A 56033-nucleotide genomic window follows, 5' to 3' on the forward strand; every position below is an offset into this window, starting at 1 on the left:
TACTTCTGCATTCTGGGCCACTACTACAGCGGCGCCACGCTGGACGCCCGCTCGCTGCTGACCTCCGGATTCATCGCGTTGACGCGGGAGCTCGACCTCAGCGGGCGTGACGTCCCCGACGCGACCATGCCGGCGCTGACCGGCGACCGGAAAGCCGACTGGGCCGCTTTCGAGGCCGTCTACCGGAAGGTCACCGCTCAGGTCCCCGACCTGAGCGGCAAGCTGGCCGTCACCACCCTCCAGGCCATCGTGGCCGCCCTCGGCGACAATCACGCCACGTGGGTGCACGACCTCGGAGGGGCACCCCCCGGCTACCATGACGGTGACGGTTACGGCCTGGGTCTTCAGGCGAGCGTCAACGGAGCCCAGGTCAACGGCAACCCCGGCGCCGCGCTTCCCCCGCTGTTCGTCACCGTCGTGGAGGGCGGCGCGGCGCGGGCCGCCGGAGTGCGTCCGGGCGACATCGTCGAATCGATCGACGGCTCGGCGCCCTTCATCGACGGGCAACCCACCCCCGCGATCGCCGCGCTCTACCCGCGGTACCCGCAGGCCGGCCCGGTCGAGCTGCGGCTCCTGCGGCAGAGCACCGGCCGCCGCTGGAGGGTGACCCTCAAGCCCGGCGTCTACGAGCGGGACCTGGCCGCCCTGCAAGGGGTGACGTCGAAGCCGCTGGGGAACGGCATCGCCTACGTGCGGGTACGCGCGTTCGCTCCCGACGCCGCGGACCGGGTCCTCAAGGGGATCTCCCGGCTGCGTACCGGCCGGACGCTCACCGGTGTCGTGCTGGACCTGCGGGGCAACGGCGGCGGCAGCGCCCCCGAGGCGATCCGGCTGCTGAGCGCCTTCGTCCACGGCAGGGTCACCGCCTACCTGTGCACCGCGGACGCCAGGTGCGAGGCCCTGCGGACCGATGACACGGTCGAGCTGCTCGGCCTGCCGCTCGCGGTGCTCACCGACCGCAGTTGCGCCTCGGCCTGCGAGCACTTCAGCTCCGCGGTCAAGGACCTGGGCATCGGCCGGCTGGTCGGCACCAGGACCGCCGGTGCCGTCTCCGGCCCCTCGGAGCCGTTCCAGCTCAGCAACAACACCATGCTGTCCTTCCCCCTCAGGCACCACCTGGGGCCCAACCGCGAGACGCTCGACCGGATCGGCGTGCCGCCCGACCACCACGTGCCCCTGACCCCGGAGGACGCGGCCACCGGGCGCGACCCCGCCCTGGCCAAGGCGCTGGCCCTGCTGGAGAAGTGAATGAGCCTCCCGATGAGACGGACCCTGGCGGTCGCCTCAGGGCTGGCCGTCCTCGCCGCGTCCGCCTGCTCCGCGCCCGTGCCGCCCCGGTCGGCCGCCGCCCCGCCGGCCACACCCACCGGCCCGGCCGTCCTGCCCGCCCCCACCGGCGGCCGCCCCGTCGGCACCACCGTCCTGCACCTGACCGACGAGTCACGCCCCGATCCCTGGAACCCCGACGTCGACGCCAGGGAGCTCAAGGTCACCCTGTGGTACCCGACGGAGCAGAGGCACGGGCAGCGGGCGCCGTACATGACGCCGCAGGAGTCGGAGCTCTTCCTGAAGGGCTCCGGGATCGCGGGCGTGCCGTCCGGCACGCTGAGCAGGACGCGGACGAACGCCATCGAGGACGCCGAGCCCGCGCGGGGGAAGCTCCCGCTGGTGGTGCTCTCCCCCGGCTTCACCAAGCCGATGAGCTCGCTCACCTCCCTGGCCGAGGAGCTGGCCAGCCGGGGGTACGTGGTGGCCGGGATCGACCACACCTACGAGAGCCACGTCACGACCTTGTCCGACGGGCGGGTGGCCGAGTGCCTCGCGTGCGACAGCGACACCGATCCGGGCTTCGGCACCAGGGTGGTCCAGGGCCGGGCGGCCGACGTCTCCTTCGTGCTCGACCGGCTGCCGTCGCAGTGGGACGGTTCGGGCCTGATCGACCGCTCCAGGATCGCGATGGTCGGCCAGTCGATAGGCGGGGCCGCCGCCGTGGCGGCCATGGTGAAGGACTCCCGGGTGCGCGCCGGGATCGACATGGACGGCACCACCTACGCCCGCATCCCCAGGAGCGGCTTCTCCCGGCCGTTCATGTTCATCGGTTCGGAGCAGCACGTCCCCGGCGGCGGCGACTCCTCGTGGGACCGTGACTGGGAACTGCTGACCGGGTGGAAGCGCTGGATCGTGGTGACCGATGCGGACCACCAGGCGTTCACCGACCTCCCGCTGGTGGGGCCCTCCCTCGGCGTCACGCCCGCCCCCGGCGTCCTGCCCGCGGCGCGCGCCGCCGAGCTCACCAGGACCTACGTCGCGGCCTTCCTCGACCAGCACCTGAGGTCGCGGCGGCAGCCCCTCCTGGACAAGCCGTCCCCGCGCTTCCCCGAGGTCGGGTTCTGCCCCGCGACCTGCGGACGGTCCTAGGCCCGGCACGCCGTGAAGCGGCCGGGCCGGACGGGGCGGTCAGGAGCGGGCGTGCCCGTTCTCGTCGAGGTAGTCGCGCCACGAGCGTTTCGGGGTCCAGCCCAGCAGCCGGTGGGCCTTGTCGCAGGACAGGCCCGAGGCGTCCGGGCGGGCGAGGGGCCGCAGCTCGATCTCCTCGCTGACGTGCCGGCGCAGCATGACCGCGAAGTCGTGCCCGCCCGCGTTGTCCGGCGCGGCGATGTTGAACACCTCGTGGCCCGGCAGGTCCGACTCGACCGCCAGGACGATCGCGTCCGCCAGGTCGTACACGTCGGTGTAGCTCCACAGCCCCGGCCCGGCGCGCGTGGGGTCGCGGACCTGGGGGCCGAGGTTGCGCTCGTAGTTGCCCTCGTGCTGCACCCAGCTCGGCCGCAGCGAGATGCACCTGATGTCGGAGCGGCGCACGGCCGCGTCCATGAGCTGCTCGCCGAAGTGCTTCGACAGCGCGTACGGGTCCTGCGGCCGGATCGGGTGCTCCTCGTCCACCGGCGCGTAGTCGGGCAGGAACGGCCGCTCGGCGAAGAAGAACCCGGGTACCGTCTCGCTGGAGATGTTCACGAACCGGGACACGCCGAACCGCACGGCCGCCTCGATCGTGTTGAACGTCGCCATCAGGTTGTTCTGGAACACCACCTGCGGCGGGTTGTGGGCGGGATTGGGGATGGCGGCCGTGTGCACCACCGCCTCGGCGCCGCGTACCACGGCGAACGCCTGACCGGCGTCGGTCAGGTCGGCCTGTAGGTAACGGGGGGCGCCCGGCTCCTCCCGTTCCCAGACCGGGCGGGTGACGTCGGTGACGGTCACCTCGTGGCCGGCCGCCTGCAACGCCAGGACGGCCGCCCGTCCGACCTTGCCGTGTGCCCCGGTGACGACGACGCGCATGGGCGTACTCCTTCGGCTCGAACGTGGTCAGAAGCCGATCATTCCACCCCGATCGCGGCGAGCGTCGAGCCCCTGCGGGTCTTGGTGACCTTGAGCTGGGCGGTGATCCGGGAGCGCAGCTCCGCGACGTGGCTGACGATGCCCACCGCCCGGCCGCCGTCGCGCAGGCCGTCCAGGATGTCGAGGACGTCGTCGAGGGTGTCCTCGTCGAGGGTGCCGAAGCCCTCGTCCACGAAGAGCGTGCCGATCTCCGCGCCGCCCGCCTCGGCCGTGACCACGTCGGCCAGGCCGAGCGCGAGGGCCAGGGAGGTGATGAAGCTCTCGCCGCCCGACAGGGTGGCCGGGTCGCGCTCGACGCCGGTCCAGCCGTCGGACACGCGCAGGCCCAGCCCGCCGCCCGAGCGCCCCCGGGAGCCCGCGGTCTTGCGCAGGTCGTGGCGGAGCAGGTAGCGGCCGGCGGACATGTGGTCGAGGCGTTCGTTGGCGGCGTCCACGACCTGGCGCAACCGCTCGCCCAGCACGTAGGACGACAGGCTCATGCTCCACTGGTTGTCGCTGGACGTGCCGACGGCCAGGGCCGCCATGCGCTCGGCGAGGCGGTGCCGCTCGGCCGCCGGACGCCAGCGCTCGACGCACGCCGACAGCTCGGCGTGCAGCTCCGCCAGCCGCCGCGCGCGGGCGGCCGCGCGGTCGCGCTCGCTCGCCAGCCTGGTGTGCGCCTGCTCCGCGGCCTCCCGCTCGGCCCCGAGTGCCGCCAGGTCGGGGGGCGGCTCGGCCGCGGCGGCGGTCAGCTCGGGGTCGGCCAGGGCGGCGGTGACGGCGGCGTGCTCGTCGTCCAGGCGGCGCAGCGCCTCGGCCTTGCTCTCCCGCTCCGCCGGGCCGCGGTGGGCGGCCTCGGCCTCCTGCACGTCGGCGAACCCGGCCTCGGCCGCCGCCTGCCCGGCCTGCGTGACGGCGCGGGCCAGCTCGTCGTCGGCCGACCTGGCGGCCTGCGTGGCCTCCGCCGCCTCGCGCAGCAGCTCGGCCTCGTCGGTGAGCCGGGACAGGCGGTCGGCGAGGGTCGCGTCGGCGCCGCGGGCCGCCTCCAGCCGGGCGCCGAGCCGGGCGGCGTCGGCGCTCAGCTCCTCGTGCCGGGTACGGCCCGCCGCCAGCCGCGCCGCCACCTGGCGGGCCCGCTCCTCCAGCTCCCGCTGCTCCTCCCGCAGCCGCGCCACCTCGCGCGCCGCCTCCGCCTCCTCCCCCGCCGACCGCCGCAGCCTGCCCAGCTCCCGCTCTACGGCCTCCAGCACCACCTGCGGATCCGCATCCGCCCCGAAAGCGAACACCCCGCCGGGGGCGGCCGCCGAACCCAGGGCGGACTCCGTGCTCGGGGCGGACGCCGTGCTCGGGGCGGACGCCGTGCTCGGGGCGGACGCCGTGCTCGGGGCGGACGCCGTGCTCGGGGCGGACGCCGAGCCGGGCTCCAGGTGACCGCCCGCGCCGCCGTCCCCGGCCGGTGCGGCCGGATCCGAGGCGGCCGGATCCGAGGCGATGAGGTCGGGGGTGGCGGGGGCGGGGGTGGTGGGTGAGGTGAGGGGGGTCTGGGTGAGGCGGGTGTGGAGACGGGTGCGGTCGGACTCCAGGCGGGTGCGGTGGGCGTGGTGGGCGGCCAGGACCTGGGCGATCTCCCTGGCCCGGCCCGTGACGAGGTCGCGCTCGGCCTCGACGCGCTCCAGCGCCGCCCGCAGCTCGGGCTCGCGGCCGGCCACCGCGCGCAGGCGGGCCAGCTCCTCCTCGGCCCGCAGCACGCGGTCGGCGGCGGTGTCGGGGTCGAGGTCGCCGGTGGCCTCGACGGCGTCGGCGTGCCGCGACCGGAGGGCGGCGAGCGCGCGTTCGGACGCCTCCCGCTCGGCGAGGGCGCCGTCGTGAGCGGCCTCGGCCGCCCGCTCGTCCTCGGCGGACGGGGCGCTCGGGCCGGGCGCGGCCGGACGGGGGTGGTGCCCGGAGCCGCAGACGGGGCACGGGCGGCCGTCGGCCAGGTCGCGGGCCAGCTCGGCCGCCATGCCGTCGAGGCGGGCCTGGCGCAGGTCGAGCCAGCGCTCGCGCAGCTCCTGGGCCCGGTCCACCAGCACCTGGTGGGCGGCGCCGGCCGTCTCCAGCTCGGCGGCCAGGGCCTCGCGGCGGCGGGTGACCTCCAGCGCGGCCCTGGCCGCGTCGAGGCCGGCGGCGGCGGCCGGGACGGCGGCGGCCTGCGCGCGTACCTCGGCCAGGGCGGCACCCGCGTCGGCGAGGCGGGCGGGCAGCGCGGCCTCGGCGGCCGACACCTCCGCCTCGCGCCGCGTCAGCGCCTCCAGCTCGGCGGCCAGCCCTGCCAGCTCGCCGTCGATCGCGATCAGGTCGGCGGCGGCGTCGCGGACGGCCTCGGCGGCCGGGATCGCGGCGGCGTCGGCGCGCGAGCGGGCGAGCGCGGCCTCGGCCCGCTCGACGAGCCCGGGCAGCGCGGCGAGCCGGGCGGTGACCCGCTCGTCGGCGGCCACCAGCCCGGACAGCTCCTCCTCGACGCGCAGCAGGTCGCGGCGGACGCCGGAGAGCCTGGCCTCCTCGGTCAGCAGCTCCGACAGGCGGGCGATCTCGGCCCGCCGCTCGCGCTCCAGCCCGGCCAGCTCGCCGCCGCCGGAGAAGGAGCCCTCCTCAGGCCCGGGCTCCCCCTCGGGGCCGGACGCCGGGCGGCCCCGCGCGGGCAGGAGGGGCCGGGCGCGGGCGAGCGCGTCGGCGGCCAGCGAGCGGGCCTTGGCGGCGGCCTCCTCGCGCTGCCGGACGGCCGCGAGGAGCGGGATCACCCGGTCGGCCCGGGCGGCGTCGTCGAGGAGGGCCTGCAGGTCGGCGCGCTCGTCGGCACGCTCGTGGAGCACGCGGCCGGCGGCCAGGGCGTCGGCGTGGCGGCGCTGCCTGTCGGCCAGGGCGGCCGCCCGGTCGAAGCGGAGACGGGCCTCGCGCAGCGCCCGTGCCGCCTGCTCGTGCTCCTCCTCGACGCGGGCCGCGACCGCCCCGGCGGCGTCGAGCAGCGCTCCGGCCCAGCGCGACGGGTCGGTGTCGGGCGTGACCGGCTCCGGCTCCTCCGGCGACGCCGCCGCGGCCTGGGCGACGAGGGTGTCGCCGGCGGCCTCCTCCACCCGCTGGACGGCGAAGTCGACCTGCCGCCGCAGCTCCTGCGCCTCCCGCCAGGCCAGCTTGCGCTGCTCGGCCAGCCACGCCTCGGCCGCCGTGAACACCTTGACGCTGAACAGCCGCTCCAGCAGCTTCCCGCGCTCCTCGCCGTCGGCGCGCAGGAACTTGGCGAAGTCGCCCTGCGGCAACATCGCGACCTGCCAGAACTGGTCGGCGTTCATGCCGAGGAGCCCGCCCACCAGGTCGCCCGCCTCGTCCAGCCGGGTGGTCAGCCCGTGCCAGGACGAGCCCCGCCGCTCCGAGACGACGACCTTGGACTTCTCCTCGGTGAAGCCGCTGCCGCGCAGCTTGGGACGCTGCCAGGCCGGGGAGCGCTGGATGCGCAGCAGGCGGCCCCGGATGGTCACCTCCAGGGTGACCGACGGCCCGGTGCCGGCGGGGGCGTGGTCGCAGCGCAGGCTGCGCGCGGCGTTGCGCTGCCCGGGGACCTGCCCGTAGAGGGCGAAGCAGAGCGCGTCGAGGATCGTGGTCTTGCCCGCGCCCGTGGGGCCGTGGACGAGGAAGATCCCCGCTCCGGCCAGGGCGTCGAAGTCGACCGTCTCGGTGCCGGGGAAGGAGCCGAACGCCGTCAGCGTCAGCCGGTGCGGCCGCATCTACGCCATCGCCTCCTTCGCCCTCGACGCCTCGACGGCCCGTCTCAGGAGGTCTTCCTCCTCGGGCGCGGCGGGCTCGCCGCGTACCTCGCGGACGAAGTCGAGGGCGACCTCGGCCTCGGGCCGGCCGCTCAGGCGCGCCGGCCGGGCGGCCGGGGCATCACCGACGGGGTCGAAGGAGAGGGCGAGGGTGTGCGGGAAGCGGGCGCGCAGCCGGTCCATCGCCGACCGGGGGCGGACCGCGTCGGTGAGGGTGACCTGGAGCCAGTGGTCCTCGAAGCCGGAGTGGCGCGGGTGGGTCAGCAGGTCTTCCAGCTCCCCGCGCAGCCGCGCGACGGGGCGGGGCACCGGGGCGGGCACGAACTCCGCGCCCTGCCCGAGGGTGACCAGCCACGAGCCCTTCACGTGGCCGGCCTCCGAGAAGGAGTAGGCCAGCGGCGAGCCGGAGTAGCGCACGGTCTCGGACATGCGCTGCCGCCCGTGCAGGTGGCCGAGTGCGACGTAGTCGACGCCGTCGAAGGCCGACAGCGGCACGTGCGCCACCCCGCCCACGCTGATGTCGCGCTCGCTGTCGCTGGCCTGCCCGCCGGTGACGAAGCAGTGGGACAGCACGACGGCGGCGCGGTGGCGGGGGGCGTCGGCGCGGACGCGGTCCATCGCGTACGTGACGGCCGCCGTGTGGCCGCGGTCGGGCAGCTGCCAGGGCGCCCGCACCAGCTCCGGCTCCAGGTAGGGGATGCCGTAGAAGGCGACGCCGTCGATCACCACCGGCTCCCAGGCCCCGTCGGGCGCGCAGCGCACGTGCACCCCGGCCTGCTCGAACAGCGCCGACCCGAACCGCAGCCGCAGCGCCGAGTCGTGGTTGCCGCTGATGAGCACCACCCGCGCCCCGGCCGCGCGCAGCCGGGCCAGCGCCTCGTCGAGCAGGGCGACCGCGTCGACCGGCGGCAACGCCCGGTCGTAGACGTCGCCGGCGACGGCCACGACGTCGACCCGCTCGTCCCGCACCGTCTCCACCAGGTGGTCGACGAACGCCGCCTGCGCCGCGAGCAGGCTCTCCCGGTGGAAGGCGCGCCCGAGGTGCCAGTCGGAGGTGTGCAGGATCCGCATGTCGCAGGAAACTAACAGGTCCCAGCGACAAATGTGTCCCCACCCGTCCCACCAGCCAGGAGTACGCTAAGAAGATCCGCGGGCAAACCAACACACATGGGGAGGCCGATGCGCACGGGCCGTGGCACCTTGAGCGTCGCCGCCGGTCTGGTGCTGGTGGCGCTCGCGACGGTCGGTTACGTCCTGCCACCGGCCTTTGACCCTCCGCCGCTCAAGGCCGACCCCGCTTTCCAGGCGATCCCGCCGCAGCCGCGGCAGGAGCTGGGGCGGGTGACGACCGCCTATCCGATCCGCCGGCAGGAGATCTCGGTCGCCGCGGAGGGCCAGCGGCTGTACGGGACGATGCGGACGCCGCTGGCGCCGGGGCGGCACCCGGCGATGGTGTTCGTGTCGGGGTCGGGCAACGGCTCGCGCACCGAGTTCACGCCGCAGGCGGAGTTCCTGTCCAAGGCGGGCGTGGTGACGATCGCCTTCGACAAGCGCACGGTCGGCTACGACTTCCGCGAGCGCGACTTCGGCCTGCTGGCCGACGACGTCCTGCGCATGGTGGAGTACCTGCGCGCGCGGCCCGAGGTGGACCCGGCGCGGATCGGGATCTGGGGCGTCAGCGAGGGCGGCTGGGTGGTGCCGATCGCGGCGGCCAAGAGCCCGGCGGTCGGGTTCGTGGTGCTGGTGTCCTCGCCCAACGTCTCCCCGCTGCGCCAGGTCGCCTGGGCGCTCAACGAGCAGTTACTGCGGCTGCGGGCCCCCATCGGTGCGCGCGACCTGCTGACCAGGGCGATGGGCGGGGTCGGTTTCACCTTCCTGCGCTACGACGCGATGCCCGCGCTGAGCCGGGTCAAGGTGCCGGTCCTGGCGTTCTACGGCACCATGGACCCCTCGATCCCCTTCGTCGAGTCCACCAAGGCGCTCATCACCGCGATGGGCGAGGCGGGCAACGACTCCTACACGATCCGCTTCATGGGCAAGGGCGACCACGCCATGCGGGTCGGCGGCGGCCCGTTCACCGAGGGCTACCTGGAGACGCTGACCAACTGGATCACCGGCCTGCCGGCCACCGCCACGCCGGCGGTGCACATGGCGGGCGCCACCCCCGTGCAGCGCTTCGAGGCCAGTGACGTGCCGGCGGCCCCCTGGTACGCCGGCGGCACGATGCTCGGCCTGACGATCTGCCTGGCCGCCGTCGGGTACGTCGCCGGCCCGGTCGCCGCCATCGTCGTCCGCCTGCGGGGCCGCGGCCACCAGCTCGTCGTCGCCGAGACCAACGCCCGGCTGTGGCCGCCGATCCGCCGCCGCCTCGTCAGGATCGCCTGGACCAGCCTGGGGCTGCTGGTGTCGGTGGTGGCGTTCATCATGCTGCTCGTGCTGTTCTCGATCAACCAGGCGGGCGCCTGGCCCGCGGTGCTGGCCGGGTGGCTGGTGGTGCGGATCCTGGCCGTGCTCATGCTCGTGCAGGAGGTCACGGCGGTGGCGGCGGTGGTGTCGGCGCTGCGCGAGGGCATGCGGCCGGGCCGCTGGCAGCACGTCGCGGTGGCGGGCGTGCTGGGCGGCACCGGGCTGCTGATGGTGGCGGCGGCCTACTACGGCCTGTTCTCGTTCCCCTGGTAGACGTAGGCGTTCATCCAGCGGTCGAGCTCGGCGAAGACCTGCTTGCGCACCGGCTCGGCCGACAGCACCAGGTCGTGCAGGCCGTCCTGGATGCGGACGCAGGTGACGTGCGGCCCGAGCGAGGTGGACCAGCGGGCGATGTGGGCGGGGTCGAGCACGATGTCGGCCGAGCGCGCCTCGGGCACGAGGTCACGTACCCGCAGGCCCCTGGCGGAGGCCAGCACCAGCACCGGGACGTCCACCGCGAGCCCCTTGTGCAGGCGGCGCTGCGCGCGCCGGATGGCGGCCAGCCACATGGCGTGCACCGAGAAGCCGCCGAGCGGCTTGAGCTCCAGGTCGTAGTCCCACTCGCCGCCGTGCTCGCGGTGCAGGGTCTGCCCGTAGACGGTGCTGACGCCGAGCGGGAGCGCGCGGCGCGTGTACGACAGCGGCGTCCTGAGCAGGTCGGCGGCGGCGCGCAGCGGGGCGGGCACATTGAGGTCGAAGAACGGGCTGTTGAGCGCGAGCCCCTGCACCAGCCCCCGGCCGCGCACCCGGTCGGCCCACAGGGCGGCGACCAGGCCGCCGGTGGAGTGGGCGTTGATGGTCAGCTCGTCGTGGTCGCGCCGGATGATGCGGACGGCCTCGTCGATCTCCGGGAAGTAGTCGGTGACGCTCCTGATCAGGCCCCTGGTCTGGTGGGGCAGCAGGGAGCGGCCGTACTTGCGCAGGTCGAGGGCGTAGAAGTCGATGCCGCGCTGGACGTAGTGGTCGGCCAGGTGGTCCTGGAAGAAGTAGTCGGTGAAGCCGTGCAGGTAGAGGACCGCCCTGCGGGACCCGGCCGTCGTCCTGGCCACCAGGGTCGCGACGACCTCGCCCTCGAAGTCGGCGGGCAGGTGCAGAGTGGTGATCTCGTACATGTCAGTCACCATAGGGATTGTCGGGCCAGGACGGTACACCGGGTGGCAGGTCCCTGCTCACCCTCATCGGGAAGTCGGCCGGCCGCTTCTCCAGGAAGGCCGTCACCCCCTCGACCGTGTCGGGGGCGCCGCCCAGCTCGGCCATGAGCCGCGAGTCGGCGGCGTGCGCCTCCCACGGCGAGGCCGCCGACAGGCCGGACCACATCAGGCGGCGGATCGCGGCGACCGAGACGGGCGCGGTGTTGTCGGCGATCTCCCTGGCCAGCGCGTACGCGGCCGGCAGCAGCTCCTCGTCCGGCAGCACCCGCGACACCAGCCGGCCGGCCAGCGCCTCGGCGGCCGGGAAGACCCGGCCGGTGGCCGCCCACTCCATGGCCTGCGAGATGCCCACGATGCGCGGCAGGAACCAGCTCGACGCGGCCTCGGTGACGATGCCGCGGCGGGCGAAGACGAACCCGAAGCGCGCCGACCGCGCGGCCAGCCGCACGTCCATCGGCAGCGTCATCGTGACGCCGACGCCGACGGCGGGGCCGTTGATCGCGGCGATGACCGGTTTGAGCGAGCGGGCGACGCGCAGCGCCACGGTGCCGCCGCCGTCGCGCGGCGCGCCGTCCACGCTCTCGCCCCGCTCCCGGTGGCTGAACGTGCCGCCGCCCCCGCCGAGGTCCGCCCCCGCGCAGAAGGCGCGCCCGGCGCCGGTCACGACCACTGCGCGGACCTCGTCGTCGGCGTCGGCGCGGTCGAACGCCTCGATGAGTTCGGCACGCATGGTCGGCGTGAACGCATTCAGGCGCTCGGGGCGACACAATGTGAGGGTGGCCACGCGGTCGGCCAGGTCGTACGCGATCTCGGTGAAGGCCATGCACCGAATCTTATTCGGTTGCGGATGTTCATCCTCCGATAAAGACATATTTCGTATTCGGTGCGTAGGCTGCCGCCTCAATTCGGGCCTACGGTGGCATATGCGGGGAAACGGGGATGGCGTGCAGCAGGCAGGCGTGCGGCAGGCGAAGGCACCGGTGAGCACCGGAGGACTCCTGGGCTGGCTGGTGCTGGCGGCGCTGGTGCCCGGCGCGGCCCACCTGCGCGCGGGCTGGCGCAAGACGGGGCTGGTCCTGGTCTCCTGCTACGCCGCGCTCCTGCTGGCGGCGCTCGGGGTGTGGCTGGCGACCGACCTCGGCAGCCTGGCGGGCTCCCTGGTCGACAACTCCGCCATGACGGCGATCATCGCCGGGACGGCCGTGCTGGCGGTGGCGTGGTTCGCGCTGATCGTCCACTCGTTCGTGGTGCTGCGGCCCGGCCGGTTGCCGCAGGGCGGGCAGATCCTCGCCGGCACGACGGCGGGGCTGCTGGCGGTGCTCGTGGTGGTGCCGTTCGGCGTTCTCGGCAACCTGGCGTGGACCAGCCAGGAGACGCTCAACGAGATCTTCCCCGAGGCCCCCGCCGAGCCCGCCGGCCCCGGGTCCCCCGCCGTGGCGCGGCCGGTGCCCGAGGACCCGTGGGCGGGGCGCGAGCGGGTCAACATCCTGCTGCTCGGCGGCGACGCCGACGGCCACAGGCCCGGCGTGCGCACCGACAGCATGAACCTGGCCAGCGTGGACGTACGCACCGGCAACACCGTGCTGTTCAGCCTGCCGCGCAACCTGGAGGACGTGCGCTTCCGCCCCGGCACCCCGATGGCCCAGCGCTTCCCCGACGGCTTCCGCCTGCCGCCCGACCCCGGCGGCGGCCGCAGCGACCTGCTCAACAGCGTCTGGGAGTACGCCGACGCGCACCCGGAGCTCTTCGGCGGCAGGCAGCACCAGGGCCCGAAGGTCCTCATGGACACGATCGGCTACACGCTGGGCGTCAAGGTCGACTGGTACGCCCTGGTCAACATGTGGGGCTTCGCCCGGCTCGTCGACGCGATCGGCGGGATCACGCTCACGGTCGAGAAGGACGTGGTGTTCGGCAAGTACAACGAGGGCCTGGTCAAGGCCGGGACGCGCAAGCTCAAGGGCGCCGACGCGATGTGGTACGCCCGCTCGCGCACCAACAGCGACGACTACACCCGGATGCGCCGCCAGCGCTGCGTGCTGGGCGCCCTGCTGACCCAGGCGGATCCGGCGACGGTGCTGACCCGCTTCAACAAGATCGCTCTGGCCACCAAGGAGCTCATCAAGACCGACATCCCGCGCTCGCTGCTCAGCGACCTGGTGCCGCTCGCGCTGAAGGTCAAGAACGCGAAGGTGTCGAGCGTGCAGTTCGTGCCCCCGCTGATCAGCACCGGCTACCCCGACTGGGACAAGATCCGCGGCATCACCGCCAAGGCCATCCGCGACTCCACCGACCCGAGGCCGGCCGTCGCGGCGACCTCCTCCGCCGGCCCGGCTGCCGAGGCCGGCGCGGCGGTCACGGCGAGCCCGACGCCCAGGAAGACGCCGAAGAAGAAGGCGACGGCGGCGGAGAACGACCCGGTGAAGGGCCTGACCGAGGGCTGCGGCGGCGCCCTCTGACCGGTGCGCGCCCCCGCAACCCCGCCGAGCGGCCAGGTTGCCGGGCCGGCGTCCGCCGGCCCCGGGCGCCTCAGCCGGAGAACGCCGCGGCGTGCTCCCGCGCCCACTCCTCGAAGCCGAGCCCGAGGCGGCCGAGAACGCGCTCCACTTCGCCCGAGACCAGGCCGTGCTGGAGGTACGACCGCCCCTGCAGCGCCATGAAGCCCTCGGCCGACGCCCGGGGCACGCCGCCGCGGACCATGCCCTCGACGGCCGCCTCCGGCGCGATCTCCTCGAAGCGCAGCGGCCTGCCGATCGCCGTCCCGATGATCGTGACCATCTCCTCCTGGGTGAGCGAGCGCGGCCCGGTCAGCACCGGCCGGCGTCCGGCGAGCTCGCCGGTGACCAGGGCGTGGGCGGCGACCTCGGCGAGGTCGCGCTCGTGCAGCGGGGCCCAGGACGCCGCAGCGTGAGCGCTGCGCACGACGTCTCCGGCCCGGATCTGCGGCGCCCACGAGGGGACGGTGTTGCAGGCGTAGTAGCCGGAGCGCAGGGCGGCCCACTCCAGGCCGGAGGCGACGGCGGCGGCCTCCACCTCCTTGTTGTAGTCGTGGGCGAGCCGTGACGGCTGCTCGGACAGGTCGTGGTCCACGTTGAGCGCGGACATGGCGACCACCCGGGTCGCGCCCCGGTCGCGGGCCATGCGCAGCAGCGTGGCGGCGGCCTCGGCGACGATCCGCGGGTCGGGCGAGCGGCCGAGGGCGCGCGGGTTGAGGAACACGGCGGTGACCCCGTCGAGGGCGCCGGCCAGGGTGCCGGGGCGGGACGGGTCGCCGGCCACGACCTCGGCCTCGGCGGGCAGGGCGGCGGCCAGCGGGTCGCGGGTGACCGCCCGCACCTTGGCGCCCCGCCGCAGGAGCAGGTCGACGAGGGGGCGTCCGACGAGCCCTGCGGCTCCGGTGACCAGGATCATGACAGGACTCCCCCAGTGATGCTTGATCGGCATATCATATGAGAACCGTAGCATCTAATATGAGAGTCATACCATATGGATTCCGTAGCGAATCGGAGGCGGCTGACCAGGGAGGTCAAGGCCGCCCTGCGCGACCTGAACCTCCAGCTCTCCCTGCTGAACCGCCAGTTCGGCACGAAGGCCGAGCTCAAGGACGTGGACTGGAGCTGCCTCGACCTCATCAACCTGCACGGCCCGCTCAGCCCCAGCACCCTGGCGCGGCGGGCCGGGCTGCACCCGGCGACCGTGACCGGGGTGCTCGACCGGCTCCAGCGCGCCGGCTGGATCGTCCGTGAACGCGACCCGGACGGCCCCGACCGTCGCGCCGTCACCGTCCGGGCGCGCCGCGAGCGCAACCAGGAGCTGTTCCGCCTCTTCGCCGGGATGAACGCCGAGATGGACCGGCTCTGCGAGGACTACACCGACGAGCAGCTCACACTGATCGCCGGCTTCCTCCGGCGCACCACGGGCGCCGGGCACACGGCCGCCGAGCGGCTGGCCGGATCACCCGACCCCTGACCCCGGCGCCGGGGCGGCCGCTTGGGCGGCGGCGGAGCGGGCGCGGCCGCGTCTCGCCATGAAGATCGTCCAGGTCACGAGCGCCGCCACCACCACGATCGGCAGCACGTTGCTGACCAGCAGCATCGTCTGCGTCGGCAGCACGTACGCCAGCGGGACGCGCACGGCCGCCTCCAGCAGGAAGGCCACCCCCCACACCGTCGTCAGCAGGTACTGGGTGCGGCGGAAGCCCGGGTACCGCCAGAGCCCGTTCCAGTAGGCCAGGCTCTCGGGCGTGCCGTCGGTGGCGAACTTGCGCCCCAGGTAGAACATGATCGGCCGGGACAGCGCGAGGCTGCCCAGGAACGTCAGCCCCAGCAGCCCGGTGATCGCCGAGTCCTTGACGAAGAACAGCTCGGTGGTGTTGTACGCGACCGCGCTCAGCGCGCCGAGCAGCAGCAGGACCAGCATCATCAGCCCGAACTCGTCCACCCGCCGCTTGATCGCGAGGTACAGGACCAGGTCGGCGACCGGCCACAACGACGACAGCAGCAGCGCGGTCACCGGCGCGTGGCCGCGGTCGGTCAGCATCCCGTAGGTGACGAACGGCAGGACCACGCCGAACAGGATCGAAGGGAGGAGGTTGAGCAGCATCGACGGGCCCCCGCCGCCGTCCTTGCCGCGCTGAGCCTGCGTTTCTGCCGGTTCCGTCATGCGGCCCGCCCTTCATGTGTCGTATAGACTCACGATCGTGAGCAAGAGCGTAACAGGTCCGGCGGGTCCCGCCCATGCCTCGCGAGGGCCCCATACCGCTCTCGTCCCGTTCCTGTACGGAGTGGCGCGGCGCGAGGAGCTGCCCGGCGTCGTCCTGGTGCGGCTGCTCACGGACCTGGGGCTGAGCGAGGGCGCGGCGCGCTCGCTGATCGCCAGGATGCGCCGCGACGGGCTGCTCGCCGCCACGCCGCGCGGCAGGGGCGCCGACTACCGGCTCGCGGGCGGCTTCCTGGCCGACTTCCGGCGCGCCCGGGACCGGCAGCCCGGCCCGCCGCCCGCCTGGGAGGGCCGCTTCCACGCGGTCTTCTACACCGTTCCCGAGGCGCAGCGCGCCTACCGCGACCGGTTGCGGCGTGCCGCCACGCTCGCCCGTTACGGGCTCATGCAGCCGGGCGTGCTGATCTCGCCGACCGACCGCCGGGCCCTGCTGGTCGCCGAGCTGGGCGATCCGCCCCCGGCGGGGACGGTCTATCACGGGCACGTGGGGCTGCCGGTGGCGGACGCCGCCGAGGTCGCCTACCGCGCGTGGGACCTGGCCGAGCTGAACGGCCGCTTCCGCGAGCACGCCGCCCGGCTGCGCGCCGCCGTCCGGGGCTGGTCGGCGCCCCCGGAGCCGGACGGCGCGACGCTGGCCGCCTACGTCCGGCTGCTCGGCGGCGCGCTGGTGGACACGGTACGGGTGCCGCCCCTGCCGGCCGAGCTGCTGCCGGCCGACTGGGCCCTGCCCGAGCTGCACGCCGCCGTCGGCGAGGTGTTCGCCCGCTGCGGGCCGCCCTCCCACGCGTACGTGGCCCGGCTCCTGGCGGCGGGTACCGGGGACGCCGTCACTCCCTGAGCCGCCGCGCCACCGGTCGCGGGGCCACCGGTCCCGGACACCACGCCACCGGTCGCGGGGCCACCGGTCGCCGCGCCACCGGGCGCGGGGCCACCGGTCCCGGGCGCGAGGCCACCGGTCCCGGGCGGCTCCTGGTCACACCGTCGCGGCGATCCGGCCCACCGGGACGCCGCCGCCCAGCACGTCCACCCGCTCGAAGCCCTCCGCCGGCGCGACGTCGCAGCCCATCCGCCGCAGCACCGCCAGCGCGATCGCCGTGGTCGCGCGCGGGCTGCCGTCGATGACCTTGACCGCCACCGCGTGCCCCGACGCGGTCGCCGCCACCAGCACGCCCTCCGCCCCGCCCTTGACCACGGTGCCCGGCAGGGCCCGCATGAGGTCGGTGTTCTGGTGGCCGGTGCCGCCGACGTACTCGGGGTGCTCGCGCATCGCGTCGGCCACCTGGCGCGCTCCGCTGCCCGGCTCGGCCAGGACCAGGGCCTGCACGGCGCGGGCCAGGCCGGTCAGGGACAGCCCGAACAGGGGCGCGCCGCAGCCGTCCACCGCGACGTGGGCGGCCTTCTCCCCCGCCAGCTCCTCGGTGGCCGCGCGCACCCGCTGTTGGAGCGGGTGGCCCGGGGACAGGTAGGAGGTGACGGGCCAGTCGTTGGCGACGCAGGCGGCGAGCATGGCGGCGTGCTTGCCGGAGCAGTTCATGCGCTCGCGCGACTCCCCCGCGCCCTCCCGGATCAGCCGCTCCGCCGTGGCGCGGTCCTCGGGCCAGGACGGCGGGCAGCCCAGCGCGCCGGTGTCCAGGCCGTAGTCGGCGAGCAGCTCGCGGACGAGGCGCACGTGGAAGTCCTCGCCGGTGTGGCTGCCCGCGGCGATCGCCAGCCGCGGGCCGGCGAGGGCGGCGCCGGACGTCAGGCAGGCCAGGGCCTGGAACGGCTTGGCGGACGAGCGCGGCAGCACCGGCGCCTCGGGCCGGCCCAGCGCCACCTCCGCCCGCCCCGACGGGCCGAGCCCGACGGCGCTGCCGTAGTGGACGCTCTCCACGAAGTCCGACCGGATCACCTCGGCCAGCACGGCGAGCCCGGCATCAGGCGACGGTGCCGGTGATGGTGGTGGCAGTGGCGGCACGTGCGGTCCTCCTCTTCAGAGCGGTGCGCTGGCGGGCCTCCAGGACGCGGGCCAGCTTGGACAGGGACGCGTTGACCACCAGGTAGATCAGCGCGACCACCAGGTACGTCTGGATGAGCAGGCCGTTGTAGGCGGCCAGCACCTTGCCGCTGTAGAGCAGCTCGCCGTAGCTGACGACGAAGCCGAGCGAGGTGTCCTTGAGCAGGCCGACCGACTGGCTGACCAGCGAGGGCAGCACCCGGCGGGCCGCCTGCGGCAACACGATCAGCCACATCGTCCGCCGCAGGGTGAGGCCGATCGCCAGGCCCGCCTCCGTCTGGCCGCGTTCGACCGAGGTGATGCCGGCGCGGAAGATCTCCGCGTACGCGGCCGCGTTGGACACGGTCAGCGGCACGACCAGCTTCCAGAACAGCGGCAGGTCCAGCCCGTAGCGCGGCAGCGCGAACAGCACCACGTACACCAGCAGCAGCGCCGGGACCACCCGGACCACCTCGACGTAGGCGGCGGCCGGGCGGCGCACCCAGGGCGAGGCCGACAGCCGGCCCAGCGCCAGGGCCACCCCGAGCGTCATGGACAGCGCCGCCGCGACGACGGCCGCCAGGAACGTGGACCACAGCCCGTCCAGCAGGTACCGCCACATGGGCCAGGTCGCGTACGGCTGCCAGCGGGCGGCGTCGAGCTGGCCGTTGGCGGCGAACTGCCGCACGGCGAGGGCGGCCAGGGCGAGCGCGGCCAGCGCGCCCAGCACGGTCGCCACGCGGATGCGGCGGCGTGCCCGCGGCCCGGGCTCGTCGAACAGGACGGTGCTGCTCACCGGGGCGCTCATCGCAGGATCACCAGCCGCCGCTCCAGCCGCCCGGTGACGAGACCGGCCGCGGCGGCGATCAGCCCGTACGCGATGCCCGCCCCGACGAAGATCGGGATGGGCTGGGCCTCGACCAGGTTCACCCGGTTGGCGGCCGCGGTCAGGTCCACGACGCCGACGGCCGCGGCCAGGGCGGTGTTCATGGTGGTCGCGATGAAGATGTTGCCGATCGGCTGCACGACGGTCCGCAGCGCCTGCGGGAGCACCACGTGCCGCAGCGACTGGCCGAACGTCAGCCCGATCGCCCGCGCCGCCTCGCCCTGCCCCTTGGCCACCGAGTTCACGCCCGAGCGCAGCGCCTCGGCGATGTAGGCGGCCTCGTACACGGCGATCACCACGACGGCCGTCACCAGCGGCTCGGCCTTGAGGCCGATCTCGGGCAGGCCGAAGAAGGCCAGCACCAGCAGCACCAGCAGCGGCAGGTTCTGCAGCGTCTCGACGTAGGCGGTGCCGAGGGCGCGCAGCACCGTCACCGGGGCCACGCGCATGGCGCAGACCAGGACGCCCAGCACCGCCGCGCCCGCGAAGGACGCGGCGGTGAGCTGGAACGTCACGATCAGCCCTTGCCACAGCTCGGGCAGGTGATCGAGGAGGACGGACATCAGGACCCCGGCACGGAGCCGATCCGCGGCGGCGCCGGGGCGTCGCCGGTCACCACGGTGCCGATGGAGTTCTTCCAGATCTCCTGCCAGGCTCCGGCGTCCTGCATCTTCTTCAGCCAGCCGTTGACGAACGTCTTGAACTGCTCGTCACCGTGCTTGAGACCGATGCCGTACGGGTCGCTGGTGAACGGCTTGGTCACGATCTCGATCGACGGGTCCTTCTTGGCGTCGGCGATGAGGATCGTCTCGTCCTGGACGTAGGCGACGCCGCGGTCCTGCTTGAGCGCCTGGACGCACTCGGGGTCGCTGCCGAACGTGATGATCTCCGCCTGCGGCGCCAGCTTCTTGATCGCCGGGATGGCGGGGGTGTTCGCGCCGGCCAGCACCTTCTTGCCGTTGAGGTCCTCGGGCTTGGTGATGCCGGTCGTGCCCTTCTTCACCGCGATCGTCAGGCCGGAGGTGTAGTACGGCCCGGCGAACGCCACCTGCTTCGCCCGCTCCTCGGTGATCGTGTACGTCTGGAAGACGACGTCCACGGTGCCGTTGGCCAGCAGCGCCTCGCGGGTCTCCGACGCCGAGTTGACGATCTTGACCTTGGGCTCGCCCAGGATGTACGTGGCCAGAGCCTTGCCCATGTCGGCGTCGAAGCCCTCGACCTCGCCGCTCACCGGGTTCTGCTGCGACAGCAGGGGCGCGTCCAGCGAGCCGCCCACGAGGAGCTCGCCGCGCTGCTTGATCTTCTCCATGGTGGAGCCGGGCAGGATGTCGGCGGCGTCCGCGACGGGCGCCTTGGCCAGCGCGCCGGCCTTCGCCTGGGTGCTCTCACCCGGCACCGCCGGCACGGCGGGGCTGCTCGACTCGCCACAGCCCGCGAGCCCTAAAAAGGCGACAGCGGCGAGGGCGACAAACCTCTTCATGAACGGTCACTTCCTTCGATTTCGAAGATAAGGGGGACCGTAGTGGGTGATTTCGGAGCAAGTCAACACGTTGTCGGCCGAAGTGCTGGCGTGGTAGGTATCTCCCATGAACCAGCGGCTGCCCGTGCAGGGGGCACACGGCGACCTGCTGCGACTCGTCGCCACCGGCAAGGCCGAGTCGCGTGCCGAGCTGTCCCGCTTATCCGGCCTGGCCGCCTCCAGCGTGTCGCTGCGCGTGGAGGAGCTCATCGACGCCGGGCTCCTGGCCGAGGAGGGTTCGGGCACCTCGCGCGGCGGGCGCCGGCCGCGCCGGCTGCGGCTGGCCCCGACGGCGGGCGTGCTGGCCGTCGCCGACCTGGGCGCCCACCACGCGCGGCTCGGGCTGGTGGACCTCAGCGGCACGCCGCTCGTCATCGAGGAGCGGCCCTGCGACATCGCCGACGGGCCGCAGGCCACGCTCGACCGCGTGGCCGACGCCTTCGACGAGCTGCTGGCCGAGCACGTGCCGCGGTCGGTGCCGCTGCGCGGGATCGGCACCGGCGTCCCCGGGCCGGTGGACCCGGCCACGCTGCGCGTCGTCACGCCGTCCCGCATGCCCGGCTGGAACGGCTTCCCGGTGGCCGACCACCTCGCCGCCCGCTACGACCTGCCCATCCTCGTCGAGAACGACGCCAACCTCATGGCCGCCGGCGAGGCCCGCTGGTGGCCCGACCGCCAGAACCTCATGGTCGTCAAGGCCGGCACCGGCATAGGATGCGGCGTGATCGTCAACGGCCGGCTGCACCGCGGGCGCGGCGCGGCCGGCGACATCAGCCACGTGCGGGTCAGCTCCGACTCCTCGGTCATCTGCGCCTGCGGCCACCCCGACTGCCTGGAGGCGTACGCCAGCGGGGCCGCGCTCACCGCCGCGCTGGCCGAGGCCGGGATCGCGGTGGAGCGGCCGGCCGACATCGTGGGGCTGGTGCACGACGCCGTCCCGGAGGCCACCAGCCTGGTACGCAACGCCGGCCGCAGGATCGGCGAGGTGCTCACCGTCCTGGTCAACTTCTTCAACCCGGACGTGGTGGCCGTGGGCGGCAGTCTGTCGGCCGCCGAGCCGCTGATCACCTCGATCCGGGCCGCCGTCTGGGAGCGCTGCCTGCCGCTGGCCACCAGGGACCTGGAGATCGCCCCGGCCCGCGCCGGCCGCGACGCCGCCCTGCTCGGCGCCGGCTCCCTGCTGCTCGAAGCCGCCCTGGCGACCCCCTGACCCCGGCGCGCGGGCCGTCCAGCGGGGGCCGTCCAGCAGGCCGTCCGGCGGGCTGTCCGGCGGGCTGTCCGGCGGGCCGGACGGTAAAGAACCGGCCTGGTGCCGGGACGGCGGGCGGGAATTCCGGGCAGGGGGTGATGTCCTGGACGAAGCCGACGCATCCGTCCGTCCGTCCGTCTGGAGGCCGCCATGCCGCACCGCCGCCGCGCCCGCCCGCTCGCCACCGCCCTGTCACTGACCGCGCGATCACTGACCGCCCTGCCGCTGACCGCCCTGCCGCTGACCGCCCTGTCACTGACCGCGCTGCCGCTGACCGCGCTGCCGCTGACCGCGCTCTCCCTCGCCGCCCTGGCGCCCGCCGCGCAGGCATCGACCGCGCAGGCATCGACCGCGCAGGCATCGACCGCGCAGGCATCGACCGCGCAGGCATCGACCGCGCTGGCATCGACCGTGCTGGCGCCGGCCGACGACGGGACGGTCGGTTACGCGCACGGCCTGCGGGACTCCCTCATCTCGGTCGGCCGACGCTTCCACGGCATGCCGGACATCCTTACCGGCGCGCTCACGAACAGCCTCAACCTGCACAGGAGCGGCCTGCCCCTCCTGTGAGGGTCAGGCGGGGCGGTGGAAGGTGGCGCGCCAGCGGTGGCGCCCCCGTGCCGCAGCTCCTCGACGGCGACCGGCTCCAGCCCGTCCACCGCGAACGCCGCGATCTCGGACGGGGTCAGCGGCCACGGCGGCGCGGGCACCGTCATGATCTCCACCACCAGGTCGTACGCCCGCCACCACGCCCGCGGCGGGTCCAGCAGGTCGGCCACCTCGTAGCGCACCCGGCTGCCCGGCGCCCACCACGAGCGCCCGCCCGGCGCCGCGGCCCGGGCCCCGGAGGGCGGGCCGCGGCGGCTCAGGCGTGGAACGACTCCTTCGACAGCCTGCGCAGCCGGCTCTCGTCGATGTCGTGGCCGAGCCCGGACTGCGTCAGCGGGACCGCGATGACCCCCTCGTTCGCGCCCACGATCGGGGTGACGATCTGGTTCTGGCGGGGCGGCTGGGTGACGTCACAGGGCAGCGTGCAGCCGGGCAGGCTGGCGACGGCGACGGTCGCCGCCCTGGCCAGGCCGGCTCCCTGGCCGCCCGCGCACTGGATGTCCCAGCCGGCCGCCGCCGCCCGGTCGTGGGCGCGGCGGGCCTCGGTCAGGGACGGGAACGCGGTGGGCCGCAGCAGCAGCACCCGCGCGGCCCGCAGGGTCAGGTAGTCGTCCAGCTCGGCGGTCGAGGCGACCTCGACGGCCACCGAGGCCGACACCTGGTCCTGGAGGCTGGCGTGGGCGTGGACGTCGCCGGTGGCGAAGGGCCGCTCGATGACCTCCAGGCCGTAGGAGTCGAGGGCGACGAGCTGGCCCTGGTCGGTGTAGGCGTTGCCGCAGTCGACGGCCAGGGTCAGCGCCGGGTACGCGGCCCGCACCGCCCGTACCGGCTCGACGTCCCAGCCGGGCCGCACGTCCAGCGTGACGTGCCCGTACCCGGCGCAGACCTGCTGGTTGACCCGGCTGACCAGGCTCTCGGGCGACGGGTCGGGCGACAGGCGCACGGTGGCCATGAGCGAGGTGCGGGTGCCGCCGATCGCCTCGGCGAGCGGCACGCCGCGCATCCTGGTCCACAGGTCCCAGCAGGCCATGTCCACCGCCGGGTCGCCGCTCGGCACGGCGTCGGGGTGCTCCCAGTCGACGCCGATGAGCAGGGCGGCCAGCGTCTCCTCCAGCTTCGACCAGATCTTCGGCTGCGGGCAGGGCGCTTCGCCCCACCCGGTCATGCCGCCGTGGTCGGTGAGCTTGACGAGCAGGGTCTCCGACCTCTTGCCGTACGGCAGGACCAGCCGGAAGACCTCCAGCTCACGCACTCGCGGCATGTACCCCCCTTTTATGGCGCGGTTCCCTCCATAGTGCCTGCTGTCCGGGAACGGACCAAACGCGGGGCCAGCACGAACGCCAGAGCCGCCAGCGCCACGCTGGTGAGCAGGCCCACCGCGTAGCTCCCGCCGGTGGCGGTGAACAGGGCGCCGCTGGCCGCCACGGCCACCACGGTGAAGACCGACTCGCCGACGCCGACGGCCGCGCTGTTCTGGCCTTCCTCACCCGGCTCGGACATCTCCAGCACCAGCACGGACACCGTCGGGTGCAGCATGCCGATGCCGAGCCCGGCGACGGCCATGGCCACGTGCGCGAGCACGAGCGGCACCGCGTCCACCAGCACGAGCGTCACCAGCGCCAGCCCGGTGGTGAGCATGGCGGCGCCGCCGCGGATGGCCAGCAGGTGGCTGATCCGGCCCCGGCCCTTGAGCCAGGACCCGGTGGACCAGCCGAGCGCGCCGATCGTGAGCACGATGCCGGCGGCGGTGGCGCTGAGCCCGCGCTCGTTGATGAGCATGAGGGGGATGAGCACCTGGGCGGCGGTGAGCGAGCCGAACGCCAGGCCGCGCAGGACGGGCGCGACCGGCAGCCCGGGCGCGGCCCGCAGCGCGCCGCGCGGCAGCAGCCGCGGCAGGGCGGCGGCCAGCAGGACGGCACCGGCCACGAGCAGGGGCAGGCCGGCCAGTTCGAGCGCGCTGCCGTACTGGATGAGCGCGGCGGCCACGGCGGTCAGCGCGGCCAGGACGAGCTTGCCGCGCAGACGGGGCGCGGGCCCCGCGGCGGTGGCGGCCCCCGCAGCGTCGGCGGCGGTGTCGGCGGCCCCGGGGCCGTTGCCGAGGTCGCGGCCGGCGGTGCCGCGCCAGAGCAGCAGCGCCGACGGGACGACGATGAGCGAGACGCCGAGGAAGATCCACCGCCAGTCGGCGTTCTCCACCACGAACCCGGCGATCGCCGGCCCCACCATCGACGGCACCACCCAGGCCGCCGAGAACAACGCGAACACCTTGGGATGCAGCGCGCCGGGGTAGACACGGGCGACCAGCACGTACAGGGCGACCTGGGTGGCCCCGGCGCCGAGCCCCTGCACGAACCGCCCGGCGACGAACACCTCCATGTTCGGCGCGAACCCCGCCAGCAGCAGCCCGGCCACGAACGCCACCACCCCGACCGAGATCGGCTCCAGCGGCCCGCGCCGGTCGCTCCACCGCCCGCCCAGCACGGTCGCGATCACGCTGGCCGCCAGGGTGGCGCTGAAAGCCAGGTTGTACAGGTGCATGCCGTCCAGCTCGCGGGCCACCACCGGCATGGCCGTGGCCACCGCCATCGCCTCGAACGCCAGCAGGGTCACGATGGCCACGAGCCCGAAGCTCAGGGCCCGGTAGGGCGCCGACACCACGCCGGTCACCGGCCGGGTGCCTTTCCGCGCGCTGTCAACAGTCGTCGTCATGCGGGTCACGCTAGGGCCGGCGCCCGGGCCGGCACATCGGGCGCAGGGCCTAGGCACCTCTCGGCACTTGGACCTACATCAGGGAGAGGGAGGGCGGGTCAGGACTTCGGCATGCGGGCCTCGATGCCGTCGAGCATCAGCTCCAGCCCGTAGCTGAAGCGGTCCTCGTTGTCGCTGGCGGTCAGCTCGTCGATGTACCGGTGCAGGTAGGGGAAGCTGTCGGCGGGCAGCGCACGGTAGTAGGAGGTGATCTGGGAGACGAACCGCTCGAAGTACTCCTCGGGGCTGTCGACCCCGGCGGCCCGCATCCGCGCCCAGTGCAGGGAGTCCTCGTAGGCGTCGCCGACGAGGTAGAGCGAGAGGCGGTCCATCGCGAGGGACGCCTCCACCGGCTGCATGCCGGCCCCGAGGAGCAGCGCGAAGACGAACTCGCCGGCGCGCAGGGAGTTGGCCCCCGTGGGGATGTTGGCCAGCGCGACCCGGGCCACGTCGGTGTGCCGACCGAGCACGCGGTGCACCTCCACGCAGTACGCGCGCAGCTGCTCCTTCCACCGGGACGGGTCGAGCTCGGGCAGGTCGATCTCGCCCAGCACCCGGTCGTAGATCAGCTCCAGCAGCTCGTCCTTGTTGGCCACGTGCGCGTACAGGGAGGCGGGGCCGGTGTCGAGCTCCTGGGCGACGCGGCGCATGCTCAGCGCGTCGAAGCCCTCGGCGTCCAGGATGCGCAGCCCGGTCTCGACGATGAGGTCCTGGCTGAGCTGCCGTTTGGGCTGCGGCTGCCGGCGTGGCTTGCGCCAGGGAGGCACGGGCACGCCTTCGGTCGTCCTCGTCCTGTCCATACCGAACACTGTACTTGACACGAACACTGTTCGCTACTAAAACGTTGTTCGTAACGAACAGCGTTCGTTAGATAGAACGTCGTTCTTGTCACGTGAGGAGACCCCCCGATGACCGTCACCACCTCAGAGGCGACGGGCGAGGTCCAGGGCTACCGGTGGCGCTGGATCGCGCTCTTCGTGATCCTCGCCGCCGAGGTCATGGACCTGCTCGACGCGCTCGTCACCGCCATCGCCGCCCCCACCATCCAGCAGGACCTGGGCGGCACCGACAGCGTCGTCCAGTGGCTCGGCGCCGGCTACACCCTCGCCATGGCCGTCGGCCTCATCACCGGCGGCCGGCTCGGCGACCTGTACGGCAGGAAGCGCATGTTCCTCGTCGGCGCCGCCGGCTTCACCGTGGCGTCCCTGCTGTGCGGCGTCGCGGTCAGCCCGGAGATGCTGATCGGCAGCCGGGTGTTGCAGGGCCTGTTCGGCGCCGTGATGTTGCCGCAGGGGCTGGGGCTGATCAAGGAGATGTTCCCGCCGCACGAGATGGGCAAGGCGTTCGGCATGTTCGGGCCCGTCATGACCATCTCGTCGGTCGGCGGCCCGGTGCTGGCCGGCTGGCTCGTGGACGCCGACTTCTTCGGCACCGGCTGGCGCATGATCTTCCTGATCAACCTGCCGCTCGGCCTGGCCGCCACGCTCGCCGGGCTGCGCTTCCTGCCTGAATACCGCCTGTCCAACGCCACCAGGCTCGACCTCGGCGGCGTCGGGCTGGTCTCGCTGGCCGCGCTGCTGCTGATCTACCCGCTCATCCAGGGGCGCGAGCTGGGCTGGCCCTGGTGGAGCTTCGCGTCCATGGCCGCCTCCGCCGTGGTGTTCGCCCTGTTCAGCCGGTACGAGACGCGCCGCGCCGCCGCCGGCCGGGACCCGCTGGTCACCCCCAGCCTGTTCCGCAAGCGGGCCTTCACCGGCGGGCTCGTCGCCGGCCTCGTCTTCTTCTCCGGCATGATGGGCTTCGGCCTGGTCTTCAGCCTCTACACCCAGAACGGGCTCGGCTTCACCCCGCTCCAGGCGGGCCTGGCCGGCCTGCCGCAGGCGATCGGCGGCGTGGTCGGCTTCGGGCTGGCGATGTCCGGGCTGCAGGAGAAGCTGGGCCGCGGGCTGCTCCAGATCGGCGTCGCCGTCATGACCGCCGGCGCGGCGGCGCTCGCCCTCACCATCCACGTCGCCGGGCTCGACGTCACCGCCTGGCAGCTCGCCCCCGGGCTGGGGCTGGTCGGGATCGGCATGGGGCTGACCATGGCGCCGTTCTTCGACATCGTGCTGGCCGGGGTCGAGCCGCACGAGTCCGGCTCCGCCTCCGGCACCCTGACCGCGATCCAGCAGCTCGGCGGCGCGCTCGGCACCGCCGTGCTGGGGACGCTGTTCTTCAACCTGCTCGCCGCCGAGTGGGACTTCGGGGCCTCCATGGAGGTCACGGTGTGGGTCGAGGCCGGGCTGCTGGTGCTGACGTTCGCGCTGTCGTACCTGCTGCCGCGGCACGTCCGCCCCGACCGGCAGGCCGGCCACTGAGCCCCGCGGCCACGGGCGGCCGGACGTGAGGGCTCAGGCGCCGAGGTGGCGCTCCGCCCACTGGCCGATGTCGCGCCGCTCGATCGCGGCGGCCATCAGGCCGGGGAAGGCGTCGGGGGTGCAGGCGAACGCCGGCACCCCCATGGCCGCCAGCGCCGCGGCGTTCTCGTGGTCGTAGAACGGCGCCCCCTCGTCCGACAGCGCCAGCAGCACGATCACCTGGACGCCGGCCTGCGTCATGGCCGCCACCCGGCGCAGCATCTCCTGCCGGACCCCGCCCTCGTACAGGTCGCTGATCAGGATGAAGATCGAGTCGGCCGGGCGGGAGATGAGGCCCTGGCAGTAGGCGATGGCCCGGTTGATGTCGGTGCCGCCGCCGAGCTGGGTGCCGAACAGCAGCTCCACCGGGTCGTGCAGCTGGTCCGTGAGGTCCACCACCGCCGTGTCGAACACCACGAGCGACGTCTTCAGCGACCTCATCGAGGCCAGCACCGCCCCGAACACGCTCGAATACACCACCGACGCCGCCATCGAGCCGCTCTGGTCGATGCACAGCACCACCTCGCGCTGCACCGCCCGCTGGCGGCGGGCGTACCCGACCAGCCGCGACGGGATCACCGTGTTCCGCTCCGGCAGGTAGTTCTTCAGGTTCGCCCGGATCGTGCGGTCCCAGTCGATGTCGGCCACCCGCTTGGGCCGGTGCGTCCTGGCCGAGCGGTCCAGCGCGCCCGTCACCGCCGCCCGCGTCTTCTGGGCCAGCCGGCGCTCCAGCTCCGCCACCACCGCGCGGACCACCGCCCGCGCCGACTCGCGGGCCTGGTCGGGCATCACCTTGTTGAGGGCGAGCAGGGTGCCGACCAGATGCACGTCCGGCTCCACGGCCTCCAGCATCTCGGGTTCGAGGAGGAGCCTGGTGAGATTGAGCCGCTCGATGGCGTCCCGCTGCATGACCTGGACGACCGTGGAGGGGAAGTACGTGCGGATGTCGCCCAGCCAGCGGGCCACGCGCGGCGCGGACGCGCCGAGCCCGCCCTCCCTGGCCTCGCCCGCCCCGCCGCCACCGCGGTCGTAGACGGCGGCCAGGGCCGCGTCCATCCGCGCGTCGGTGCCCTGAAGGCCGCACCCGGTGCCGTCGGCGTCCCCGCCCCCGAGCACCAGCCGCCACCGCCGCATCCGCTCGTCACCGCGCTCCTGACTCATCCCGACCCCTCCCCACCCAACATCCCCACCCCTTCCACACCAGGCCCTTCCACACCCGACGCTCCCGCGCCCGGCTCTCCCGTGCCTGGCCCTTCCGTACTCGGCCCTTCCACGCCCGGCTCTCCCGCGCCCGGCCCTCCTGCGCCCGGCCCTTCCCCACCCGACGCTCCCGTACCCGGCTCTCCGGTGCTCTGGCCGGTTCTTCCGATGATCGACAGGACCGTGGCGACGGCTGCGGCGGCGCGGCGGTCGTCCAGGTCGCCGCTTGCGCCCTCGCCCTCGTCCCGGGCCCGGTCGTGGCCGGACGAGCGCAGGCGCTCGCCGATCGAACGGCGCTCCGGGGCGGCGAACCCGCCGAACGTGCGGCGCAGCAACGGCAGCACGTCCGTGAACTGCTCGCCCGACAGCCCCGTGAGCCAGCCGTCCACCAGGGCGAGCAGCCGCGGATCGTGCACCAGCAGCAGCCCGCCGCCCGCCAGGAACCCCTCCACCCAGGACGCCGCCCGCGCCGGCGCCTGCCCGCGGGACATGGCACGCGACATGCGATCGCCGGCGTCGTCGAGCCCGCCGGAGTCGAGCAGGATCCTGGTCAGCCGGCCCTCGATGAGCCCGTGCAGGTCCTGCCGATCGCTGAGGCCGCGCAGGGTGGCCAGCCACCGCTCGCGCTGGGCCGTGCCCTCGGCCGTCTCGGCGAGCAGGGCGACGGCCGCGTGCACGGCGTCCACGTGCTTGAGCAGGTCGGCCGCCGCGCCGTCGTCGAGGCCCGTCACCGCCACCGGCAGCCCGACCCGGATCCGGTCCAGCATCGAGCGGACGATCACCGCCAGCCCCTCGGCCGACGTGCCGCGCACGTCGCCGTACCGGTGGGCGCGGACCATCGCGGGCAGCGCCGCCATGAGGTGCGTGACGTCGGTGTCCAGCGCCGCCCTGGCCGACAGCGCCGCCAGCACGGCGGGCAACGCCTGCGGCAGGTCGGCCAGCAGACATTGCTCCACCAGCGCCGTCAACTCCGCCAACGCCACCCCCTCCCCCCCACCACCGGCCCCACCGCCGGCCAGGTGGGTGGACGGCGGATGACCGGCCGGCGGATGGCCGGTCGGGGGGCTTGTCGTGGCCAGGTCCACGGCTCGCCGGGTGGCCGCGGCGGCCACCGTCGTGCCGAGGGCGGCGTGCTCGATGAGCGCGAGATCGTGCTCCGGGCGCCACTGCAGCGTCCACGTCTCCCGGAAGGTGCCCTTGCCGCGCGCCTGCCCCGGCGTGCCCCAGCCCACCTCCAGCAGCCGCAGCCGGTGGAGGAGATGGCTGCGCTCCAGGTCGAGCGGCTTGCGCAGGTCGAGGTCGATCTCGCGGTCGAGCGCCTCGGGCCGGAGCCGCAGCCGCCGCTGCTGCTCGCGCAGGTCGCGCTGGAGCGGCACCATCGGGGTGCCGTCGGTGACGCGGCCGAGCCGGTCGCCGACGACCATCCGCCGCTGGATCAGCTCCACCGCCAGGTCGTCGCCCTCGCACAGGACGGCCCTGGCCGCCTCGGTGACCTCGCCCAGCCCCGCCAGGGGGCGCCCGCGCAGGGCGGCGAGGCTGCCGGCCAGGCGTACGGACTCGATGACGTGCGCCGACGACACCGGCAGCCCCTCCTCGCGCAGCACCCCCGCCGCCTCGGCCAGCCACCGCTCCACGGGACGGTCGGGCGCGGTGAACAGGTGGTGGTACCAGCCCGGCGAGGTGATGCCCGCGCCGTAGCCGCTCCAGGAGGCCAGCCGCCCGTACGTCCACGGCACCCAGGTCAGCTCCGCCTTCACCCTCGGCAGGCCGCGCAGCAGCGCGTTGTCGGCCCCGGCGGACGGCAGGGGGCCGGCGAGGGCGGGCACGTGCCAGGCGCCGCAGACGACCGCGATCCGGGTGTGACCCTGCTTGAGCGCGGCGCGGATGGTCTTGCGCATGTGGGCCTCGCGCCTGGCCTCCCGCTCGTCGGGCACGTGCCCCTCGCGTACGGCGGTCATGGCCTCGGCGATCACCTCGAACCAGGGCACCTGGGCGTCGTGGTGCCCGGCCCCGTGGTGCTCGACGACGTCCTCCCACCAGCGCTCGGGGTCGTCATAGCCGGCCGCCGCCGCCAGCGAGCCGATGGGATCGACGCGCCGCAGGTCGGAAACGCCGCCCTCGGAGCCCTCGCCCTCGCGGCCCTCACCGTCGCGATCCGCGCCCTCGGGGTCCGCGCCCTCGGGATCCGCGCCCTCGGGATCCGCGCCCTCGGGATCCGCGCCCTCGCGGCCCTCGCTCCCGGGGTCGGCGGCCAGGGTGTGCGCGGCCGGCAGGTCGCAGAAGCGCACCGGTATCCCCGCCGACACCCCGTACAGGATCGCCTGCCACTCCGGCGAGAACCCGGCGAACGGCCAGAACGCGGCCCGGGCCGGCGCGCCGGGCACGTGCGCCAGCAGCGCCACGGGTGGTTCGAGGTCGGGGGCGAGGTGGACCAGCGCGTCGGCCTCGGGCGGCCCCTCGATGAGGATGGTGTCGGGACGCAGGCGTTCGAGCTCGGCCCGCACCGCCCGCGCCGAGCCCGGCCCGTGATGCCGCACCCCGAGCACGGTGACGCCGGCGTCGCCGACGACGAGCACCCCGGCCCGCGACCCCGACTTCTCGCGCGTGCCGGCGGTCATGTGGCCTCGCGGCAGGCTCGGTAGAAGTCGCGCCAGTCCGAGCGCTCCCGGACCACCGTCTCGAGGTATTCGCGCCACACCACCTGGTCGGAGATCGGCTCCTGCACCACGGCCCCCACGATGCCGGCGGCCACGTCGGCCGGGCGCAGCACGCCGTCGCCGAAGTGGGCGGCCAGCGCGATGCCGTTGGTCAGCACGGAGATGGCCTCGGCGGTGGACAGGGTGCCGCTGGGCGACTTGAGCTTGGTACGCCCGTCCTCGGTGACGCCCGCGCGCAGCTCGCGGAAGACCGTCACCACCCGCCGGATCTCGGCCGGCCCCGTGGTCGTCTCCGGGAGCTGTAGCGCCCGCCCGAGCTGGGTGACGCGGCGGGCGACGATGTCGACCTCCTCCTCGGCGGTGGCCGGCACCGGCAGCACGACGGTGTTGAAGCGGCGGCGCAGGGCGCTGGACAGCTCGTTGACGCCGCGGTCGCGGTCGTTGGCCGTCGCGATGACGTTGAAGCCGCGCTCGGCCTGCACCTCGCGGTTGAGCTCGGGGATCGGCAGCGTCTTCTCCGACAGGACGGTGATCAGGGCGTCCTGGACGTCGGACGGCATGCGGGTCAGCTCCTCGACCCGGGCGATGCGGCCCTCCGCCATGGCCCGCATGACGGGCGACGGGGTGAGCGCGTCGATCGAGGGGCCCTCGGCCAGCAGGCGGGCGTAGTTCCAGCCGTAGCGGACGGCCTCCTCAGCGGTGCCGGCGGTGCCCTGCACGAGCAGCGTGGAGTCGCCGCTGACGGCGGCGGCGAGGTGCTCCGACAGCCAGGTCTTGGCGGTGCCGGGGACGCCGAGCAGCAGCAGCGCGCGGTCGGTCGCGAGCGTGGCGACGGCGACCTCGACGATGCGGCGGGGGCCGATGTACTTGGGGGTGATGCGGTCGCCGTCGCCCAGCACGTACGTGGTGACGGCCCACGGCGACAGCCGCCAGCCCGGCGGGCGGGGCCGGTCGTCGTCCTTGGCGAGGAGGGCCAGCTCCTCGGCGTACTGGTCTTCGGCGTGCGGGCGCAGAACGGTCATGGAAGCTCCTTCGCCGGTCGCACGACCGGGACGCTGGGTGTCATCTCGGGCAACAACTCCTTGTGCATGTCGGCGCGGAACCGCAGCAGGGCCGCGACCTGCTGGATCTGCTCGACCGGTGAATAGCTCTCGGCCAGCGGGAACAGGGCCGGGTCGATGTGCTCGCCGGCCAGCTTGACCAGCTCGCCGAGGTTCCACGGCTGCGTGGCGGCCACTTTGACGATCTTGTGCAGGACGGCCGTGGCCAGGCCCTCCTTCCACGGCGACGACACGCCGCCGAGAACCATGATGAGCTGGCTGTCGAGGTCGTGACCGCGGACGAAACGGGCCGCCAGCTCCTGCTGCTCCGCCGGCGGCAGCGACTCCAGCAGGTCGGCGATCGGGTCGTGGCCGAACATCGCCCGCGCCCATCCGGGGTCGCGTTGCAGCACCGCCGCGCGTACCCAGGCGGCCTTCACGTCGGCGTCCCAGTCGGGGATGCGCATGGCCAGCAGCCGCTCGGGCGGGTGGCCCCACACCGCGAGCGGAGCGCGGGCGATGAGCTGCTGGAGCCACCAGGCCCGCTCGCCGATGCCCCTGGGCGCCTTCGGGCGGACGCCGTCGCGCTCCATCGCCTTGTCGCACTCATGGGGCGCCTCGATGGTGATGACGTCACCGGCGACGGTGACGCACACGCGCACGCGATCGGCCATGCGCCGGGCCAGGCGGGAGCCGGGCAGGCGGGTGAGGAGGTTGGCGGCGGCCTGGCGCACCTCGCGGCGGCGGTCGTCGAGCGCCGCCTCCAGGAAGGGCTCGTCGTCCATGCTCAGCCCTTCGGCCAGCAGCTCGACGAACTCGGCCCGGTCGTCGGGCGTCTCCCGCTCCCACGTGCTCTCCAGCAGCGCCCTGGCCCGGCCGGGGTCGGCGGCCCGCAGGGCCCGTAGGTGGGCCCGCCGGTCGGCGGCGCCGCCCAGCTCCCACGTCTCGCCCGTGGGCTCCTCCAGCAGGTAGGACCACGCCGGGTTGTGCCCGGCCAGCCATCTGCCGCGCCGGCCGGCCAGCACGCCGAGGAAGCCCCGGATGGAGCGGTCACGCCGGCCGCGTTCGAGCAGGTCGGGCAGCACGTACGGGGGCACCCGGCAGCCGGTCGCCGCGGCGGCGGCCAGCCACTCGGGCAGCAGCCTCTCGTGCTCCCCGCTCATGATCCGCGCCAGCCGCCCGGCCGCCCGCCTGGAGACCGCCGGGCGCTCCTCCTCGGGGGCCGCCTCCTGCGGTGCCACCTCGCCCGGCCGCCGCCCGGCCCGCCGCCGCGCCACCTCGACGGCGGCGTCCTCCAGCAGCACGCCTGGATAGGGCCGCCGGTCGGTGCCCACGAGCGCCGCCGACGCCAGCTCCTCCCACACGCTCACCACTCCACCCCGCCCTCGTCACCGGTCGGTACGTTCACAGGATCACCGCCGCGCCCTCGTCGTCCCAGGTGGCCAGGGGCCGCACGCCATGCGGGGTCCACTCGACCGCCACCGTGCGCGGACGCCCGCCCGCGACCGCGATCAGCCGCCAGGGATCGCGGGCCCGGGGGTGCAGCGGCAGCCCGCCGATCGAGGCCCGCTCGGGGACGACGCCGGCCAGCACGACCGGCCACGACTCCACCCACGGATCCCCCCCGAGGGCCCGCGCCACCTCCTCCAGCGCCTCCTCCGGCGACCTACCAGGCGGCGGCCCGTCGGACGGGACGGCGCCGTGGCGGGCGGCGACCAGGGCCCGCAAGGGGGCGGCGCCGGGGTAGAAGGTCACGTCGGCGTCGATGACCGTGCCCGTGACCAGCGACGCGTCCAGCGGCTGCCCCTGCGGCGCGAAGGACAGGACCAGCGCCGCCCGGCCGCTGCGCCGCCCGCGCAGCCACACCCGCCGCGCCGTCAGGCGGTCCTGCACCTCGTCGCGCCGGCCCAGGACGTCCCAGTGGTCGCGGACGGGGAGCCCGGCCAGCACCTCCTCGCGCGTCACGGGGAACCCGGCGCGGACGAGGACCGTACGGGCCAGCGGCGCGGGCAGCTCGGCCCGGCGGCGGTAGGCGACGGCGAGCAGGTTGAGCAGCGCGTACTCCTCCAGCAGCCGCCCCGGCCAGTCGTCGCTCGCGCGCACCTGCGCCAGCCGCGACACCATGCCGGCGACGCCCGGAGCCTGCGCGTCGACGAGCCGCTTGGCCAGCCCGTCCCACTCGTGCCCTGCGGCCCCCGCCAGGCCCTGTCGCACCTGGTCGGCGAGCCAGCGCTCCAGCTCGGCCAGCCCGGCGGCCACCCGCGCGTGCCGCACCGACTCCGCCCCGGCGGCACCGGCAGCCCCCGCAGCACCGGTACTACCGCTTGTCCCGGCCGCCCCGGAAGGACTGGAAGGCCCGAAAGTCTCAGCCGCCTCGCCTGTCTCCCCCGCCTGCCCAGGGGCCCGGCCGGCCCGAGCGGAGCCGCCGGGGCCGGGCTTCCCGGCGTTCTCCGGGCCCGCGCCCGCCTCCCCGTCGGCGGCGGGCTCCTCCGCCGTGGCGGCCTCCGCGGCGGCGGCGCGGGCGGCCTCCAGGCGGGCCGCCGCCTTGGCCGCCCGCTCGGCCCGCGCCTCCTGCCACTCCGCGGCCCACGCCGGGACCACCTCCCCCTCCGGCACCCCGTCGTCCGCCCACAGCAGCAGCAGCCCGAGCGCGTGCTTGCAGGGGAACTTCCTGCTCGGGCAGCTGCAGCGGTAAGCGGGCTCGCTCACGTCGACGCACGCCAGGTAGGGCTTGGCCCCGCTGCCCTTGCACTCGCCGTACAAGAGCATGCCCGTCGTGCCGCGCACCGGCCATTTCGCGGGTGTCGCCACGCCCCGGGCGGCCTTCTGCGAGGACGCGTCGGGGGCGAGGGCGAGCACCTGATCACGGCTCCACCGTTCGATCACCTGCCGCAGACTAGCCACCCTCACCGACAATTCACCGCCCCCTAGACTCGGCGGGATGGAGCTCCGGATCTATCCCGACGGCCCGTCCGTCCACGTCGCCGACGAGGCCGCCGCCCTCGCCACCGACCTGCGGGGACAGCTCGTCCTCGACGGCACCCGCTTCCTGCGCAGGGACGTCACCGGCGCGCCCGTCGCCTTCGTCGAACGCCCGCCCGTCGCCGCCGCCCTGGACCTCCTCCCTCATCCGGAGGGCGGCTGGTTCCGCGAGACCTGGCGCACCCCGCTGACCTTCGAGCCGCCCGGCTACTCCGGCCCCCGCGCCACCGCCACCGGCATCTACTTCCTCCTGGCCCCCGGCGAGGAGTCCGTCCCCCACGTGGTCAGGTCGGACGAGGTCTGGCTGTGGCACCGCGGCGGCCCCCTGGCCCTGACCGTGGGAGACACCACGCTCACCCTGGGCCCGCGGGTCGAGGACGGCCAGGTGCCGCAGGCCGTCGTCCCGGGCGGCACCTGGCAGTCCGCCCGCCCGGCCGGCACCGAGCCGGTCCTGGTGAGCTGCGTCGTCTCCCCCGGCTTCGACTTCGCCGACTTCACCGCCTGAACGTCCTCGTGAGTCCGTACGTCGCCGGCGCCGCGCCGCTGCTCAGCGGCGTTTCGCCGGGTCACCGGCGGGCAGCCGGGTGCCATGAAGGCGAAGGAATGGACCGTGCGCATCGAGCTGACCGAGGACGGCGACGACACCTCCGCGCGGGCGGCGCTGGTGACCGACGAGGGCGTCGAGGTGACGGGGCAGGGGCGGGCGCGGCGCAACCCGTCGGACCGGTCGGTGCCGGAGATCGGGGACGAGCTGGCGGCCTCGCGGGCCCTGGGTGACCTGGCCGGACGGCTGGCGCTGATCACGCGGCGGGACATCGCCGGCTCGGCGGACACCCCCGTCCCGAGCCGTTCCTGGTAGTCCTTCGGCAGCTCACCATATCTTGGCTCTCACGATATAGTGAGGGTGTGAACATCACCGAGCCCATGTTCCTGGCGCTGACCGCGCTGGTGGACGAGCCGCGCCACGGCTACGGCATCGTCCAGGAGGTGGACCGCCTGTCCGGCGGGCGGGTGCAGCTCAAGATCGGCACCTTGTACGGCGTGCTCGACCGGCTCTCCGAGCAGGGCCTGGTGGCGCTCGACCGCGAGGAGGTGCAGGCGGGCCGGCTGCGGCGCTACTACCGGCTGACCGACGAGGGGACGCGGGCGTTGCAGGAGGAGGCCGCCCGCCTGATGGCCAACGCCACCGCCGCCACCGCCCGCCTCAAGGCGAGAAGGGCCGCCGGCCCCCTCGGCGCCACGGCCGCACCCCTGACCACGGCCGCCGTGTCCCTCCGGACCGCTGTCACGCCCTTCCGGACCGCCGCCGCGTCCCTCCGGATCGTCGCCGTGGCCGCGGGGCTGCGGACGGAAGGTGTCCGATGACGGCCGGTTCCCTGCTCGAACGCCGCTACCGCGCCGTGCTCCGGCTCCTGCCCGCCTCCTACCGCGCCGAGCGCGAGGAGGAGATGGTGGCGGAGTTCATGGAGCTGTCCGGCGACGTCCCCGACGAGATCGGCCCGCGCCCGCCCTGGGGAGAGATCGCCAGCGTGCTGGCCCTGTCCCTGCGCGTACGGCTCGGCGGCAGCCGCACCCGCCCCCGCCCGTACGCCTGGGGCGAGACGGTCCGCCTGGTCGCCCTGCTCGGGCTGGCCCACCACGCCGCCTTCGCCCTCTTCGACCTGGCCGCCCTGGCGCTCGCGACCGGCGGGGGCGAGGCCGCGCCACCCGGCGCCCCGGGCTCGCCGGAGCGGCTGGCCGCCGTCGTCGGGACGGGCCTCGGCGCCCTCTGGCCGGTCGCCTTCGCCGCGGCCATGCTGGGCCGCGCCCGCCTGGCGAAGGCCGCCGCGCTGCTGGGCCTGGTGCCCCTGGCGGCGTACCTGGTCGCCGCGGCCGTGCCACCGCTCGCCGGCGACCTGGTGCCGCCGCTCGCCGGTGACCTGGTGGCGCCGGCGAGCGGCGGCCTGGTGGCGCCGGCGCCGGGGCGGGTGCTGCTCGACCTGGTGCCGGTGCTGGCCCTGCTGCTCGGCCATCACCGCGACGTGACGCCGGCGCGCCGGCCGTGGTGGGCGGTCGCGCTGCCGGCGGTCGCCGCCGTGGCCCTGCACGCGGTGCTCGTCCCGGCCGCGCCGTGGCTGGGGCGGCTCGCCGGCGGGCACGAGTCCTGGCTCTACCCGTGGCTGGCCCCCGCAGGGCTCGCCGCCGTGGCGCTGGCCGCGGGCGCGGTGGCCTGCCTGGTACGCCGCCCGCCCGCGGCCTGGCCGCTCGCCCTGGCCGGCCTGGGTGCGGTGCTGGTCGCCGCCGTCCTGGCGGACGCACTCGCCCACGGCGGCCTCGCGGCGGCCGGGCCGGCCCTGCCGCTCCTCCCGCTGGTCCCCGCCCTGGCCGTCGCGGGCCGGCGCACCCTGCCCGCCGCCCCCCGGTACGATCTTCGGGAGCGCCGGATCCCGGGAAGCGGGCCTCCGGGGAGCGGGGTTCCGGAGAGCTGACGGGCGGAGGGCCGGCGGTGGCGAGGATGCACGACGACGAGGTCGGCACGGACGCGGAGCTGGTGCGGCGGCTGGTGGCCGCGCAGTTCCCGCAGTGGGCGGACCTTCCGGTCGAGCGTTTCCCCTCGCCGGGCACGGTCAACGCGGTCTACCGGCTCGGCGACGAGCTGTCGGTCCGCCTGCCGCTCGTCGAGCGGAGCGTCGGCGACGTGCGGAAGGAGCAGGAGTGGCTGCCCCGGCTGGCGCCGCTGCTGCCCGTTCCGATCCCGGTCGTGGTGGGCGCGGGCGTCCCCGGCGAGGGTTTCCCCTTCCCGTGGTCGGTGTGCCGGTGGCTGCCGGGCGACAACCCTGAGGCCGGGCGGGGCGCCGCGCCGCTGGTCGCCGGCCTGGCGGCGTTCGTGACGGCGATGCGCCGCGCCGGCCTGCCCGGCGGGCCCCGCGCGTACCGGGGCGTCCCGCTGAGCGAGAAGGACGCGGCCGCCCGCCGCGCCATCGCCGACCTGGAGGCCCTGAACGCCGAGCCCGGCCCCGTCGACCCCGCCGCCGCCCACGGCGGCCCCGCCGCCGATCACGGCGATCCCAGCGACCCCGCCGCCGCCCACGGCGGCCCCGTCGACACCATCGACACCGCCGCCCTGACCGCCGCCTGGGACCTCTCCGTGAAGACCCCCGCCTGGGCGGGCCCGCCCGTGTGGGTGCACTCCGACCTCATGCCCGGCAACCTCCTGGTCTCCGGCGACGGCCGCCTCACCGGCGTGATCGACTTCGCCACGGCCGGGGTGGGCGACCCGGCCTGCGACCTGATGCCCGCCTGGAACCTGCTGCCCGCCTCGGCCAGGCCGGCCTTCCGCGAGGCGCTGGGCACCGACGACGACACCTGGGCGAGGGGCCGCGGCTGGGCCCTGGTCCAGGCGCTGGTGGCGCTCCCCTACTACCTGCACACCAACCCGGCGATGGCCGCCAACGCCCGTTACGTGCTCCGCGAGGTGCTGGCCGACATGATCGCGGACGGGTCCCTCGGGTAACGTCGGCACTCTCCCCACCTGCTGCTGCGAAGGAGAGACCCGTGGTGCACAAAGCCGTGATCCCGGTGGCCGGCCTGGGCACGAGGTTGCTGCCCCTGACCAGGGCGCTGCCGAAGGAGATGTTGCCGATCGGCGACAAGCCGGTCATCGAGCACACCATCCGCGAGCTGGTCGAGTCGGGCATCGACGAGATCACCATCGTCACCTCGTCCCGCAAGGAGCTGGTGCAGCGGCACTTCGCCCCCGACTCCGACCTGGAGCAGCAGCTCCGCGAGGCGGGCAAGGACGAGCTGGCCGCGTCGGTGGCCGAGCTGTCGTCGCTGGCCCACATCACCTACCTGTACCAGAACGGCCCCTACGGCAACGGCACGCCGGTGCTCAACGCCGCCCGCGTCATCGGCGACGAGCCGTTCATGGTGCTGTGGGCCGACGACGTGTTCGTGGCCGAGGTGCCGCGCGCCCGGCAGCTCAAGGCGGCCTACGAGGAGGCGCGGGCCCCGGTGCTGGCGCTGATGCCGATGGCGGTCGAGGACGCCTCCCGCTACGGCGTGCCGGTGGTCGAGGAGGATCTCGGCGGCGGCCGGCTGCGCATCTCGGGGCTGGTGGAGAAGCCGCGCCCGGAGGAGGCCCCGTCCCGCTACGCCGCCATCGGCGGCTACGTCGTCACCCCCGGCGTGGTGGCGGAGCTGGAGGCCGCCACGCGCCGCTGGCACGAGCGTCCCGAGGGCGAGATCTACCTCACCGACGCCCTGCACCGGCACGCCGCCGGCAACCCGGTGTACGGGCAGGTCATCGACGGCACCTGGTGGGACACCGGCTCCCCGCTCAACTACCTGCGGGCGCAGTTCGCGGCCGCGCTCGCGCATCCGGCCTACGGGCCGGAACTGCGTAAATTGGCCCTGGAGAGCTAGCGTCTACCGCAGAACCTTCACGAGGAGGCAGGGTGAGCCGACAGATCATGTCCGTCGTGGGCGGCAAGGAGGCCGCGGCCACGGCCACGTACGACTCGATCAACCCCGCGCGGCCGGCCGAGGTCGTGGCCCGGGTGGGGCTGGCCGACGCGGCGACGTTCGCCGCCGCCTGCCGCACCGCCAGGGAGGCGCAGCGCGAGTGGGCCAGGGTGCCGGCCCCGGTGCGCGGCCGGGTGATCGCCTCCATCGGGCGACTGGTGGAGGCCAACGCCGAGGCGCTGGCCCGGCTGGTGACCGAGGAGATCGGCAAGCCGTACGCCGAGGCGCTGGGCGAGGTGCGGGAGATCGTCGACACCTGCGACTTCTTCCTGGGCGAGGGCCGCCGGCTGTACGGCCAGACGGTGCCGTCGGAGATGCCGGACAAGAACCTGTTCACCTTCCGCAACCCGGTCGGCGTGGCGGCCGTGATCACGGCGGGCAACTTCCCGGTGGCCGTCCCGTCGTGGTATCTCGTGCCGGCCCTGTTGTGCGGCAACGCGGTGGTGTGGAAGCCCGCCGAGTACGCCGCCGCCTCCGCGCACGCCCTGTTCAGCCTCTTCGCCGCGGCGGGCCTGCCGGACGGCGTGCTCAACGTGCTGTTCGCCGACGGCGCGCAGACCTTCGCCGGCCTGGAGCGGGCGTTGGAGGAGGGCGGCGTCCACAAGATCGGCTTCACCGGCTCCAGCGAGGTCGGCCGGCGGATCGGCGAGCTGGCCGGGCGGCACCTGCAGTCGGCCTGCCTGGAGCTGGGCGGCAAGAACCCGATGGTGATCATGCCGGACGCCGACCTCGACCTGGCGGCCGAGGGCGCGCTGTTCTCCGGCTTCGGCACGGCGGGCCAGCGCTGCACCAGCCTGGGCACGGCCATCGTGCACGAGAGCGTCCACGACGCCTTCGTCGAGCGCCTGACCGCGGCGCTGGCCGCCGCCCGCGTCGGCGACCCCACGCAGGACGTGCTGGCCGGGCCGCTGCTCGACCGGAAGTTCGCCGAGCGCTACGAGGAGTACCTGACCTGGGTCCAGCCCCACCACACGGTGGTGTCGGGGCCGGTGGGGCGGATCACGAAGGACAACCCGCGCGGCGGCTTCGACGGCGGCGAGGGCCTCTACTACCACCCGGTCGTGGTGGACGGGGTGCGGCCGGGCGACCGGCTGTTCATGGAGGAGACGTTCGGCCCGATCGTGGGCGTGACCACGTTCGGCACCCTGGACGAGGCGATCGAGCTGGCCAACCTGCCCGGCTACGGCCTGTCGGCCTCGATCTACACCGGCGACGCGCGCAGCGCCTTCCGCTTCCGCGAGGGCGTCTCGGCGGGCATGGTCAGCGTCAACAACTCCACCTCCGGGGCGGAGGCGCACCTGCCGTTCGGCGGCAACGGCAAGTCGGGCAACGGCAGCCGCCAGTCCGGCGTGTGGGTGCTCGATCAGTTCACCCGCTGGCAGGCGATGAACTGGGACCACTCGGGCCGGTTGCAGAAGGCGCAGATGGACGTCGCGGAGATCGTTCCCGACCTGGGCTTCCGCCTCGCCGAGACCCGGCTGCCGTGAAAGCGGAAGCCCCCGCCGGGGCGGGGGCTTCCGTCGTCACGCGGTGATCAGACCTGGCCGGCCTTCTCCAGCGCCGAGCAGCAGGTGTCGACCAGCAGGCGGGTGACCACGTACGGGTCGACGTTGGCGTTGGGGCGGCGGTCCTCGATGTAGCCCTTCCGGTCCACCTCGACCTGCCACGGGATGCGCACGGAGGCGCCGCGGTTGGACACGCCGTAGGAGTACTTGTTCCACGGGGCGGTCTCGTGGTGGCCGGTGAGGCGCAGCTCGATGTCGGCGCCGTACTGGGAGACGTGCTCCATCGGCTTGTCGCCCTCGCCGAGCGCCTCGCAGGCGGTGATGATGGCCTCGTAGCCCTCGCGCATGGCCTTGGTGGAGAAGTTGGTGTGCGCGCCGGCGCCGTTCCAGTCGCCGCGGGCGGGCTTGGCGTCGAGGGTGGCCTCGACGCCGAACTCCTCGGCGGTCCGGTAGAGCAGGTAGCGGGCGACCCACAGGTGGTCGGCGACCTCCAGCGGGCTCGCCGGGCCGACCTGGAACTCCCACTGGCCGGGCATGACCTCGGCGTTGATGCCGGAGATCTTCAGGCCGGCGGCCAGGCAGCGGTCGAGGTGCAGCTCGACGATGTCGCGGCCGAAGACGGCCTCGGCGCCCACGCCGCAGTAGTAGTGGCCCTGCGGGGCGGGGAAGCCGCCCTCGGGGAAGCCGAGCGGGCGGCTGCCCTTGAAGAAGGTGTACTCCTGCTCGATGCCGAACCAGGGCTCCTGAGCGGCGAACTGCTCGGCGACCGGGCGAAGCAGGGCGCGGGTGTTGCTGGCGTGCGGCTCGCCGTCGATCTCCTCGACCTCGCACAGCACGAGCACGCTGTCGCCGCCGCGGATCGGGTCGGGGCAGGTGAAGACCGGGCGGAGCACGCGGTCCGACGAGTGCCCCACGGCCTGGTTGGTGCTGGAGCCGTCGAAGCCCCAGACCGGCGGCTCGGCCCCGTCGGCGAGGATCTTGGTCTTCGAGCGCAGCAGAGCGGTCGGCTCGGTGCCGTCGATCCAGATGTACTCAGCCTTGTAGCTCACAGCGGTCCTTTCGCGGTCTCTCTCAGCCACGCCGAGTCTTCCGGATGCCCATTTCCCGCTTTTTGCCCGAATGTGAACGGCGTGTTAATCGGCCCGGCGCTTATGCGGCGCCGGCCCAGGCATAACCCGCCGGGCGTGGGACAGATCGTTACTCATGACCGTTCCGCCGCTGGTCTGGTGGCTCACGATCGCCGGGATCATCGCCCTGCTGCTGTTCGACTTCTTCTTCCACGTGCGCAAGGCGCACGTGCCGACGCTGCGTGAGGCGACGCTCTGGTCGGCCCTGTACGTCGGCGTCGCCCTGCTGTTCGGCGCCGGCGTGTGGTTGTTCGGCGGCGCCGAGCCGGGCACGGAGTACTTCGCCGGCTACGTGACGGAGAAGGCCCTGTCGGTCGACAACCTCTTCGTCTTCCTCGTCATCATGTCCAGCTTCAAGGTGCCGCGCGCCGACCAGCAGAAGGCGCTGCTGTTCGGCATCGTGTTCTCGCTGCTCGCGCGGAGCCTGTTCATCCTGGTGGGCGCGGCGCTGATCAACACCTTCGCCTGGGTGTTCTACCTGTTCGGCCTGATCCTGCTGGTCACCGCGGGCAACCTGCTCAAGCCCGAGAGCGAGGAGAGCCACTCGCCGGACAACCTCATGGTCCGCCTGGCCCGCCGGATCTTCCCCGCCACCGACACCTACGACGGCGACCGGCTGTTCACGGTCAAGGACGGGCGCCGGGTCATGACGCCGATGTTGCTCGTGATGATCGCCCTCGGCGGCACCGACATCCTGTTCGCGCTCGACTCGATCCCGGCGATCTTCGGGCTCACCCAGAACGTCTACATCGTCTTCACCGCCACCGCCTTCTCCCTGCTGGGCCTGCGGCAGCTCTACTTCCTCATCGACGACCTGCTCGACCGGCTGATCTACCTGGCCTACGGCCTGGCCGTCATCCTGGCCTTCATCGGCGTCAAGCTGATCCTGCACGCGCTGCACGAGAACAACGTGCCGTTCGTCAACGACGGCGAGCCGGTGCCGGTGGTGGAGATCAGCACGGGACTGTCCCTGTCGGTGATCGTCGGTGTCCTGGTGGTCACCGTGGTCGCCTCGCTGGCCAGCGCCAAGGGCCGGGCGCAGAGCACGGTCTCGGCGGCCCGCCGCTACGCCCAGGAGTACCTGGAGGTCGAGCACGACCCGGCGCGGCGCGAGGAGCTGTTCGCGAAGGTGTGCGGGAAGGAGAAGGACCTGCGCGCCCTGCCGGAGAAGTACCGCAGGCGCATCCGCGAGGAGGAGAAGCTGATGGCCCTGCTGCGCCGGGTGCACGACGAGCACGGCCGGGAGGACTGCTGAGCGTCCTCCCGGCCGTGCCCCTGTACGGCCCCTGTACTGTCCCTGTACGGCGCCGTCAGGCGCGGCCGTCGCGGCCGTTGCCGTTGCCGTCGTAGCCGAGCAGCCGCAGCGCGGTGTCCGGATCCATCGCGGCGGCCAGGAGCTGCGCCCTGGCGTGCGCCTCGTCGCGCTCGCGCTCGGCCTTGGCCTGGGACGCGCGCACGCCCTTGACCGCGACCAGCGCGAGCCCGCCGCCCACGATGACCGCGACGATCACCACGAACAGCATGAGCAGCAGCCCCGGCGAGGCGATCCCGGCGGAGCCCGCCGCGTTGAGCAGGTTGCCGCCCGCGCCGGTCACCGCCAGCGCGGCGATGACCGCCAGCACCACCAGGCCGAGCAGGCTGGCCAGGACCAGCCAGACCCGGCCCGCCGCCCGGCGCCCGCGCGAGGGCGGCGCGGTGGCCGCCTCGACCACGACCGGCACCGGCGCGGGCGGCACCGGCCCGGGCGTCACCGGTCCCGGCGCCCACGGCACGAACTCCGGCCGGTCGGCCGGCTCCTGCGCGGGCGGCCCCGCCGCCGGCGGGATCACCGCGGAGGCCGGCGGGGCGAAGCTCGCCGGCGGGCCCGCGGGGGGCGCGAGCTGGACCGCGGTGGCGGTCGGCGCGGTGGTGGCGGGCGCCGCAGTGGCAGGCCCAGCGGTGGACCCAGCGGTGGACCCGGTGGTGGGCCCAGTGGGGGACGCAGCGGCCGGCGCGGTGGCGTACCCCTGGACGGCCTCCGCCGGCTCGCCGTCGGCGGGCCCGCCGGGCAGCTCGCGCTCGACCCGGCTGTGCTCCCGGTGCGCCCGCGCCGCCTCCAGGTGGTACTCCTCCAGCTCCTCGTAGAGCCGGTCGGAGGCGTAGATCGTGCCGTCGACGAGCGGGCCGGGCTCGCGCCGGATGATCGCCACGACGTCGTCGCCGTTGAGCGTCTTGTGCGTCTCCAGCGCGTGCGCCACGCAGAGCACCTCCCTGCGGTGCTCCTGCAGCAGCCGCTCGGTCCGCTCCAGCAGCCGCACCAGGTTGAACTCGATCCGCTCCCCCAGCACGTCGGGGGTGAGGTCGGGCTCGCGCCTGGCCGGCTCCCGCTCGGTGATGCCGATGCCGCCGCCGGAGCCCGGCCGGCTCTTGCGCATGGCCTTGCCGCCCATGATCTCCAGCTCCTGGAGGGCGGGCAGCGAGGTGACGCCGGAGCCCATGCCCCAGTACGACTCCATCATGGCCGTCAGGTACGTCGCCGAGAACAGGTCGCCGGAGACGCCGGAGGAGTTGTCCTCGCCGAAGAACATGCGCTCGCCGGCCAGCGACGCCAGCGACACCATGATGTCGGCCTCGTGCTCGGACTTCCACCGGGTGAACTGGTCCTCGGGCTTGATCGAGGCGACCATGCCCAGGTAGTCCGCGCCCTTCTCGATGGTGGCGATGTCGATCTCCAGGTGGAACCGGGTCGCGTACGCCACCACGGCGTGGCAGGCCTCGTGCACGGCCACGGCGTGCCGCTCGCGCTCGATGTACTCCACGTCCTCGGGCGGGCCGAGCTGCTTGAGCCGCTTGGCGCGCAGCACGTCCGACCAGGTGATGACCTCGCGCCCGTCCCTGATGGCGGTGATCAGCGACTCGTTGACCAGGTCCTTGATCGTGGCGCCGGTGGCGTACGGCGTGATCGTGGCCAGCTTGTCGATCTGCCCGGGGGTGAGCTCGTGCGAGACCTTGTCGAAGTAGCCCTGGTAGGTGCGCACCCGCCCGGCCTTGGACGGGTAGCCGACCTTGTAGATGCGGTCGATGCGGCCCGGCCGCAGCAGCGCCTCGTCCAGCGCGTCGGGCCGGTTGGTGGCCATCATGACGAGGATGCGGTACTTGGGCGGCGGCTTGGGCCGCATGCCGAGCAGCCGGCGCACGAACCGGTTGACGAAGCCGCGCGGCTTCTTGAGCCCGGACAGCTCGGTGAGCAGGGCCTGCAGCGTGCCGGGGTCGCCGCTGTTCATCATGCCTCCGCCCATGACGAAGCGGCTGCGCCCGCCGGGCTCCTCCTTCTCCTCGCGCCGGGCGCGGAAGGCGAGCACCTGCCGCGTCTCCTCCGACAGGTAGGTGAAGCCGTGGCAGCCGTGCGCGCCGGACATCGCGGTGAAGCCGGTCGGCACGTTGGGCCCCTGCTGGGCGAGCCGCCCGCGCTTGCCGAGCGAGTCGGCCTCGTCGAAGAAGACGATGACGCCGCCGTAGCGCAGGGCCAGCTTGCGCAGCTTCCTGAACAGGGTCTTGACCTTGAGGATGCCGATGCCCATGAACATGTTCGTGAACGCGCCCGGATCCACGAACACGTACGGCTTGCCGGTCTCGCCGGCCACGGCCTCGGCCATCAGCGTCTTGCCGGTGCCGGGCGGCCCCCACAGCAGCAGGCCGCTGGGGACGTACCCGCCGCGCCGCTCGATCTCGTCGGGTCGTTCAAGGAAGACGATGTTCTCCCGGACCCGCTCGACCACGTGGTCCTGCCCCCACACGTCGTGGAAGCGGGTCTTGATGTCGTCGGGGAAGTACGTCTCGACGCCGCCCCGCGACAGGAACCAGAACAGGCCGACGAACTGGATGATGACGAAGAAGAACAGGAAGACGATCTGGAGGAAGAACGGCAGCGCCTGCCACAGCAGCGCCGGCGCCTGCATGAGCGCGGCGAACGGGCTGACGTCCAGCACCGCCCCCAGCACCAGGGCCGTCAGCGCGATCAGGACGACGATCTTCAGCGCGCGGGAGAGCCGGTAGCGCGTCCAGTCGTCGAAGCGCCGGTGCGCCCACCGCTCGAAGCCGCCGAAGACCTTCTGGCTCCAGAAGCGGTGGTAGCCCGACCAGTGCTCGGAGACGAGGAAGTGGAGCTGGCGGACGAGCTCGACGCCGAGCAGCCAGAAGATCCAAGGGTGGTCCCTGGCGATGAGCCGCGCGGCGTCGGGGAAGGGCATGATGCCCTCGAAGTCGGCCATCTCCTTCCAGGTCAGGACGAGGTAGGCCGCCACCAGCGCGATGAGGAACTTGCTCCGGTCCCAGAACCGCATCTTCTTCCTGGTCACGGATTCGGGGTCGGAGGGCCCGCTGCCGGGGGCGCGCAGCCCTTCATGGTGTTGTGTCGTGGTCAATGGCGCTCCCTCATCCGGGCAGCCGGAGCAGCTTGAACGAACTCGCGATCTTGTCGAACTCGCCGGCGCGCTGCCGGTAGCAGGAGACCTGGCAGCCGATGAGCATGACGGAGACTCTCTCGCCCTTCTCGTCGAGGATGGCGGTGTGGTCGAAGGTCTGGACGTGGTTGCCGATCTGGTAGTTGAAGCGGACCCGCACGCCCTTGGCGCCGCCGTCCAGGCTCAGGAGCTGGTCGTCGAGGAGCTCGAAGTTCCTGAAGACCGGCATCTGCCCGGTGGCCGTCGTCTGCTGCAGGTACAGCTCGCGCATCTGCTCGGTGACCGGCAGCACGAAGTCGCGCAGCCGGTTGATGGAGATCGCGTCCCGTTGTTCCTCGGTGAGCTGGTGCACCGTGGCGTAGACGAAGGGCTCCGTGGAGCCCAGCAGGTGGTCGACCGAGGGGTCCGCGGACTGGTCGAAGGCCGTGGACCACACGAGCCTGGCCCGCAGCGCCGCGGCCTGCGAGCTGGGGTGGTCGCCGGACAGGTATCTCTCGATGGGGTTGGCGTCGAGCTGCGTGAACGAGGACGGCACCCGGAAGTACGTCGTGCCGTCCCGATCACGGACGTAGGTGAACTCCGGCTGCCCGCACGCGGACAGCAGGGTGACCGCGATCAGGAGCGCGATCAGGGCCCGTGTTCTTTTCACCAGGGCTGACCTCCGCTTTACGGACCAACGGAGTTGTTGTGCCCGCTTTCAGGTGGAATGAGCCCGGTGCGCACTGAGAAATCTTGACCAAATCTTGCCCGACCATTGGCTCGATTTGTTACAGATCAGCACAGTGATCGAGACCGCCGGTCATGCAGGGTCTTACAACGTTCATGCAACCCCCATTGGTTCATTTCAGGAAGTGGCGAAAGATATGAGAATCCCTACCGACACCCGGAGCACGTGATGACAGACCCCGCGATGCAGACCGTCGACTCCTTCGGCATGATGGCCGAGCGCCAGTTCGCCGACGTGTGGGCGAGGACGGTCCTGTCGGTCAGGGAGCGCCGCATGCTCCTGCTCGGGCTGCTCGTCGGCCAGGGCCTGGACGAGATGACGGAGGTCCAGCTCGACGCCGCCCTGCGCACCGGCGAGCTCAGCGAGGCCGAGCTGCGCGAGGTGGTCGTCTTCCTCGCCCACTACGCCGGCTGGGCGCGCGGCTCCCGCCTCAACGAGCAGGTGGAGAGCCTGATCGAGCGGGCCCGCCGGCCGCGTCCCGCTCCCCCGGAGCACACCTCGTAGGCGCTAGGGTGGCCGCATGCCCACCGCTCTGATCACCGGGGCCACCGCCGGCCTCGGTGCCGCCTTCGCCCGCCGCCTGGCCGCCGAGTCCTGCTCCCTGGTGCTGGTCGCCCGCGACGAGGCCCGCCTCACCGAGACCGCCGAGCAGCTCAAGCTGCGTTACGGCGTGAGCGTCGAGGTGCTGCCCGCCGACCTGACCACCGAGGAGGGCCTGGCCGCGGTGGAGTCGCGCGTCCGCGACGGCGTGGACCTCCTGGTCAACAACGCCGGCTTCGGCCACCGGGGCGGCTTCCCCGAGGTGCCGGTCGCCGACGAGGTGCGCATGCTCAGGCTGCACTGCGAGGCGGTGCTGCGGCTGACGCTGGCCGCGCTGCCCGGCATGCGCGAGCGCCACCGGGGCGCGATCGTCAACGTGGCGTCGGTGGCGGCGTTCTTCACCCGCGGCACCTACAGCGCGTCCAAGGCGTGGGTGGTCAACTTCAGCGAGTCGGCCGCGCGCGAGGTCGGCGACCCGCGCATCAGGATCATGGCGCTGTGCCCGGGCTTCGTGCGCACCGAGTTCCACCAGCGCGCCGGCATGGACACCGGCGGCATCCCCGGCTTCCTTTGGCTCAAGGCCGACGACGTGGTGCGCGCGGCGCTGCGCGACCTGGCGCTGGGCAAGCGGGTGTCGGTCCCCGACCCGCGTTACAAGGCGATCGTGGCGGTGGGCCGGCTGGTGCCGCGCGGCCTGCAGAGCTACGTGTCGTCCAGGATCGGCCGCTGAGGCCGTCCCGGCCGGACCCTGACGAAAAAGAAAGACGGGCCCCCGCCGCGGGAGGGGGTCGCGGTGGGGGCCCAGCGGCCGCGAGCGGGGCCCGCGGCCGGGAACCAGGAGATCGTGATCAGGCGATCGTGATCAGCGGTTGGCCTCGTGGCCGATCGCCAGACCCGAGGACGGGTCGAAGAAGTGCAGGTTGTGCGTGTCGACGACCAGGTCGATGTTCTGGCCGGAACGCGCGTGGCTGCGGGCGTTGACGCGGGCGGTCCACAGGGACTTGTCGCCCGCCAGCGGCAGCGTCGCCTCCTCCTCGTCACCGGTGTCGGCGGCGGCGACGGTGTCCTTGTGCTCGACCGGCGGGGCGTCGATGAGGAACAGGACGTTGATCTCGGAGCCCAGCTCCTCGGTGACCTCCACGCGGGCCGGCAGGGTGGCCCAGCCGTTGGCGTGGTTGCCGGCCGAGGTGGCGTCCTCGAAGTCGGAGGGGCGGATGCCGAGGATGATCTTCTTGCCGATGTACTGGTCGAGGCCCGGCTTGTCGGTGAAGGCGGAGTCGGGGATCGGCAGCTTGTAGCCGGCGAAGGCCACCGCGGCGCCGCCGTCGCGGACCAGCTCGGCGGTGACGAAGTTCATCGCCGGGGAGCCCATGAAGCCCGCCACGAACAGGTTGACCGGCTTGTCGAACAGGTTCTGCGGGGTGTCGACCTGCTGCAGGATGCCGTCGCGCAGCACGCAGACGCGGTCGCCGAGGGTCATGGCCTCGACCTGGTCGTGGGTGACGTAGACGGTGGTGACACCGAGGCGCTCGTGCATCTGGTTGAGCGAGGCGCGCATCGAGACGCGCAGCTTGGCGTCCAGGTTGGACAGCGGCTCGTCCATGAGGAACGCCTGCGGCTCGCGGACGATGGCGCGGCCCATCGCGACACGCTGGCGCTGACCACCGGAGAGGGCGGCCGGCTTGCGCTTGAGGTACTGCTCCAGGCCGAGCATCTTGGCGGCCTCGTTGACGCGCTTCTGGATCTCCGGCTTCGGCATCTTGCGCAGCTTGAGGCCGAAGGCGAGGTTCTCCTCGACCGTCATGTGCGGGTAGAGGGCGTAGTTCTGGAAGACCATCGCGATGTCGCGGTCCTTGGGCGGCAGGTGGTTGACCACCTTGTCGCCGATGGCGATCTCGCCGCCGCTGATGTCCTCAAGGCCGGCGATCATCCGGAGCGCGGTCGACTTGCCGCAACCGGACGGGCCGACCAGCACCATGAACTCGCCATCCTTGATCTCAAGGTTGAGCCCGTTCACGGCCTTCACGCCACCGGCGTAGATCTTGTCGACGTTACTCAGGACGATGGATGCCATGACATTCCTTCGCGCTCCGGGGCGGTACGGCCCGGGTTGGTGCCGTGTCCCACTCACGTGGATACGTTTTCAAGCATCTCACCCGAAACGGGACATCGCTGTCAAGGGTTCCGGCGTGACCAGCCGTTGCCGGTGCGGCTGGCTTCCTTCGCGGCGGAAAGCATGATGGAATCGTTTCCATGGAAAAGCGGGCGACGATCAAGGATGTGGCCGAGGCGGCCGGCGTGGGCGTCGCGACCGTGTCCCGGGTGCTCTCGGGCGGCTCGGCCAGCCCCCGCACCAGGGAGCGCGTGCTGGCCGTCGCCGCGCAGCTCGACTACCGGCCCAGCGCGCTCGGCCGCAACCTGCGTCAGCGCCGCACCGGCGGCATGGGGCTGCTCGTCCCCGACCTCACCGACACCTTCTACGGCCAGCTCGCCGAGGGCGTGCTCGCCTGCGCCCGCTCGGCCGGCGAGCCGGTCGTGATCGGCTCCACCGGCGACGACCCCGAGCAGGAGTCGGAGCTGATCGGGATGTTGCTGGAGCAGAGCGTCGACCGGCTGATCGCGGTCCCGGCGGGTGACGCCGAGACCTGGGCGCCGGCCGTGCGGGCGGGCATGACGGTGGTCTTCGCCGACCGCCTGCCCGCCCCGCCCGCCGAGGAGCGGGACCCGCAGGCGGCCGCCGTGGACGACCTCATGCTCCTGGACGGCCTGTCCCCCGCCCCCCGCGCGCGCCCGCTGGACGTGCCGTCCGTGGTGGCCGACGACCGGGCCGGCATCCGCACGGCCGTGCGCTACCTGCGCGGCCTCGGGCACCGGCGCATCGCCTTCCTCGGCGGCCCGGGGCACGACCGGCGGGTGGCGGCCTTCAGGGAGGCGGTGGGCGCCCCGGTGGACGAGGAGCTGGTGGTCTTCGGCACCGGCAGCCGCGACTCCGCCTACGCCGCCGCCTCCGGCCTGTTCCAGAGCCGTCCCGACCTGTCGGCGGTGGTGGCCGGGGGCAACGTGCTCGGCGAGGCGGCCGTGCTGGCCGCCAGGGAGCTGGACCTGCGGGTGCCCAGGGACGTGTCGCTGATCATGTACGACGACGTGCCGTGGGCCGAGCTGTGCTCCCCGCCGCTCACGGTCGTCGCCCAGCCGGGGCGCGACATGGGTTACCGGGCGGCCGAGCTGGTGCTGCGCTCGGGGGGCCGCCGGCCGCGCGGCGTCGTGCTGCCGACGGAGCTGATCGTCAGAGGAAGCTGCGGCCCGCGCCGCTGACCGCTCCCGCCGCCGCCCCGGTGTAGCGGCGCGGCAGGATCATCGTCGGGTTGTCGTCGAGGATGATCTCGGGCGGCCCGAACCGCGCGGCGACCTCCCTGATCTCCGGGTCGTCGAGCAGCAGCAGCCGCCCGCGCTCGATGAACAGCTCGCCGTCCACCAGCATCGTCGGCCGGTCCACCTGGATGTCGCAGTGGGCGAAGCCGGGCCCGCCGGTGATCGGCACGCCGCCGGTCAGCCCGTCGATGCCGCAGTAGAAGGCGCCGGCGTGCTTCTCCCGCTCGAACTGGGTGCCGCCCGCCACGCGTACCTTCGGGTTGAGTCCGAGCAGGCCGTGGCGCAGGTAGTAGCCGCCGGGGGCGTAGCGGCGCAGCTGCTCGGCCGCCATGCCGCCCTCGATCTTGCGGACGAGGTTGCCCTCCAGCGTGATGCGCAGCGGCTCCTCCGGCACGCCGGTGACCGTGGAGTCCTCGATGACGATGACGCCCTCGGTGTCGGTGGGCCAGAAGTTGGCGCCGCCGTACGGGAAGGGCCGCCAGTCGCCCGGCCGCATGGCCCCAGGGTCGGGGTCGAAGGTGAAGCCGGAGTAGGTCACGTCGGTGCCCCGCTCGGAGGTCACCCGGATCGCGCGCGCCGGCGAGAGCCGCTCCAGCGTCCGCCGCAGGAGGGCGTAGAAGACCTCGGCGGGCAGCCGCCCGCCGGTCAGCAGCGCGCCGGCGGTGGCCGTCATGTGCAGGGACAGCCAGCGCGAGGAGCGCGCCTTGATCTGGTCGAAGAAGAGCGGGGCGGTGTGCACCTCGCCCCACCAGGTGCCGGCGATGACGACGTCGGCCTCGCGGAAGGCGGCGGCCTCGATGTCCAGCGACGCCTCCCGGTCCCAGCCCCCGGGGCTGAACGGCGGGACCGACAGGATGCGCACGTCGGCGTCGCGGAAGGCGACCGCCGCGGCGAACGCCTGCACGACGACCGGATCGACGGTGTGCTCCATCATCAGCAGCACCCGCTCGCCGGCCCGCAGCCGCAGGTAGTCGAGCGCGTTGCGGACGCCCGGCATCAGCTCCACGATGGAGTAAGGCGCGGCGGCGGGCTCGGCGGCGTAGCCGCAGGGTGATCCCGCGTACGGGTTGGTCGTCATGGGTCTCGGGCTCCTAGCGGGACGTCGGACCGGCCTGCGCCGATCAGATACCCGCCGGGGAGGGTCGCGTACCGTGTCCGGGCGACTACCCTGCCGTCAGCCCAGGAGGTCGTCGATGGCCGCGGTGAGCGCCGGGTCCTCAGGGGTGGTGCGGGGGCGGAAGCGGGCGACCGGGCGGCCCTCGCCGTCCACCAGGAACTTCTCGAAGTTCCACTGGACGTCGCCGGCCTCGCCGTCGGGGTCGGGCAGCCGGGTCAGCTCGTCGTAGAGGGGGTGCCGGCCGGCGCCGTTGACCTCGGTCTTGGCCAGGAGCGGGAAGTCCACGCCGTACGTCGTGGCGCAGAAGGTCTGGATCTCCTCGGCCGTCCCCGGCTCCTGCCCGGCGAACTGGTTGCACGGCACGCCGATGACGGTGAAGCCGCGCGGGCCGTACTGCTCCTGCAGCTTGACCAGGCCGCCGTACTGCGGCGTCAGCCCGCAGCGGGAGGCCACGTTGACGATGAGTGCGGGCTTGCCCGCCGTCAGCTCGCGCAGGGTGGTGGGGGCGTCCGCGAGCGTGCGGAGCGGGATGTCGCTGAGGCTCATGATCCGACGATACAGAACCCCGCGGAGCGGTCGGTCCGCAGAAATGTGACGTAGTCCTCATTTTCCCGACAAAGCCCCTGGACAGCGAGACAATGGGATCTTTACTCGCTATCTCCTCTTTCATGGTCAATTAGCAACGAAAGGTTCTTATCGGGCAGGGTGGCGCGGTCCATGTCCCCTTCGAAAGGGAATCCATGCCCATGCTCCGCCGTACCGGCGTCCTGGCCCTGACCGTCACCCTGGTGACGGCGGGCGGCGCCTCGGCCGCACAGGCGCAGAGCTCCCAGACGAGCACGAGCAGCAGGAACAAGTCGCTCGCCAGGCCCCTGGTGGCCGCGCGAGGCTGGAACATCATCCAGTTCAGGTGCCTGGAAAGGCTCTGGGCCCGGGAGAGCGGCTGGAACCACCGGGCCGGCAACGGCTCCGGCGCCTACGGCATCCCGCAGGCGCTCCCCGGCGCCAAGATGGCCTCCGCCGGCCGCGACTGGCGCACGAACCCCCGCACCCAGATCAGATGGGGCCTCGGATACATCAAGCAGCGCTACAGCACACCGTGCGGCGCGTGGGGACACTTCCTGTCCCACAACTGGTACTGAGCCAAACCCCAGGCTTGACCGCTTTTTCCGGCAAGCCCGCACCAGGACCGCGACGGGCCGGGCAATGCCGCCCCAGCGAGGTGGCCTTTCATCCGCAACGATCGCGCAAAAGCCTGTCCTTCGCGTGTCCCGATGTGTGACCCGTCCTGACAGCGCGTAATAGGAATCGTGCTAAAGGACACGTCGCGGTGCCCTCCGGGCCGTCCAGCACGATCGGGCGGAACCAGGAACCCGGAGGGCCTGCGGACCCCTGCGCGTGCGCGCCACGTACGAGCAGTGGCAGGGCGCCCCCCGGCGGGCGCCCGTCCGCGCGCGGCCCGGAAGCAAGGATCGCCTTGGACAGCAAACGCGCGCGCGGCAGCACGCTCATCGGCATGGCCGCGTTCACCGCGCTCAGCACGATCACGACCACCACGGCCTGGGCGGAGGGGGCGGAAACGCCGATCCCCGTACGGACCAGGACGTGGACGACATCAGCGCAACCCGACATCCCGGCCGTCCGGCCGGCCAACAAGAACAAGCGCATCGCCCTGAGCCACGTCGTGCAGCGATCGTGGAACCTCAGGGAGTTCCGCTGCCTGGACCAGCTGTGGACCAGGGAGAGCAACTGGAACCACCACGCCTACAACCGCTCCTCCGGCGCGTACGGCATCCCGCAGGCCCTTCCGGGCGGCAAGATGCGGGGCGCGGGACGCGACTGGCGGTCCAACCCGGACACGCAGATCCGGTGGGGTCTGTCCTACATCAAGGGGAGGTACGGCAGGCCGTGCGGCGCCTGGGGCCACTGGAGGTCCCACAACTGGTACTGAGACCGCCCGGGGAGGGCGTCCGGTCAGCGGGCACCCTCCCCGACGCGCAGGGCCGCCGCCTGGATGAGCATCTCCAGCCCGAACTCGAACTCCGCCTCGTGGTCGCACGCGTGCAGCAGCGGCGCCAGCGCGCCGACCTCGGGGAACGACGCCGCGTCCACGCCCTCGGGCAGGGCGGACCCGGCGTGCGCGGGCGCGAACGCCGGGGTCACCCCGACCTCGCGCAGCAGCGACCCCACGATGTAGGCGATGAACACGCGCAGCACGCTGACCGCCCCGGGCCCGTCGAACCCGGCGCCGCGCAGCGTGGCGAGCGCCCGCTCCACCGGCAGCAGCCCGGCGGCCGAGTGCGGCTGCCTGCTGACCACCAGCATGGTCGAGCGCGGATGGTGGTGGGCGATCTGCCGGAAGGCCCGCGCCTGCGCGCGGACCCGGTCGGTCCAGTGGGCGCCGGGGTCGTCGGTGAACTCGATGCCGCTGAGCACCGCCTCGGCCACGCCGTCGAGCAGGGCGTCCTTGCTGGGCACATGGTTGTAGAGGGACATCACGCCGACGCCCAGCTCGGCCGCGATGCGGCGCATCGAGACCGCGTCGGCGCCCTCGCGCTCGATGAGGTCGATGGCGGCCGCGACGATCCGCGCGCGGGAGAGAGGTTGCGTGGGCATGGCTCATTCTACGGAGCGGCGCTCGGGCGCCGGGTGACCCGCCCGGCGGCATCGTAGGCGGCATCGTAGATGGTCTTTCACGTTTTCCCACGTCACATACGCGAAACGCACCCTTGAGTCACAAAAAACGGGTTGATCGCCAGTACTAATCTGGAAGGGATGCCTCCCGATACGAACGTACCTCGCCGTCCCCTGCTGTCCTCCAACTCCCTGTGGCGGATGAAGTCCTACCTCCGCCCGTACGCCGCCAGACTGATCGTCATCTGGCTGTCGGCCATCGCCGGCATCGGCGCCGGCATCTCCTTCCCCCTCATCAGCAAACAGGTCATCGACGGCCCCATCGCCCACAAGGACACCGGCGCGCTGCTCCCCCTCGGGCTGCTCGCGCTCGGCGTCGGCGTGGTCGAGGCGCTGCTGATCTGGCTGCGGCGGTGGATCCAGGTCAAACCGGTGCTCGGCCTGGAGACCGCCATCCGCGACGACCTCTACGAGCACCTCCAGCGCCTGCCCATGCGCTTCCACGGCGACTGGCAGTCGGGCCAGCTCCTGTCGCGCGCGACCACGGACCTGTCGACCATCCGCCGCTTCCTCGGCTTCGGCATGTTGTTCCTGGTCATGAACATCCTGCAGCTCGTCACCGTCACGGTGCTGCTGCTGAACATGTACTGGCCGCTCGGGCTGCTGGTGCTGGCCTCGGCCGTGCCGATCGTGTGGACCTCGCTGCGCTTCGAGAAGGGCTACATCAGCATCTCCCGCCAGGTCCAGGACGAGCAGGGCGACCTGGCCACGCTCGTCGAGGAGTCCGCGATCGGCATCCGCACGATCAAGGCCTTCGGCCGCCGCCACCACGTCTACGACCGCTTCGACGAGGCCGCGCTCAAGGTGTACGGCACCTCGCTGGGCAAGGTGCGCCTGGCGGCGCGGTTCTTCACCTTCCTGGAGGTGATCCCCAACGTCACGCTGGCCCTGGTGCTGCTGCTCGGCGCGCTCGCGGTCGGCGGCGGCGGGCTGACGCTGGGCGCGCTGGTCGCCTTCACCACCCTGATGTTGCAGCTCGTCTGGCCGATCGCGAGCCTCGGCTACCTCCTGGCGATGGCCCAGGAGGCCATGACCTCGGCCGACCGCCTCATGGAGGTCATGGACACCGTCCCGTCCATCGAGAGCGGCGCCGAGACCATCGAGCGGCCGCGCGGCCACCTGCGCTTCGAGGGCGTCGGGTTCCGCTTCCCCGGCGCCGGGCGGCCGGTGCTGCGCGACGTCTGGCTGGAGGTGCGGCCCGGCGAGACGGTGGCCCTGGTCGGCCCCACCGGCG

General features: G+C 73.5%; 50 protein-coding genes (2 of these 50 running past the window's edge). 24 read left to right on the forward strand and 26 right to left on the reverse strand.

Features of this window, described 5'->3' with window-relative positions; translation table 11 throughout:
* Together AB0H75_RS12680 and AB0H75_RS12685 are read left to right on the forward strand one after the other, a co-directional pair.
* On the forward strand, window positions 1-1248 hold the 3' portion of the coding sequence (locus tag AB0H75_RS12680; RefSeq protein WP_367794961.1) for a S41 family peptidase. The gene continues 174 nt to the left of window position 1, outside the view; the window shows 1248 of its 1422 coding nt (coding positions 175-1422); the start codon falls outside the window, past its left edge; the stop codon is at window positions 1246-1248.
* 12 nt (window positions 1249-1260) lie between these two features.
* Window positions 1261-2418, forward strand: a complete 1158-nt coding sequence (locus AB0H75_RS12685; protein ID WP_367794963.1) for an alpha/beta hydrolase family protein — start codon at window positions 1261-1263, stop codon at window positions 2416-2418.
* 39 nt (window positions 2419-2457) lie between these two features.
* Here AB0H75_RS12685 and AB0H75_RS12690 read toward each other — a convergent pair whose 3' ends face one another.
* Genes AB0H75_RS12690 through AB0H75_RS12700 form a run of 3 tightly spaced genes read right to left on the reverse strand, consistent with a single transcriptional unit; the run spans window position 2458 to window position 8249 of the window.
* Window positions 2458-3339, reverse strand: coding sequence for an NAD-dependent epimerase/dehydratase family protein (locus tag AB0H75_RS12690; protein ID WP_367794966.1), 882 nt, complete (start codon window positions 3337-3339; stop codon window positions 2458-2460).
* Between the two features lie 38 nt (window positions 3340-3377).
* Complete coding sequence (locus tag AB0H75_RS12695) at window positions 3378-7139, reverse strand: AAA family ATPase (protein WP_367794968.1); 3762 nt, start codon at window positions 7137-7139, stop codon at window positions 3378-3380.
* Window positions 7140-8249, reverse strand: a complete 1110-nt coding sequence (locus AB0H75_RS12700; RefSeq protein WP_367794970.1) for an exonuclease SbcCD subunit D — start codon at window positions 8247-8249, stop codon at window positions 7140-7142.
* Between the two features lie 108 nt (window positions 8250-8357).
* Between AB0H75_RS12700 and AB0H75_RS12705 the strand changes: the two genes are divergently transcribed.
* On the forward strand, window positions 8358-9857 hold the full coding sequence (locus tag AB0H75_RS12705) for an alpha/beta hydrolase family protein (RefSeq protein WP_367794972.1): 1500 nt from the start codon (window positions 8358-8360) through the stop codon (window positions 9855-9857).
* Here AB0H75_RS12705 and AB0H75_RS12710 read toward each other — a convergent pair.
* On the reverse strand, window positions 9830-10756 hold the full coding sequence (locus AB0H75_RS12710; protein ID WP_367794974.1) for an alpha/beta hydrolase: 927 nt from the start codon (window positions 10754-10756) through the stop codon (window positions 9830-9832). The two genes, AB0H75_RS12705 and AB0H75_RS12710, sit on opposite strands and share 28 nt — an antisense overlap.
* Window position 10757: 1 nt before the next feature.
* Entirely contained in the window at window positions 10758-11618 is an 861-nt protein-coding gene (locus AB0H75_RS12715; protein ID WP_367794976.1) for an enoyl-CoA hydratase-related protein, read from the reverse strand.
* Window positions 11619-11775: 157 nt separating this feature from the next.
* On the opposite strand from AB0H75_RS12715, the gene AB0H75_RS12720 reads away from it, so the two are divergent.
* Window positions 11776-13251 (forward strand): LCP family protein, encoded by a 1476-nt coding sequence (locus AB0H75_RS12720; protein WP_367794978.1) that lies wholly within the window; start codon window positions 11776-11778, stop codon window positions 13249-13251.
* Window positions 13252-13321: 70 nt separating this feature from the next.
* On the opposite strand, the gene AB0H75_RS12725 is transcribed toward AB0H75_RS12720, so the two are convergent.
* The gene (locus tag AB0H75_RS12725) at window positions 13322-14203 is read right to left on the reverse strand and encodes an SDR family oxidoreductase (protein WP_367794981.1); all 882 of its coding nucleotides are present in this window, start codon (window positions 14201-14203) and stop codon (window positions 13322-13324) included.
* Window positions 14204-14278: 75 nt separating this feature from the next.
* Here AB0H75_RS12725 and AB0H75_RS12730 point away from each other — a divergent pair, with 75 nt between their 5' ends.
* Window positions 14279-14761 carry a MarR family transcriptional regulator gene (locus AB0H75_RS12730; protein WP_367794984.1) on the forward strand — a complete coding sequence of 161 codons (483 nt, stop codon included), beginning with the start codon at window positions 14279-14281 and terminating at the stop codon, window positions 14759-14761.
* Here the strand turns inward: AB0H75_RS12730 and AB0H75_RS12735 are convergent.
* The gene (locus AB0H75_RS12735; RefSeq protein ID WP_367794986.1) at window positions 14747-15454 is read right to left on the reverse strand and encodes a VC0807 family protein; all 708 of its coding nucleotides are present in this window, start codon (window positions 15452-15454) and stop codon (window positions 14747-14749) included. The two genes, AB0H75_RS12730 and AB0H75_RS12735, sit on opposite strands and share 15 nt — an antisense overlap.
* A gap of 37 nt (window positions 15455-15491) precedes the next feature.
* Here AB0H75_RS12735 and AB0H75_RS12740 point away from each other — a divergent pair, with 37 nt between their 5' ends.
* A complete protein-coding gene (locus AB0H75_RS12740; RefSeq protein WP_367794989.1) occupies window positions 15492-16349 on the forward strand; it encodes a PaaX family transcriptional regulator C-terminal domain-containing protein in 858 nt (285 codons plus the stop codon).
* A gap of 135 nt (window positions 16350-16484) precedes the next feature.
* Here the strand turns inward: AB0H75_RS12740 and AB0H75_RS12745 are convergent, their stop codons facing one another.
* The 4 genes from AB0H75_RS12745 to AB0H75_RS12760 are packed head-to-tail and all read right to left on the reverse strand — an operon-like array spanning window position 16485 to window position 19852.
* A complete protein-coding gene (locus tag AB0H75_RS12745) occupies window positions 16485-17468 on the reverse strand; it encodes an asparaginase (protein ID WP_367794992.1) in 984 nt (327 codons plus the stop codon).
* The gene (locus tag AB0H75_RS12750) at window positions 17428-18282 is read right to left on the reverse strand and encodes an amino acid ABC transporter permease (protein WP_367794994.1); all 855 of its coding nucleotides are present in this window, start codon (window positions 18280-18282) and stop codon (window positions 17428-17430) included. Before AB0H75_RS12750 ends, AB0H75_RS12745 begins: the two co-directional genes overlap by 41 nt.
* 8 nt (window positions 18283-18290) lie before the next feature.
* Complete coding sequence (locus AB0H75_RS12755; protein ID WP_367794996.1) at window positions 18291-18935, reverse strand: amino acid ABC transporter permease; 645 nt, start codon at window positions 18933-18935, stop codon at window positions 18291-18293.
* Window positions 18935-19852, reverse strand: a complete 918-nt coding sequence (locus AB0H75_RS12760) for a glutamate ABC transporter substrate-binding protein (RefSeq protein ID WP_367794997.1) — start codon at window positions 19850-19852, stop codon at window positions 18935-18937. The genes AB0H75_RS12755 and AB0H75_RS12760 overlap by 1 nt, the downstream gene beginning before the upstream one ends.
* A 106-nt stretch (window positions 19853-19958) precedes the next feature.
* Here AB0H75_RS12760 and AB0H75_RS12765 point away from each other — a divergent pair, with 106 nt between their 5' ends.
* The 3 genes from AB0H75_RS12765 to AB0H75_RS12775 all read left to right on the forward strand — a co-directional run bounded on the left by AB0H75_RS12765 (window position 19959) and on the right by AB0H75_RS12775 (window position 21926).
* Window positions 19959-21101: an ROK family transcriptional regulator gene (locus tag AB0H75_RS12765; protein ID WP_367794999.1), complete on the forward strand. Its 1143-nt coding sequence runs from the start codon at window positions 19959-19961 to the stop codon at window positions 21099-21101.
* A gap of 189 nt (window positions 21102-21290) precedes the next feature.
* Window positions 21291-21710, forward strand: a complete 420-nt coding sequence (locus tag AB0H75_RS12770; protein WP_367795001.1) for a hypothetical protein — start codon at window positions 21291-21293, stop codon at window positions 21708-21710.
* Between the two features lie 36 nt (window positions 21711-21746).
* Window positions 21747-21926: a hypothetical protein gene (locus AB0H75_RS12775; RefSeq protein WP_367795003.1), complete on the forward strand. Its 180-nt coding sequence runs from the start codon at window positions 21747-21749 to the stop codon at window positions 21924-21926.
* 79 nt (window positions 21927-22005) lie between these two features.
* Here the strand turns inward: AB0H75_RS12775 and AB0H75_RS12780 are convergent, their stop codons facing one another.
* The 3 genes from AB0H75_RS12780 to AB0H75_RS12790 form a co-directional block, all read right to left on the reverse strand.
* Window positions 22006-23010 carry an enolase C-terminal domain-like protein gene (locus AB0H75_RS12780; protein ID WP_367795005.1) on the reverse strand — a complete coding sequence of 335 codons (1005 nt, stop codon included), beginning with the start codon at window positions 23008-23010 and terminating at the stop codon, window positions 22006-22008.
* A gap of 11 nt (window positions 23011-23021) precedes the next feature.
* Window positions 23022-24458, reverse strand: a complete 1437-nt coding sequence (locus AB0H75_RS12785; RefSeq protein ID WP_367795007.1) for an MFS transporter — start codon at window positions 24456-24458, stop codon at window positions 23022-23024.
* Between the two features lie 98 nt (window positions 24459-24556).
* Window positions 24557-25297 carry a TetR/AcrR family transcriptional regulator gene (locus AB0H75_RS12790; protein WP_367795009.1) on the reverse strand — a complete coding sequence of 247 codons (741 nt, stop codon included), beginning with the start codon at window positions 25295-25297 and terminating at the stop codon, window positions 24557-24559.
* Window positions 25298-25405: 108 nt separating this feature from the next.
* Between AB0H75_RS12790 and AB0H75_RS12795 the strand changes: the two genes are divergently transcribed.
* A complete protein-coding gene (locus AB0H75_RS12795) occupies window positions 25406-26854 on the forward strand; it encodes an MFS transporter (protein ID WP_367795011.1) in 1449 nt (482 codons plus the stop codon).
* A gap of 33 nt (window positions 26855-26887) precedes the next feature.
* Here AB0H75_RS12795 and AB0H75_RS12800 read toward each other — a convergent pair whose 3' ends face one another.
* The 5 genes from AB0H75_RS12800 to AB0H75_RS12820 are packed head-to-tail and all read right to left on the reverse strand — an operon-like array spanning window position 26888 to window position 34676.
* Window positions 26888-28054, reverse strand: a complete 1167-nt coding sequence (locus AB0H75_RS12800; protein WP_367795014.1) for a VWA domain-containing protein — start codon at window positions 28052-28054, stop codon at window positions 26888-26890.
* Window positions 28051-30711: a DUF5682 family protein gene (locus AB0H75_RS12805; RefSeq protein WP_367795017.1), complete on the reverse strand. Its 2661-nt coding sequence runs from the start codon at window positions 30709-30711 to the stop codon at window positions 28051-28053. The genes AB0H75_RS12800 and AB0H75_RS12805 overlap by 4 nt, the downstream gene beginning before the upstream one ends.
* Window positions 30708-31772 (reverse strand): AAA family ATPase, encoded by a 1065-nt coding sequence (locus AB0H75_RS12810; RefSeq protein ID WP_367795020.1) that lies wholly within the window; start codon window positions 31770-31772, stop codon window positions 30708-30710. Before AB0H75_RS12810 ends, AB0H75_RS12805 begins: the two co-directional genes overlap by 4 nt.
* Window positions 31769-33160: a DUF5691 domain-containing protein gene (locus AB0H75_RS12815; RefSeq protein ID WP_367795023.1), complete on the reverse strand. Its 1392-nt coding sequence runs from the start codon at window positions 33158-33160 to the stop codon at window positions 31769-31771. The genes AB0H75_RS12810 and AB0H75_RS12815 overlap by 4 nt, the downstream gene beginning before the upstream one ends.
* A gap of 34 nt (window positions 33161-33194) precedes the next feature.
* A complete protein-coding gene (locus AB0H75_RS12820; RefSeq protein ID WP_367795026.1) occupies window positions 33195-34676 on the reverse strand; it encodes an SWIM zinc finger family protein in 1482 nt (493 codons plus the stop codon).
* A gap of 55 nt (window positions 34677-34731) precedes the next feature.
* On the opposite strand from AB0H75_RS12820, the gene AB0H75_RS12825 reads away from it, so the two are divergent.
* From AB0H75_RS12825 to AB0H75_RS12855, 7 genes are all read left to right on the forward strand, one after another.
* Window positions 34732-35277 carry a cupin domain-containing protein gene (locus AB0H75_RS12825; protein ID WP_367795029.1) on the forward strand — a complete coding sequence of 182 codons (546 nt, stop codon included), beginning with the start codon at window positions 34732-34734 and terminating at the stop codon, window positions 35275-35277.
* A gap of 84 nt (window positions 35278-35361) precedes the next feature.
* Entirely contained in the window at window positions 35362-35631 is a 270-nt protein-coding gene (locus AB0H75_RS12830) for a DUF1876 domain-containing protein (RefSeq protein WP_367795032.1), read from the forward strand.
* A gap of 47 nt (window positions 35632-35678) precedes the next feature.
* A complete protein-coding gene (locus AB0H75_RS12835) occupies window positions 35679-36137 on the forward strand; it encodes a PadR family transcriptional regulator (protein ID WP_367795035.1) in 459 nt (152 codons plus the stop codon).
* Window positions 36134-37240: a hypothetical protein gene (locus AB0H75_RS12840; protein ID WP_367795038.1), complete on the forward strand. Its 1107-nt coding sequence runs from the start codon at window positions 36134-36136 to the stop codon at window positions 37238-37240. Before AB0H75_RS12835 ends, AB0H75_RS12840 begins: the two co-directional genes overlap by 4 nt.
* Before the next feature lie 26 nt (window positions 37241-37266).
* A complete protein-coding gene (locus AB0H75_RS12845; RefSeq protein ID WP_367795041.1) occupies window positions 37267-38265 on the forward strand; it encodes an aminoglycoside phosphotransferase family protein in 999 nt (332 codons plus the stop codon).
* Between the two features lie 41 nt (window positions 38266-38306).
* Window positions 38307-39176 carry a UTP--glucose-1-phosphate uridylyltransferase gene (locus AB0H75_RS12850; RefSeq protein ID WP_367795044.1) on the forward strand — a complete coding sequence of 290 codons (870 nt, stop codon included), beginning with the start codon at window positions 38307-38309 and terminating at the stop codon, window positions 39174-39176.
* Window positions 39177-39208: 32 nt separating this feature from the next.
* A complete protein-coding gene (locus AB0H75_RS12855; RefSeq protein ID WP_367795048.1) occupies window positions 39209-40762 on the forward strand; it encodes an aldehyde dehydrogenase family protein in 1554 nt (517 codons plus the stop codon).
* Window positions 40763-40809: 47 nt separating this feature from the next.
* On the opposite strand, the gene glnII is transcribed toward AB0H75_RS12855, so the two are convergent.
* Window positions 40810-41829 carry a glutamine synthetase gene (gene glnII, locus AB0H75_RS12860; RefSeq protein ID WP_367795051.1) on the reverse strand — a complete coding sequence of 340 codons (1020 nt, stop codon included), beginning with the start codon at window positions 41827-41829 and terminating at the stop codon, window positions 40810-40812.
* Between the two features lie 154 nt (window positions 41830-41983).
* Here glnII and AB0H75_RS12865 point away from each other — a divergent pair, with 154 nt between their 5' ends.
* Complete coding sequence (locus tag AB0H75_RS12865; protein ID WP_367795054.1) at window positions 41984-43162, forward strand: TerC family protein; 1179 nt, start codon at window positions 41984-41986, stop codon at window positions 43160-43162.
* Between the two features lie 55 nt (window positions 43163-43217).
* Here AB0H75_RS12865 and AB0H75_RS12870 read toward each other — a convergent pair whose 3' ends face one another.
* Window positions 43218-46310 (reverse strand): AAA family ATPase, encoded by a 3093-nt coding sequence (locus AB0H75_RS12870; protein ID WP_367795057.1) that lies wholly within the window; start codon window positions 46308-46310, stop codon window positions 43218-43220.
* Window positions 46311-46320: 10 nt separating this feature from the next.
* Window positions 46321-46998: a lipoprotein gene (locus AB0H75_RS12875; RefSeq protein ID WP_367795060.1), complete on the reverse strand. Its 678-nt coding sequence runs from the start codon at window positions 46996-46998 to the stop codon at window positions 46321-46323.
* A gap of 246 nt (window positions 46999-47244) precedes the next feature.
* Here AB0H75_RS12875 and AB0H75_RS12880 point away from each other — a divergent pair, with 246 nt between their 5' ends.
* Together AB0H75_RS12880 and AB0H75_RS12885 are read left to right on the forward strand one after the other, a co-directional pair.
* Window positions 47245-47580: a carboxymuconolactone decarboxylase family protein gene (locus tag AB0H75_RS12880; protein ID WP_367795064.1), complete on the forward strand. Its 336-nt coding sequence runs from the start codon at window positions 47245-47247 to the stop codon at window positions 47578-47580.
* A 16-nt stretch (window positions 47581-47596) separates the two neighbouring features.
* Window positions 47597-48346, forward strand: coding sequence for an SDR family NAD(P)-dependent oxidoreductase (locus tag AB0H75_RS12885; RefSeq protein WP_367795067.1), 750 nt, complete (start codon window positions 47597-47599; stop codon window positions 48344-48346).
* A 132-nt stretch (window positions 48347-48478) separates the two neighbouring features.
* On the opposite strand, the gene AB0H75_RS12890 is transcribed toward AB0H75_RS12885, so the two are convergent.
* Window positions 48479-49690 carry an ABC transporter ATP-binding protein gene (locus AB0H75_RS12890; RefSeq protein ID WP_367795069.1) on the reverse strand — a complete coding sequence of 404 codons (1212 nt, stop codon included), beginning with the start codon at window positions 49688-49690 and terminating at the stop codon, window positions 48479-48481.
* Between the two features lie 179 nt (window positions 49691-49869).
* On the opposite strand from AB0H75_RS12890, the gene AB0H75_RS12895 reads away from it, so the two are divergent.
* Complete coding sequence (locus tag AB0H75_RS12895) at window positions 49870-50931, forward strand: LacI family DNA-binding transcriptional regulator (RefSeq protein WP_367795072.1); 1062 nt, start codon at window positions 49870-49872, stop codon at window positions 50929-50931.
* Here AB0H75_RS12895 and AB0H75_RS12900 read toward each other — a convergent pair.
* A complete protein-coding gene (locus AB0H75_RS12900) occupies window positions 50903-52066 on the reverse strand; it encodes a hypothetical protein (protein ID WP_367795075.1) in 1164 nt (387 codons plus the stop codon). The two genes, AB0H75_RS12895 and AB0H75_RS12900, sit on opposite strands and share 29 nt — an antisense overlap.
* 96 nt (window positions 52067-52162) lie before the next feature.
* Window positions 52163-52651 (reverse strand): glutathione peroxidase, encoded by a 489-nt coding sequence (locus AB0H75_RS12905; protein ID WP_367795078.1) that lies wholly within the window; start codon window positions 52649-52651, stop codon window positions 52163-52165.
* Window positions 52652-52851: 200 nt separating this feature from the next.
* On the opposite strand from AB0H75_RS12905, the gene AB0H75_RS12910 reads away from it, so the two are divergent.
* Both AB0H75_RS12910 and AB0H75_RS12915 read left to right on the forward strand, forming a co-directional pair.
* Window positions 52852-53247 (forward strand): transglycosylase SLT domain-containing protein, encoded by a 396-nt coding sequence (locus AB0H75_RS12910; RefSeq protein ID WP_367795081.1) that lies wholly within the window; start codon window positions 52852-52854, stop codon window positions 53245-53247.
* A gap of 335 nt (window positions 53248-53582) precedes the next feature.
* Complete coding sequence (locus tag AB0H75_RS12915) at window positions 53583-54056, forward strand: transglycosylase SLT domain-containing protein (RefSeq protein WP_367795084.1); 474 nt, start codon at window positions 53583-53585, stop codon at window positions 54054-54056.
* A 23-nt stretch (window positions 54057-54079) separates the two neighbouring features.
* Here the strand turns inward: AB0H75_RS12915 and AB0H75_RS12920 are convergent, their stop codons facing one another.
* Entirely contained in the window at window positions 54080-54721 is a 642-nt protein-coding gene (locus AB0H75_RS12920; RefSeq protein ID WP_367795087.1) for a TetR/AcrR family transcriptional regulator, read from the reverse strand.
* Window positions 54722-54880: 159 nt separating this feature from the next.
* Here AB0H75_RS12920 and AB0H75_RS12925 point away from each other — a divergent pair, with 159 nt between their 5' ends.
* Window positions 54881-56033: the 5' portion of an ABC transporter ATP-binding protein gene (locus AB0H75_RS12925; protein ID WP_367795090.1), read on the forward strand. 632 nt of this gene lie beyond the right edge of the window; 1153 of the gene's 1785 nt are visible here — the first part of the coding sequence; its start codon is at window positions 54881-54883; the stop codon falls past the right edge of the window.

Origin of the sequence: Nonomuraea sp. NPDC050783 (assembly GCF_040802095.1) — a bacterium.
Lineage (GTDB): Bacteria > Actinomycetota > Actinomycetes > Streptosporangiales > Streptosporangiaceae > Nonomuraea.

Coding starts and splice junctions, on each gene's coding strand:
- AB0H75_RS12685 (WP_367794963.1), top strand. CDS start 1,261: ATGAGACGGACCCTGGCGGTCGCCTCAGGGCTGGCCGTCCTCGCCGCG.
- AB0H75_RS12690 (WP_367794966.1), bottom strand. CDS start 3,339: ATGCGCGTCGTCGTCACCGGGGCACACGGCAAGGTCGGACGGGCGGCC.
- AB0H75_RS12695 (WP_367794968.1), bottom strand. CDS start 7,139: ATGCGGCCGCACCGGCTGACGCTGACGGCGTTCGGCTCCTTCCCCGGC.
- AB0H75_RS12700 (WP_367794970.1), bottom strand. CDS start 8,249: ATGCGGATCCTGCACACCTCCGACTGGCACCTCGGGCGCGCCTTCCAC.
- AB0H75_RS12705 (WP_367794972.1), top strand. CDS start 8,358: ATGCGCACGGGCCGTGGCACCTTGAGCGTCGCCGCCGGTCTGGTGCTG.
- AB0H75_RS12710 (WP_367794974.1), bottom strand. CDS start 10,756: ATGTACGAGATCACCACTCTGCACCTGCCCGCCGACTTCGAGGGCGAG.
- AB0H75_RS12715 (WP_367794976.1), bottom strand. CDS start 11,618: ATGGCCTTCACCGAGATCGCGTACGACCTGGCCGACCGCGTGGCCACC.
- AB0H75_RS12725 (WP_367794981.1), bottom strand. CDS start 14,203: ATGATCCTGGTCACCGGAGCCGCAGGGCTCGTCGGACGCCCCCTCGTC.
- AB0H75_RS12730 (WP_367794984.1), top strand. CDS start 14,279: ATGGATTCCGTAGCGAATCGGAGGCGGCTGACCAGGGAGGTCAAGGCC.
- AB0H75_RS12735 (WP_367794986.1), bottom strand. CDS start 15,454: ATGACGGAACCGGCAGAAACGCAGGCTCAGCGCGGCAAGGACGGCGGC.
- AB0H75_RS12755 (WP_367794996.1), bottom strand. CDS start 18,935: ATGTCCGTCCTCCTCGATCACCTGCCCGAGCTGTGGCAAGGGCTGATC.
- AB0H75_RS12760 (WP_367794997.1), bottom strand. CDS start 19,852: ATGAAGAGGTTTGTCGCCCTCGCCGCTGTCGCCTTTTTAGGGCTCGCG.
- AB0H75_RS12765 (WP_367794999.1), top strand. CDS start 19,959: ATGAACCAGCGGCTGCCCGTGCAGGGGGCACACGGCGACCTGCTGCGA.
- AB0H75_RS12770 (WP_367795001.1), top strand. CDS start 21,291: ATGCCGCACCGCCGCCGCGCCCGCCCGCTCGCCACCGCCCTGTCACTG.
- AB0H75_RS12780 (WP_367795005.1), bottom strand. CDS start 23,010: ATGCCGCGAGTGCGTGAGCTGGAGGTCTTCCGGCTGGTCCTGCCGTAC.
- AB0H75_RS12785 (WP_367795007.1), bottom strand. CDS start 24,458: ATGACGACGACTGTTGACAGCGCGCGGAAAGGCACCCGGCCGGTGACC.
- AB0H75_RS12790 (WP_367795009.1), bottom strand. CDS start 25,297: ATGGACAGGACGAGGACGACCGAAGGCGTGCCCGTGCCTCCCTGGCGC.
- AB0H75_RS12795 (WP_367795011.1), top strand. CDS start 25,406: ATGACCGTCACCACCTCAGAGGCGACGGGCGAGGTCCAGGGCTACCGG.
- AB0H75_RS12800 (WP_367795014.1), bottom strand. CDS start 28,054: ATGAGTCAGGAGCGCGGTGACGAGCGGATGCGGCGGTGGCGGCTGGTG.
- AB0H75_RS12805 (WP_367795017.1), bottom strand. CDS start 30,711: ATGACCGCCGGCACGCGCGAGAAGTCGGGGTCGCGGGCCGGGGTGCTC.
- AB0H75_RS12810 (WP_367795020.1), bottom strand. CDS start 31,772: ATGACCGTTCTGCGCCCGCACGCCGAAGACCAGTACGCCGAGGAGCTG.
- AB0H75_RS12825 (WP_367795029.1), top strand. CDS start 34,732: ATGGAGCTCCGGATCTATCCCGACGGCCCGTCCGTCCACGTCGCCGAC.
- AB0H75_RS12830 (WP_367795032.1), top strand. CDS start 35,362: ATGAAGGCGAAGGAATGGACCGTGCGCATCGAGCTGACCGAGGACGGC.
- AB0H75_RS12840 (WP_367795038.1), top strand. CDS start 36,134: ATGACGGCCGGTTCCCTGCTCGAACGCCGCTACCGCGCCGTGCTCCGG.
- AB0H75_RS12845 (WP_367795041.1), top strand. CDS start 37,267: ATGCACGACGACGAGGTCGGCACGGACGCGGAGCTGGTGCGGCGGCTG.
- AB0H75_RS12865 (WP_367795054.1), top strand. CDS start 41,984: ATGACCGTTCCGCCGCTGGTCTGGTGGCTCACGATCGCCGGGATCATC.
- AB0H75_RS12880 (WP_367795064.1), top strand. CDS start 47,245: ATGACAGACCCCGCGATGCAGACCGTCGACTCCTTCGGCATGATGGCC.
- AB0H75_RS12885 (WP_367795067.1), top strand. CDS start 47,597: ATGCCCACCGCTCTGATCACCGGGGCCACCGCCGGCCTCGGTGCCGCC.
- AB0H75_RS12890 (WP_367795069.1), bottom strand. CDS start 49,690: ATGGCATCCATCGTCCTGAGTAACGTCGACAAGATCTACGCCGGTGGC.
- AB0H75_RS12895 (WP_367795072.1), top strand. CDS start 49,870: ATGGAAAAGCGGGCGACGATCAAGGATGTGGCCGAGGCGGCCGGCGTG.
- AB0H75_RS12900 (WP_367795075.1), bottom strand. CDS start 52,066: ATGACGACCAACCCGTACGCGGGATCACCCTGCGGCTACGCCGCCGAG.
- AB0H75_RS12905 (WP_367795078.1), bottom strand. CDS start 52,651: ATGAGCCTCAGCGACATCCCGCTCCGCACGCTCGCGGACGCCCCCACC.
- AB0H75_RS12910 (WP_367795081.1), top strand. CDS start 52,852: ATGCTCCGCCGTACCGGCGTCCTGGCCCTGACCGTCACCCTGGTGACG.
- AB0H75_RS12920 (WP_367795087.1), bottom strand. CDS start 54,721: ATGCCCACGCAACCTCTCTCCCGCGCGCGGATCGTCGCGGCCGCCATC.